General features: G+C 68.7%; 51 protein-coding genes and 1 pseudogene (2 of these 52 running past the window's edge). 21 read left to right on the plus strand and 31 right to left on the minus strand.

All coding sequences use genetic code 11. The features are described from left to right. On the minus strand, positions 1-44 hold the 5' end (the start) of the coding sequence (locus VHC04_RS03825) for an SDR family NAD(P)-dependent oxidoreductase (protein WP_325678118.1). 769 nt of this gene lie to the left of the window's left edge; the window shows 44 of its 813 coding nt (coding positions 1-44); it begins with the start codon at positions 42-44; the stop codon falls past the left edge of the window. Positions 45-166: 122 nt separating this feature from the next. Here VHC04_RS03825 and VHC04_RS03830 point away from each other — a divergent pair, with 122 nt between their 5' ends. Beyond that, positions 167-2,071 (plus strand): flavin-containing monooxygenase, encoded by a 1,905-nt coding sequence (locus VHC04_RS03830; RefSeq protein WP_325678120.1) that lies wholly within the window; start codon positions 167-169, stop codon positions 2,069-2,071. Between the two features lie 164 nt (positions 2,072-2,235). Here VHC04_RS03830 and VHC04_RS03835 read toward each other — a convergent pair whose 3' ends face one another. Next, the gene (locus tag VHC04_RS03835) at positions 2,236-3,168 is read right to left on the minus strand and encodes a 2-hydroxyacid dehydrogenase (RefSeq protein WP_325678122.1); all 933 of its coding nucleotides are present in this window, start codon (positions 3,166-3,168) and stop codon (positions 2,236-2,238) included. A 109-nt stretch (positions 3,169-3,277) separates the two neighbouring features. On the opposite strand from VHC04_RS03835, the gene VHC04_RS03840 reads away from it, so the two are divergent. Beyond that, complete coding sequence (locus VHC04_RS03840) at positions 3,278-4,987, plus strand: N-acyl-D-amino-acid deacylase family protein (RefSeq protein ID WP_325678124.1); 1,710 nt, start codon at positions 3,278-3,280, stop codon at positions 4,985-4,987. Here the strand turns inward: VHC04_RS03840 and VHC04_RS03845 are convergent. Further along, positions 4,982-7,237, minus strand: coding sequence for a xanthine dehydrogenase family protein molybdopterin-binding subunit (locus VHC04_RS03845; RefSeq protein WP_325678126.1), 2,256 nt, complete (start codon positions 7,235-7,237; stop codon positions 4,982-4,984). The genes VHC04_RS03840 and VHC04_RS03845 overlap by 6 nt on opposite strands. Next, the gene (locus tag VHC04_RS03850) at positions 7,238-8,287 is read right to left on the minus strand and encodes an Ldh family oxidoreductase (protein WP_325678128.1); all 1,050 of its coding nucleotides are present in this window, start codon (positions 8,285-8,287) and stop codon (positions 7,238-7,240) included. It lies immediately after the preceding gene. Positions 8,288-8,399: 112 nt separating this feature from the next. Here VHC04_RS03850 and VHC04_RS03855 point away from each other — a divergent pair, with 112 nt between their 5' ends. Further along, positions 8,400-9,449 carry a WD40/YVTN/BNR-like repeat-containing protein gene (locus VHC04_RS03855; protein ID WP_325678130.1) on the plus strand — a complete coding sequence of 350 codons (1,050 nt, stop codon included), beginning with the start codon at positions 8,400-8,402 and terminating at the stop codon, positions 9,447-9,449. A gap of 9 nt (positions 9,450-9,458) precedes the next feature. Here VHC04_RS03855 and VHC04_RS03860 read toward each other — a convergent pair whose 3' ends face one another. The 9 genes and pseudogenes from VHC04_RS03860 to VHC04_RS03900 all read right to left on the minus strand — a co-directional run bounded on the left by VHC04_RS03860 (position 9,459) and on the right by VHC04_RS03900 (position 18,674). Then, on the minus strand, positions 9,459-9,878 hold the full coding sequence (locus VHC04_RS03860) for a hypothetical protein (protein WP_325678132.1): 420 nt from the start codon (positions 9,876-9,878) through the stop codon (positions 9,459-9,461). A gap of 93 nt (positions 9,879-9,971) precedes the next feature. Beyond that, positions 9,972-11,168: a CaiB/BaiF CoA transferase family protein gene (locus VHC04_RS03865; RefSeq protein WP_325678134.1), complete on the minus strand. Its 1,197-nt coding sequence runs from the start codon at positions 11,166-11,168 to the stop codon at positions 9,972-9,974. A gap of 20 nt (positions 11,169-11,188) precedes the next feature. Next, a complete protein-coding gene (locus tag VHC04_RS03870) occupies positions 11,189-12,331 on the minus strand; it encodes a thiolase C-terminal domain-containing protein (protein ID WP_325678136.1) in 1,143 nt (380 codons plus the stop codon). Positions 12,332-12,335: 4 nt separating this feature from the next. Continuing rightward, positions 12,336-12,746: a Zn-ribbon domain-containing OB-fold protein gene (locus VHC04_RS03875; protein WP_325678138.1), complete on the minus strand. Its 411-nt coding sequence runs from the start codon at positions 12,744-12,746 to the stop codon at positions 12,336-12,338. A 188-nt stretch (positions 12,747-12,934) separates the two neighbouring features. Continuing rightward, entirely contained in the window at positions 12,935-14,005 is a 1,071-nt protein-coding gene (locus VHC04_RS03880; protein WP_325678140.1) for a Hint domain-containing protein, read from the minus strand. A 516-nt stretch (positions 14,006-14,521) separates the two neighbouring features. Further along, positions 14,522-15,397 carry an aldose 1-epimerase family protein gene (locus VHC04_RS03885; RefSeq protein ID WP_325678142.1) on the minus strand — a complete coding sequence of 292 codons (876 nt, stop codon included), beginning with the start codon at positions 15,395-15,397 and terminating at the stop codon, positions 14,522-14,524. A 161-nt stretch (positions 15,398-15,558) separates the two neighbouring features. Next, positions 15,559-16,965, minus strand: a pseudogene (locus tag VHC04_RS03890) (aspartate ammonia-lyase); the annotation flags it as partial. A 199-nt stretch (positions 16,966-17,164) separates the two neighbouring features. Next, positions 17,165-17,455, minus strand: coding sequence for a putative quinol monooxygenase (locus tag VHC04_RS03895; RefSeq protein ID WP_325678146.1), 291 nt, complete (start codon positions 17,453-17,455; stop codon positions 17,165-17,167). A gap of 244 nt (positions 17,456-17,699) precedes the next feature. Beyond that, entirely contained in the window at positions 17,700-18,674 is a 975-nt protein-coding gene (locus VHC04_RS03900; RefSeq protein WP_325678148.1) for an NADPH:quinone oxidoreductase family protein, read from the minus strand. 213 nt (positions 18,675-18,887) lie between these two features. Between VHC04_RS03900 and VHC04_RS03905 the strand changes: the two genes are divergently transcribed. Next, a complete protein-coding gene (locus tag VHC04_RS03905; RefSeq protein ID WP_325678150.1) occupies positions 18,888-19,571 on the plus strand; it encodes a cyclic nucleotide-binding domain-containing protein in 684 nt (227 codons plus the stop codon). A gap of 366 nt (positions 19,572-19,937) precedes the next feature. On the opposite strand, the gene VHC04_RS03910 is transcribed toward VHC04_RS03905, so the two are convergent. After that, positions 19,938-20,996, minus strand: coding sequence for an acyl-CoA dehydrogenase family protein (locus tag VHC04_RS03910; protein ID WP_325678152.1), 1,059 nt, complete (start codon positions 20,994-20,996; stop codon positions 19,938-19,940). 133 nt (positions 20,997-21,129) lie between these two features. Here VHC04_RS03910 and VHC04_RS03915 point away from each other — a divergent pair, with 133 nt between their 5' ends. Continuing rightward, entirely contained in the window at positions 21,130-22,425 is a 1,296-nt protein-coding gene (locus VHC04_RS03915) for a Zn-dependent hydrolase (protein ID WP_325678154.1), read from the plus strand. A gap of 107 nt (positions 22,426-22,532) precedes the next feature. Further along, positions 22,533-23,594 (plus strand): sensor histidine kinase, encoded by a 1,062-nt coding sequence (locus tag VHC04_RS03920; RefSeq protein ID WP_325678156.1) that lies wholly within the window; start codon positions 22,533-22,535, stop codon positions 23,592-23,594. Here the strand turns inward: VHC04_RS03920 and VHC04_RS03925 are convergent. Then, complete coding sequence (locus VHC04_RS03925) at positions 23,563-24,594, minus strand: GTP-binding protein (RefSeq protein ID WP_325678158.1); 1,032 nt, start codon at positions 24,592-24,594, stop codon at positions 23,563-23,565. The genes VHC04_RS03920 and VHC04_RS03925 overlap by 32 nt on opposite strands. Continuing rightward, on the minus strand, positions 24,587-25,060 hold the full coding sequence (gene hisI / locus VHC04_RS03930) for a phosphoribosyl-AMP cyclohydrolase (protein WP_325678265.1): 474 nt from the start codon (positions 25,058-25,060) through the stop codon (positions 24,587-24,589). Before hisI ends, VHC04_RS03925 begins: the two co-directional genes overlap by 8 nt. A 135-nt stretch (positions 25,061-25,195) precedes the next feature. Between hisI and VHC04_RS03935 the strand changes: the two genes are divergently transcribed. Continuing rightward, positions 25,196-25,657, plus strand: coding sequence for a Fur family transcriptional regulator (locus VHC04_RS03935; RefSeq protein WP_325678160.1), 462 nt, complete (start codon positions 25,196-25,198; stop codon positions 25,655-25,657). 123 nt (positions 25,658-25,780) lie between these two features. Here VHC04_RS03935 and VHC04_RS03940 read toward each other — a convergent pair whose 3' ends face one another. Continuing rightward, positions 25,781-26,002, minus strand: coding sequence for a hypothetical protein (locus VHC04_RS03940; protein ID WP_325678161.1), 222 nt, complete (start codon positions 26,000-26,002; stop codon positions 25,781-25,783). A 10-nt stretch (positions 26,003-26,012) separates the two neighbouring features. Beyond that, positions 26,013-26,618 (minus strand): helix-turn-helix domain-containing protein, encoded by a 606-nt coding sequence (locus VHC04_RS03945; RefSeq protein WP_325678163.1) that lies wholly within the window; start codon positions 26,616-26,618, stop codon positions 26,013-26,015. 335 nt (positions 26,619-26,953) lie between these two features. Between VHC04_RS03945 and VHC04_RS03950 the strand changes: the two genes are divergently transcribed. The 3 genes from VHC04_RS03950 (at position 26,954) to VHC04_RS03960 (ending at position 29,828) form a co-directional block, all read left to right on the plus strand. Then, the gene (locus VHC04_RS03950) at positions 26,954-27,706 is read left to right on the plus strand and encodes a hypothetical protein (protein ID WP_325678165.1); all 753 of its coding nucleotides are present in this window, start codon (positions 26,954-26,956) and stop codon (positions 27,704-27,706) included. Between the two features lie 304 nt (positions 27,707-28,010). Beyond that, positions 28,011-28,877 (plus strand): polysaccharide deacetylase family protein, encoded by an 867-nt coding sequence (locus VHC04_RS03955; RefSeq protein ID WP_325678167.1) that lies wholly within the window; start codon positions 28,011-28,013, stop codon positions 28,875-28,877. Positions 28,878-28,889: 12 nt separating this feature from the next. Next, positions 28,890-29,828 (plus strand): polysaccharide deacetylase family protein, encoded by a 939-nt coding sequence (locus VHC04_RS03960; RefSeq protein WP_325678169.1) that lies wholly within the window; start codon positions 28,890-28,892, stop codon positions 29,826-29,828. On the opposite strand, the gene VHC04_RS03965 is transcribed toward VHC04_RS03960, so the two are convergent. After that, positions 29,807-31,255 carry a tetratricopeptide repeat protein gene (locus VHC04_RS03965; protein ID WP_325678171.1) on the minus strand — a complete coding sequence of 483 codons (1,449 nt, stop codon included), beginning with the start codon at positions 31,253-31,255 and terminating at the stop codon, positions 29,807-29,809. The genes VHC04_RS03960 and VHC04_RS03965 overlap by 22 nt on opposite strands. Before the next feature lie 201 nt (positions 31,256-31,456). Here VHC04_RS03965 and VHC04_RS03970 point away from each other — a divergent pair, with 201 nt between their 5' ends. Then, entirely contained in the window at positions 31,457-32,095 is a 639-nt protein-coding gene (locus VHC04_RS03970; protein ID WP_325678173.1) for a DsbA family protein, read from the plus strand. A 118-nt stretch (positions 32,096-32,213) separates the two neighbouring features. On the opposite strand, the gene VHC04_RS03975 is transcribed toward VHC04_RS03970, so the two are convergent. The 3 genes from VHC04_RS03975 to parA all read right to left on the minus strand — a co-directional run bounded on the left by VHC04_RS03975 (position 32,214) and on the right by parA (position 34,222). Further along, entirely contained in the window at positions 32,214-32,996 is a 783-nt protein-coding gene (locus tag VHC04_RS03975) for an SDR family oxidoreductase (protein ID WP_325678175.1), read from the minus strand. A gap of 147 nt (positions 32,997-33,143) precedes the next feature. Beyond that, positions 33,144-33,605, minus strand: coding sequence for a CopD family protein (locus VHC04_RS03980; RefSeq protein WP_325678177.1), 462 nt, complete (start codon positions 33,603-33,605; stop codon positions 33,144-33,146). Beyond that, a complete protein-coding gene (gene parA, locus VHC04_RS03985; RefSeq protein WP_325678179.1) occupies positions 33,602-34,222 on the minus strand; it encodes a ParA family partition ATPase in 621 nt (206 codons plus the stop codon). Before parA ends, VHC04_RS03980 begins: the two co-directional genes overlap by 4 nt. 188 nt (positions 34,223-34,410) lie before the next feature. Here parA and VHC04_RS03990 point away from each other — a divergent pair, with 188 nt between their 5' ends. From VHC04_RS03990 to hisD, 3 genes are all read left to right on the plus strand, one after another. Beyond that, complete coding sequence (locus VHC04_RS03990; protein WP_325678181.1) at positions 34,411-34,833, plus strand: GNAT family N-acetyltransferase; 423 nt, start codon at positions 34,411-34,413, stop codon at positions 34,831-34,833. Positions 34,834-35,030: 197 nt separating this feature from the next. Beyond that, positions 35,031-35,984 carry a DMT family transporter gene (locus VHC04_RS03995; RefSeq protein ID WP_325678183.1) on the plus strand — a complete coding sequence of 318 codons (954 nt, stop codon included), beginning with the start codon at positions 35,031-35,033 and terminating at the stop codon, positions 35,982-35,984. A 261-nt stretch (positions 35,985-36,245) separates the two neighbouring features. Beyond that, on the plus strand, positions 36,246-37,529 hold the full coding sequence (hisD, locus tag VHC04_RS04000; protein WP_325678185.1) for a histidinol dehydrogenase: 1,284 nt from the start codon (positions 36,246-36,248) through the stop codon (positions 37,527-37,529). Positions 37,530-37,668: 139 nt separating this feature from the next. Here hisD and prpF read toward each other — a convergent pair whose 3' ends face one another. Beyond that, complete coding sequence (prpF, locus tag VHC04_RS04005; protein ID WP_325678187.1) at positions 37,669-38,850, minus strand: 2-methylaconitate cis-trans isomerase PrpF; 1,182 nt, start codon at positions 38,848-38,850, stop codon at positions 37,669-37,671. Positions 38,851-39,030: 180 nt separating this feature from the next. Between prpF and VHC04_RS04010 the strand changes: the two genes are divergently transcribed. After that, positions 39,031-39,471, plus strand: coding sequence for a DUF29 domain-containing protein (locus VHC04_RS04010; protein ID WP_325678189.1), 441 nt, complete (start codon positions 39,031-39,033; stop codon positions 39,469-39,471). A gap of 306 nt (positions 39,472-39,777) precedes the next feature. Here the strand turns inward: VHC04_RS04010 and acnD are convergent, their stop codons facing one another. After that, positions 39,778-42,384 (minus strand): Fe/S-dependent 2-methylisocitrate dehydratase AcnD, encoded by a 2,607-nt coding sequence (gene acnD / locus VHC04_RS04015; RefSeq protein WP_325678191.1) that lies wholly within the window; start codon positions 42,382-42,384, stop codon positions 39,778-39,780. Between the two features lie 245 nt (positions 42,385-42,629). Between acnD and VHC04_RS04020 the strand changes: the two genes are divergently transcribed. Both VHC04_RS04020 and VHC04_RS04025 read left to right on the plus strand, forming a co-directional pair. Next, positions 42,630-43,886 carry a low temperature requirement protein A gene (locus tag VHC04_RS04020; RefSeq protein ID WP_325678193.1) on the plus strand — a complete coding sequence of 419 codons (1,257 nt, stop codon included), beginning with the start codon at positions 42,630-42,632 and terminating at the stop codon, positions 43,884-43,886. Between the two features lie 74 nt (positions 43,887-43,960). Continuing rightward, positions 43,961-45,397 carry an amidase gene (locus tag VHC04_RS04025; RefSeq protein ID WP_325678195.1) on the plus strand — a complete coding sequence of 479 codons (1,437 nt, stop codon included), beginning with the start codon at positions 43,961-43,963 and terminating at the stop codon, positions 45,395-45,397. A gap of 46 nt (positions 45,398-45,443) precedes the next feature. On the opposite strand, the gene VHC04_RS04030 is transcribed toward VHC04_RS04025, so the two are convergent. From VHC04_RS04030 to VHC04_RS04040, 3 genes are all read right to left on the minus strand, one after another. Beyond that, positions 45,444-46,442 (minus strand): NAD(P)H-quinone oxidoreductase, encoded by a 999-nt coding sequence (locus VHC04_RS04030; RefSeq protein ID WP_325678197.1) that lies wholly within the window; start codon positions 46,440-46,442, stop codon positions 45,444-45,446. 72 nt (positions 46,443-46,514) lie between these two features. Next, positions 46,515-47,753 (minus strand): ABC transporter substrate-binding protein, encoded by a 1,239-nt coding sequence (locus VHC04_RS04035; protein ID WP_325678199.1) that lies wholly within the window; start codon positions 47,751-47,753, stop codon positions 46,515-46,517. 215 nt (positions 47,754-47,968) lie between these two features. Continuing rightward, positions 47,969-48,805, minus strand: coding sequence for an NUDIX hydrolase (locus VHC04_RS04040; protein ID WP_325678201.1), 837 nt, complete (start codon positions 48,803-48,805; stop codon positions 47,969-47,971). A gap of 158 nt (positions 48,806-48,963) precedes the next feature. Between VHC04_RS04040 and VHC04_RS04045 the strand changes: the two genes are divergently transcribed. The 3 genes from VHC04_RS04045 (at position 48,964) to rpmB (ending at position 51,542) form a co-directional block, all read left to right on the plus strand. Continuing rightward, positions 48,964-50,784, plus strand: a complete 1,821-nt coding sequence (locus VHC04_RS04045; protein WP_325678203.1) for an ABCB family ABC transporter ATP-binding protein/permease — start codon at positions 48,964-48,966, stop codon at positions 50,782-50,784. 11 nt (positions 50,785-50,795) lie between these two features. Further along, positions 50,796-51,035: a hypothetical protein gene (locus VHC04_RS04050; protein ID WP_325678205.1), complete on the plus strand. Its 240-nt coding sequence runs from the start codon at positions 50,796-50,798 to the stop codon at positions 51,033-51,035. Between the two features lie 201 nt (positions 51,036-51,236). Continuing rightward, on the plus strand, positions 51,237-51,542 hold the full coding sequence (gene rpmB, locus VHC04_RS04055) for a 50S ribosomal protein L28 (RefSeq protein WP_325678207.1): 306 nt from the start codon (positions 51,237-51,239) through the stop codon (positions 51,540-51,542). Between the two features lie 52 nt (positions 51,543-51,594). Here rpmB and VHC04_RS04060 read toward each other — a convergent pair whose 3' ends face one another. From VHC04_RS04060 to VHC04_RS04075, 4 genes are all read right to left on the minus strand, one after another. After that, the gene (locus VHC04_RS04060) at positions 51,595-52,848 is read right to left on the minus strand and encodes a lipase family protein (protein ID WP_325678209.1); all 1,254 of its coding nucleotides are present in this window, start codon (positions 52,846-52,848) and stop codon (positions 51,595-51,597) included. After that, positions 52,845-54,092: a cytochrome P450 gene (locus tag VHC04_RS04065; RefSeq protein WP_325678211.1), complete on the minus strand. Its 1,248-nt coding sequence runs from the start codon at positions 54,090-54,092 to the stop codon at positions 52,845-52,847. The genes VHC04_RS04060 and VHC04_RS04065 overlap by 4 nt, the downstream gene beginning before the upstream one ends. Positions 54,093-54,285: 193 nt before the next feature. Further along, positions 54,286-54,795, minus strand: coding sequence for a GNAT family N-acetyltransferase (locus VHC04_RS04070; RefSeq protein ID WP_325678213.1), 510 nt, complete (start codon positions 54,793-54,795; stop codon positions 54,286-54,288). Between the two features lie 23 nt (positions 54,796-54,818). After that, a complete protein-coding gene (locus tag VHC04_RS04075; protein WP_325678215.1) occupies positions 54,819-56,066 on the minus strand; it encodes a cytochrome P450 in 1,248 nt (415 codons plus the stop codon). 105 nt (positions 56,067-56,171) lie between these two features. On the opposite strand from VHC04_RS04075, the gene VHC04_RS04080 reads away from it, so the two are divergent. Next, on the plus strand, positions 56,172-56,524 hold the 5' portion of the coding sequence (locus tag VHC04_RS04080; RefSeq protein ID WP_408903771.1) for a glutamate-5-semialdehyde dehydrogenase. It continues 904 nt past the right edge of the window; only the first 353 of its 1,257 coding nucleotides appear in the window; its start codon is at positions 56,172-56,174; its stop codon lies beyond the right edge, outside the window.

The following is a 56,524-nucleotide window of genomic DNA, read 5'->3' on the forward strand; positions in this document are numbered from 1 at the left end:
CCCGCCCCGGTGACGACCGCAACTTTCCCGTCCAGCTTGCCCATGGTCCGTTTTCATCCCCTTCGCCCGATGCACCGGGCTTAGCACCGGCGCCCGGCATTTGCACGCCGCCCGACCGCGCCTGTATCCTGCAGGCCAATATCCGACAAGCACTGGAACGTCGCCCATGGAAACCGCCACCACACCGCCCGTTCGCATCGACGCGGCCACCGGCCAGAAACTGTTCAACACCCGCGCCGCCAAGGCATCGGAAAAGATCGCCGGCAAGGGCTATTCGGCCGTCACCGACGAGGCTTTGCGGACCTTGCCGCCGCCGCCGCCCGGCGCCGCCTTCAATGCCCAGGAACAAGCCAGATACCGCGCCAACAAGGAGGCGCGGCGCGGCGCCGCCGACTACATCGCCATGGAAGGCGAATTCGCCCGCTACCTGGAGGATGTCTATTCCGCCCCGCCGATCCGGCGCGAGGCGCTGGCTGACGATTGTGAGGTCCTGGTGATCGGCGCCGGGTTCGGCGCGCTGATGTTGTGGTACAAGCTGCAACAGGCCGGCTTCACCGATGTGCGCTTCTGCGAAAAGGGCGGCGATGTCGGCGGCACCTGGTACTGGAACCGCTATCCCGGCATCGCCTGCGACGTGGAATCCTACAGCTACCTGCCGCTGCTGGAGGAAATGGGCTACTTCCCGACAATGAAATTCGCCTCGGGGTTCGAGATCCTGGAATACTGCCAGACAATGGCGGAGCGTTACGGCTTCTACGATCGTTGCCTGTTCCACACGACGGTGACGCGCACGGAATGGGACGAGGCCGCGGCGCGCTGGACCGTGCGGACCGATCGTGGCGATGCGATGCGCGCACGCTATGTCGTGCTGGCCAACGGCATCCTGACCACGCCGAAGCTGGCACGTATCGAGGGGATGGAGACGTTCAAGGGCGAATCCTTCCACACCTCCCGCTGGGACTACAATGTGGACCTGGCAGGGAAGCGCGTCGGCATCATCGGCACCGGCGCCACGGCGGTTCAGGTGATTCCGGAAATCGCCAAGGTGGTGAAGGAGCTCTACGTGTTCCAGCGCACCCCTTCCACCATCGACGTGCGCGATCAACGCGCCACCACGCAGGAGGAGATCGCCGCCTGGCGGCAGGAACCCGGCTGGGCCAAGGCGAGGCGGGAGCGGCTGGCGAAGATCTCCTCCGGCCGCACGGCGTTGCAAGGCAATGACGACTACCTGTCCGGCAAGGTCGCCGATTTCAAGCAGCGCAAGACGCATGAGCGCGCGCTGTCACCCGAGGAAATGATCGAGCGGCAGCTCAATACGAACTTTCGGATCATGGAACAAATCCGCGCGCGGGTGGATGCGATCGTGAAGGATCCGAAGACGGCGGCGGCGTTGAAGCCGTACTACGCGTATGGCTGCAAGCGCCCGACCTTCCACGACGAATACCTGCCCAGCTTCAATCTGCCGCATGTGCACCTGGTGGATACGGCACCGCTGGGCGTGGCCCGCATCAATGAACGCGGCGTGGTCCATGACGGGATCGAGTATCCGCTGGACGTGCTGATCTACGCGACGGGATTCCAGTGGATGGCGACGGCGACGTTCAACATGATCGTCGGCCGCGACGGCCGGACGCTGCGGGACAAATGGCGGACCGAGGGCGTGCGTACCTTCCTGGGCTTGCACACGCATGGTTTCCCCAACCTGTTCATCATGTCCGGCCCGCAAAGCGGCGGCGCGCAGTTCAACTTCACCCGCGGGCTGGAGGGCCACACGGATTACGTGGTCTGGCTGCTGAAGACGTTGCGGGAGAAGAACGCCACGGTCATCGACATCAAGAAGACACCCGAGGACGAGTACGCCGCGCACTGCCGCGACGCCGACCTGCGCACCCGGCCGCTGCGCGACTGCCTGTCCTACTACAACGGCGACGGCAACGCCGAACCGGGCAGCCTGGCCTATTACGGCGGCCCGGAGAAATGGCATGAGATCCGCCGCGCGGCCCAGGCTTCGCTGGATCCATACGTCTTCGAAACAGCGGCAGAGGCACGCTCACCCGCGGCCGTGGCATAGGATACGATCCTGCGCCACGGCCGGACCGGATGGCGACACCCCGTGCCGGCGGCCTGCCACGCCCCGACCCGCTGATGGCGGCCAATCGAAGCCGCATGGCGAATGGCGGGACCGATGAAGCCACCCGGCGTGGAGACAGCGAACCGGGCGTGAAGACGGCGAATTCAGATGACCCGGTGCAGCAACGGCTCACCCGCCGCGAGACGCCGGCAATTCTCCGCCGCCAGGGCGAGGCTGCGGTCGAACGTACCGCTCGTCAGCCAGCCGATATGCGGGGTAACGACGACGTTCGGCAGTGACAGCAGCGGGTCACCGGCGACGATGGGTTCGGCATCGAACACATCCAGCCCCGCGCCGGCCAGGTGCCCCGACCGCAGCGCCGCGGCCAGCGCCGCCTGATCCACCAGCCCCCCGCGCGCGGTGTTGATCAGGATCGCGCCAGGCTTCATCGCGGCCAGCGCCGCGGCGCCGACCATGCCCGCCGTCTCCTCGGTCTGCGGCACATGCAGGCTGACGATGTCCGATGCCGCCAGCAGCTCCGCCAGCGCCACCTGCCTGCCCACCGCACCCGCCACGGGCCGCCGCGCCGCGAACAGCACCTGGCAGCCGAACGCCGTCAGGATCGGCGCCAGGATGCGCGGGATGGCGCCATAGCCGACAAGGCCGACCACGCGGCCGCCCAGCTCCCCGATACCGTCCTGCAGCACCGGATCGGTCCAGGTGCCGGCCCGCAATCCGGCATCGAAACGGGTCAGCCGGCGCAGTACCGCCAGCATCAGCGCGACCGTGAGTTCCGCCACCGCGCGCGCATTGGTGCCCGGCAGGTTGCACACCGCAATGCCGCGCCGCTCTGCTGCCTCCAGATCGATCGTGTTGACGCCCACGCCGATCTTCTGGATCAGCTTCAGCCGGGGGGCCGACGCGATCATACCTGATGTGCAACGCTTCAGCACGTGCCATAGCACGTCGCAGTCGGGCAGCAGGCGCGCCAGCAATGCGTCATCCGCCTCGGGGCAGACCGCGATGCGCAGGCCCGGCTGGGCCTGAAGCCGGGAGGCCAGGTCCCGTCCCGCCGTGTGATGGAAGATGACGTTCATCCGGTCTGTTCCCCCCGGCAAGTTCCCCCCGGCAAGGTTCCCCCCGGCAAACTTGCCCATGTGGCCGCGCCATTCTAGCCTGAGCACCATACAGGAGGAAAACCAAGCAATGGCAGACGACCTCACGCTCGTCATCCGTGGCGGCCTGGTGGTGGACGGCACCGGCGCCGCCCCGAGGGAAGCCGATATCGGCCTTGCCGGAGACCGCATCGTCGCGATTGGCCGCATCGCCGGCCGCGGCGCCGAGGAGATCGACGCACGCGGCAAAATCGTCACGCCTGGCTTTGTCGATCCGCACACCCATTACGACGCGCAGGTGATGTGGGCGAACCATATCACCCCCAGCTCCTGCAACGGCGTCACCACGGCGCTGATCGGCAATTGCGGCGTCGGCTTCGCGCCCTGCAAGCCCGACCAGCGGGACATGCTGGTCGAGCTGATGGAGGGTGTCGAGGACATTCCGGAGCCGGTGCTGACCCAGGGGCTGCCCTGGAACTGGGAAAGCTTCCCCGACTACCTCGATCGCATCGCCGAACGCCGTTTCGATATCGATGTGGCGGCGCAGGTGCCGCACGCGGCGCTGCGCGTCTTCGTCATGGGCGAACGCGGCGTCGCGCGTGAGCCCGCGACGGAGGTGGACCGCCAGGCGATGGCGCGCCTCGCCGCCGAGGGAATCCGCGCCGGCGCACTGGGCTTCTCCACGTCCCGGACGCTGAACCACAAGACGCTGGACGGCCGCCCGACACCGACACTGAACGCGGCCGAGGAGGAGCTGACCACCATCGCGAAGGCGGTCGGCGAAACGGGTTCGGGCTGGTTGCAGGTGATCTCGGATTTCGATGAAGCGATCGAAGCGGAATTCGCCATGTTCCGCCGGCTGGTGGAGATCTCCGGCCGGCCGATGACCACCACGGTGCTGGAACGCGATTCCAAGCCACAGGAATGGCGCCGGCTGCTGGACCTGATCGGCCAGGCCAATGCCGACGGGATTCCGATCACCGGCATGGTCCTCACCCGCCCCACCGGGATCATGCTGGGCTTCGAGATCTCGCAGAACCCGTTTGTCGATGTGCCGGGCTGGGACACGATCGCCGACCTGCCGTTCGACGCGAAGATCGCCGCCTTGCGCGATCCCGGACTGAAGGCTCGGCTGTTGAGCGAGACACCGCGCGATCCGGCGCTGGTGAAGCGGCTTCGCCGCTGGGACCGGATTTTTCCCCTCGGCGATCCGCCGGACTACGAACCGGCACCGGAACGGTCCATCGCCGCCGAGGCCGCGCGCCTGGGCGTCGATCCGGCCGCGCTGGCCTATGACAGGATGCTGGAGAATGATGGCCGAACCATCCTGTACCGTCCGCTATCCAACTACGCGGACGGCACACTGGAAACGGTGCGGGAGATGATGGCGCATCCCAATACGCTCATCGGGCTGGGCGATGGCGGGGCGCATGTCTCGATCCTGTGCGACGCCACCGCCATGACCTATGGCCTGACGCACTGGACGCGGGACCGCGCCCAAGGCCGTTTCCCCATCGAGTGGATGGTACGGCGGCTCACCCACGACAACGCCAAGGCGCTCGGCCTGACCGATCGCGGGGTGATCGCGGCCGGACGCAAGGCGGACATCAACGTGATCGACTACGACAGGCTGAACCTGCGGGCACCGAAGGTGATCTACGACCTGCCCGCCGGCGGCCGCCGGCTGATGCAGGTATCGGACGGCTTCACCGCCACCATCCTGTCCGGGGAGATCGTTTCCCGAGACGGCCAGGCGACCGGCCGGCTGCCGGGCCGGCTGCTGCGTGGCGCGCCGTCATAGGGCGCGCGCCGCTCTGATCGCCTGCCAGACACGGTGGGGCGTTGCCGGCATGTCGATATGCCGCACGCCCAGCGGGGCCAGGGCGTCCAGGACGGCGCTGATCACCGTCTGCGGGGCGCCGATGGCGCCGGCCTGGCCCGCACCCTTCACCCCCAGCGGATTGCCGGCGGTCGGCACGCCGGTCAGCGTGACGTCCAGGTCCGGCAAGTCCGTAGCGCGCGGAATGTGATAATCCATGAAGGATCCGCTGGTCATCTGGCCGGAGCCTGGGTCGTAGACGGTATCCTCCGTCAGCGCCTGTCCGATCCCCTGCGCCAGTCCGCCCCGCACCTGGCCGATCGTCAGCATCGGGTTGATCAAGGTCCCGTAGTCGTCCACGGCGGTATAGCGTTCCAGCGTCACGGCGCCGGTCTCGGGATCGACCTCTACCTCGGCGATATGACAGCCATTGGGAATGGTGATGAAGTCCAGCAGGTTCCACAGATAGGTATCCAGGCTGGTATCGCGTGCAACGGTCAGCAGATCGACGGACCGTTCCCCCGCGCTGTACCGGCCGGCCGCGAAGCTGACCTCATCAGGCCGCGCCTGCAGCAGGCGCGCGGCCACCTGGACGCCCTTGGCGATGACCTCCCGCGCGACGTTGAACAGCGCCGTGCCGCCCTGATGCATGGACCGAGCGCCGCCGTGACCGTTGCCTTGGGGGATTTCGGTGGTGTCTGCCTGGATGTAATGAAATACCTCCAGCGGCAAGCCCAGCAGGTCGGCGGCGATCTGCGGATAGGTCGTTTCGTGTCCCTGGCCGTTGCTTTGCGTGCCGACCAGGATGGCGACCCTTCCGTCGCCTTCGAAACGGATCTCCGCACCCTCATTCGGGGCGCCGCGCGCGGTCTCCAGAAAGCAGGCGAGGCCGATGCCGCGCAGCCGGCCCTTCGCCTGGCTGGCCGCCTTGCGGGCGGGGAACCCGGCGTGGTCGGCGGCCAGCATGACGTCGTCGATATTGGCGGCGAAGCGTCCGCAATCGACCAGCGTGCCCAGCGCCTTCCGATACGGGAACCGGGCGATCAGGTTGCGGCGGCGCAGCGCGATCGGATCGAATCCACACTGAATGGCGGCGTGGTCGATCAGCCGTTCGATGACGTAGTTCGCCTCGGGCTTGCCGGCGCCACGGTACGCGTCGATTGGCGCGCAATTGGTGAAGACGCCGCGCACATCCATGAAGATGTCCGGAATGGCATAGCCGCCGCCCATCGCCGCGGCCGGCGCGTTGGTGGAGCTGCCGGGACCGCCCGCCGACATATACGCGCCCAGCCCGGCGGTCGTGACGACTTCCAGCGCCAGGAACGTGCCGTCCTTGTCCAACGCCAGGCGGCCCAGCGAAACGTTGTCGCGGCCCTGGGCGGTGGCGGTGAAGTCCTCGGCGCGTTCCGCCGTCCACTTGACGGGGCGGCCCAGGCGGCGCGCGGCCCAGAGCAGCAGCACCCATTCGGGATACAGGCAGTTCTTGATGCCGAACCCGCCGCCGACATCCGGCGCGTGGACACGAACCTGCCGGCGGGGGCAGCGGAAGATCGCGTCGGCCAACTGGTCGCGAATGGCGTTGACGCTGGCGGCCGAAACCAGCAGGTCGTAGCCGGTGCCGGTCCAGCGGCCGATGGCGCCGCGCGTCTCCATCGGCGCGACCACGAGGCGATTGTTGACGACCCGCAGCTCCACCACATGTCTCGCGGCGGCGAAGGCGGTCCGCACCGCCGCCTGATCGCCGCGCTGGAAGCGGTAGGATTCGTTGCCGCCATCCCAGATCGCCGGCGCGTCCGGCGCCAACGCGGCGACGGGATCGACGACGCAGGGCAGTGCCGTGTAGTCTACCGCCACCAGTTCCGCCGCATCCCTGGCGGCGGCTTTCGTTTCGGCGACGACGAGCACGACCGGATCACCGACATGGCGCACGCGATCCCGCGCCAGGGCCGGGCGTGGCGGCACGATCATCGGTGCCACGCTGGCGACCTGGGTGGCGCAAGGCAACGGCCCCAGGTCCTTTATATGGTCATACGTATAGACACCCAGCACGCCTGGCGCGGCGGCCGCGGCGGATATGTCGATCCGGCCGATCGTTGCGTGTGCGTGGGGGGAGCGCACGACATGCGCCCAGGCCTGGTCCGGATCGGTGACATCGTCCAGAAAGACACCCGTTCCGGTCAGAAAACGGGCGTCTTCCAGACGCCTGGTGGATTGCCCGATGAAGGGCGGCACTCAGAACCCCAGCTTGCCGGCCAGGCCATAGCCCTGCGCCAGATCCTTCAGCCTGCTCCAGGTCGCCTCCTCGACCGGCACGCCATTCTTGCGCCGGTCCTGCTCCTTCCGGAACTCGACCTCACCTGGGTAGAACACTTCGGTGAAGCCCTGGGCGGGCGGGGTGGATTTCAGATATTGCGCGAATTCGGTGACTTCCTGCTTGAAGGTCGCAAGGTCGCGGAAGGCGGCGACGTTGAACACCGCCATGAAGCAGCCGTCGTTATGCCGCCCGGTCGGTTCGACACCGAATCCAAGACCGGTCAGCAGGCCGGACAGGATTTCGACGATCGCGGCCAGTCCGGTGCCCTTGTAGCCCTCGCTGCCGCCCAGCGGCAGCAGCGCGCCGCCGGCCTTCAGCACCTTCGGATCGGTGGAGGGCCGTCCCTCGGCGTCGATCAGCCAGCCGGTCGGCACCTGTTCGCCGCGCGCGGTGGCGACGTTGATCTTGCCGGCGGCTGCGGCCGAGGTCGCCATGTCGAAGACGAAGGCGCCTTCCAGGTTGGACGGGATCGCAAACGAGATCGGGTTGGTGCCCAGGCGTGCCTTGGCGCCGCCATATGGCGCGACATGCTTCGGGCTGCGGCCGGAATCGGCGGTGATCATCGCGATCATCCCCTCGGCGGCGGCGAGCAACGGATAGCTCGCCAGGCGGCCGATATGGCTTTGGCGGAACACCGTCGCGGCGGCGACGTTCTGCTTCCTGGCCTTCTCGATCGTGTAGCGCATCGCCTTGTCGGTGACGTAGTAGCCGAATCCCCAGTTGCCATCGATCACCGTCGTGGTCGGGGTTTCCTGCGTGATGGTCCACGGCGCCTGCGGCACGATATGGCCGACCTTGATCCGCTCGATATATTGCGCGATCAGGATGATCCCGTGGCTGTCATGGCCAACCAGGTTGGCGCCGATATTGTATCTGGAGACGACCGCGGCCTCCTCTTCCGACGCGCCCGCGGCGATCAGCAGGCTCCTGGCGATGTCCATCAGTCTTTCCGCTGACACGGTCGGCATGGCGGTTTCTCCCTTCAATCCGGTCGAGGCAGGCTAGCCCAGGGCCCGCCAGTTGGCCAGAACGGGGAACCGGCGTAACCTGCCGCCCAGGGATGAAAATGGGAGCGGACCAATGACGGCAAAGTCCACCGTATATGCCGGGATCGCCGGTTATGTCGGCCGGCCGGACCAGCGCGGCCTGGTCGGGGTGTTCGTGCGGCCGGCGGGCAGTGAGGCGTGGGAGCACAAGATCACCGACCATGAGACGTTCGCGGTGAACGTGCACCCGACCGATCCGGACGTCGTGTTCGCCGGCACGTCGGACGGGGTGTACCGCAGCACCGATCGCGGCAAGACGTTCCAGCGCGCCAACTTTCCCGACAAGACGCAGATCTGGTCGTTCCTGGTGGATGCCGGCAATCCGAAGCTGATCTATGCCGGCGCCTCCCCCATTGCGGTCTATCGCAGCGAGGATTGCGGGGAGACGTGGCGCAGGATGCCGGATCCCGGCATGCCGGACAGGGCGGTGATGCCGTTCGCGTGCCGGGTGATGCGGATGGCGCAGCATCCGAAGCAGCCCGGAACCATCTACGCGGCGCTGGAGGTGAACGGCGTGATGCGCACCACCGATGGCGGCGAAAGCTGGACGGATTGCAGCAAGGACCTGATCCGGCTGGCGCAGTTGCCGCACCTGAAAAGCAAGATCGTCAGCGACACCTATAACGAGGGCATGCTGGACGGCCACGCCATCGCCATCTCCCCCGCCGAACCGGACAAGGTGATCCTGGCCGTGCGGATGGGATTGTTTGAAACCACCGACGGCGGCGAGTCCTGGCAGGACATGGAAGTCGGGCGTTTCTCCCCCACCACCTATGGCCGCGACATCAAGGTGTCGCCACAGGACGGCAACACGCTGTATTCGGCGCTGAGCGTCGCCGCCGCCAGCAAGGATGGCGGGGTGTATCGCAGCACCGACAAGGGCGCGACATGGAAGCGGTTCGACAAGGTGCAGGTGCATGGCACGGTCATGTCCATCGCGCTGCATGACCGCGACCCGAACCAGGTCTATCTGGGCGCGCGCTATGACGGCGAGGTGTTCGGGACCGAGGATGGCGGCAATAGCTGGCAGTCGTTGCCGCTGCCGCCGGGCGTCAAGGATATCTATTCGCTGGCGGTGGGATAGGACGTTCCGCTACCCGACCAGGTACCAGGCCAGCAGCACCGTGTAGCCGGTGATGGCGATCCCGACATGGATCGCCATCGTCACGCCGGACCCGTGGCGGCGGCGCAGCAGCACTCCCATGCCGGCCGCCAGGGCGGCGGCCAGCAGCCAGGCCGAGACAGGTCCGAAGACCGCCGCCCCCTCGGCCGCGCCGCGGGGTGGCCCCAGCGCGATCGGGAACAGCAAGGCCAGGCCGATGGCGCCCACGGCGCCATGCGCCAGGCCGGCGGCGACCGGCGGATGCGCTGCACCGGTCTCCCGCAAATGCAGAAATCCCAGGACCGTTCCGGCAACGACGGCCAGGGTCAGCAGCGCAAAGGCGGCGGTCAGCATCGGGCCACCGCGCCCCGCTCGACCGCCATGCCCCATGCGATCGGCGCGATAAGGCATGACAGCGTCAGGCTGGCCCTGTCATGCCTTATCACCTCTTTGATCCAGGGGCGCGAGCCCGCCTTCTCACCACCGGCTTCGGGCGCTCGCGCGCTAGGCCAGCACGCCCAGGCCGCGCAGCCGTTCGATATCGTCACCGGAATAGCCCGCATCGCGCAGCACCGCTTCATTGTGCTGGCCGACGGCGGGCGCGCGTTGCGGCGGCACCTTCTCCTCACCGTCGATATGGAACGGTGTCATCACCGTCAGTCCCTCACCATCGGCGAACGGGGCCAAGGCGCCGGAATGGCGCATCTGCGGATCGTCCAGCGCCTCATTCACCGTGGCGACGATGCCGAAGGTGACGCCGACGCCGTCGAGAATCCGCCGCCACTCCGCCAGATCCCGCGTGGCGAACACCTCGTCCAGCAGCCGGCACAGCTCGCGTGCGTTTTCCTTCCGAGCGGCGGGGGTGGCGAAGCGCGGATCGTCGGTGAGATCCTCGCGGCCGATTGCCGACAGAAGGGAGCGCAACTGCCGCTGCTCATTGAACAGCGCCATGATGAACCAGCGATTGTCGCGGGTGCGGTAATGATTGGCCAGGGCGTTCGGCGGGTCGTGGCGCGGCGGGCGGAGCTGCATGTCCTCTCCGAACAGGCGAAGCTGGATCGCACACCCGTTCGCCCAGAGCCCGTTCTGCAGCAGGGATGACCGGACCACCCCGCCCTTCCCCGTCCTTTCGCGCCGATACAGCGCCGAGACGATCGCCGCGTACAGGCCGGTGCCGCTGGGATGGTCGCCCATGCCCGGCATCGAGCGTGTCGGCGGCGTGTCGACATCGGCGCGCACCATGTCCATCAGCCCGGTGCGCGCCCAATACGCGGTGGAATCGAAGCCGGTCTTCGCCGCCTCCTCCCCTTCCTCGCCATAGGCGGTGAAGGACGCGTAGATCAGCCGTGGGTTCAGCGGCAGCAGATGGTCCGGCGCCAGTTTCAGCCGGTCGCGCACCGGCAGCGGAAAGTTGGTGATGAAGACATCAGCCTCCGACACCAGCCTGTACAGCACCGCCTGGCCTTCCGGATGCTTCAGGTCCAGCGCCAGGCTGCGCTTGTTGCGGGAGGTCAACTGCCAATAGAAGTCGACCTTCCGCCCCGGCAACGGTTGCGAGGACCGCCACGGATCACCCTCGCCCGGGGGTTCGATCTTGATCACGTCCGCCCCGTAATCCGACAGCATGGTCGCCGCCGCCGGCCCGGCGATCCAGCTCGCGCAATCGATGACCTTCAGGCCTGAGAACAGACTTTCCGCCACGATCGATGCCCCTGTTCCGCCTACGGCGCCTGGTTGCTGAAGATGATGGTGCCGGAAGCAGCGAACATGCCGCCGACGCCATGGCAGACCGAGACCTTGGCGCCGGGAACCTGCGCCGGCGCGATGCCGCGCATCTGCCGCACACTCTCCTGCAGCGCGTACATGCCGTACATGCCGGAGTGCATGTAGGACAGGCCGCCGCCATTGGTGTTCAGCGGCAGCTTGCCGCCCGGCGCGGTGTTGCGCCCGGCGATGAAGGCCGCCGCCTCCCCGCGCGGCAGGAAGCCAAGGTCTTCAAGACCGTAGATCGGCAGATGCGCGAAGGCATCGTAGATCATCAGGTGATCGACGTCGGCGTGCTTGATCCCGGCCTCCTTGAACGCCGTCGGCCCGGCGACCCGGAACGCCCTGGAGGTGGTGAAATCCTCCATCTGCGACACCATCGGGGTTTCCACGCTTTCGCCCGTGCCCAGGATGTAGACCGGCCTGGTCGGAAAGTCCCTGGCGCGTTCGGCGGATGTCAGGATCAGCGCGCCACCGCCATCGGTCACCAGGCAGCACATCAGCAGCCGGAACGGATACGCGATCATCCGGCTGTTCAGCACGTCATCGGTGGTGATCGGGGTCTTGAAGGTGGCGCGCGGGTTCTTCGCCGCCCATTCGCGCTGCACCACGCAGACCTGGGCGATCTGCTCCACGGTCACGCCATAGGTCTTCATGTAGCGCAGCACCGGAATGGTGAACATGCTGGGCGGACCCATCGGGCCGAAAGGCTGCTCGAACTGGCCGTTCAGCGATTGCGGATGAACGCTGCGCGGCGGGTTGCCGATGCGCGATTTTCCGGATTCGCCATGGGTGATCAGGATGGTCTTGGCCAGCCCCGCCTCGATCGCCGCCGCGGCATGGCGGACATGGATCATGAAGGAGCAGCCGCCGACCGCGGTGCCGTCGACCCAGGTGGGGGTGATGCCCAGATAGTGCGCGAGCTGCACCGGGGTTTCGTTGGCGCAGGCGATGCCATCGATATCCTTCGGCTTCAGCCCGCAATCCTTCATGGCGTTGATCGCGGCATCGGCGTGCAGGCCGATCTGCGACAGGTTGGTGATGACGCCCAGATCGGTGGTCTCGGCGGCGCCGACGACGGCAACGGTGTTGTGCGGCATCGTCTTATCCTTTCGCCGGACGGAACAAGGGCAGGGTGATGGTGTCGGTCTGCGGCTCGAACACCACTTCCAGCTTCATGTCGAGCTGCAGAGCCTCGGGGGTCTGCGGACAGTCCACGATGTTGGTCATCATGCGCGGGCCTTCATCCAGCTCAACGACGGCGATGGCATAGGGCGGGGTGAAGCCGGGCACCGGGCGGTGGTGGATGACATAGCTGTACAGGAATCCCTTGCCGCTGGCCTGGGTCACCGACACGTTGCGGGAGGCGCAGACGGGGCAGAACGGGCGCGGCGGGAAATAGACTTTGCTGCAGTCGTCGCAGCGTTGCAGCAGCAGCTTGTTCGCCTTGGTGCCGTCCCAGAAATGCTGCGTTTCGGGTGTCGGCTGCGGCAAGGCGCGCCCTGGGGTAGCCATGGTTGCGTTTCCTCCAACTGGAGGCGCGAGGTTAGGACGGGCGGCGGCGCCCGGCAACCGGCCGGCGCATCGGACCGACAGCGCATCAGACCGGACAGCGCATCAGACCGGGGGCGCGCCACGACAACCGCGCCAGGACAACAGCGCCGGGACAACGCTGCCCGGTCGCGGCGGGCGACCCTGCCCTTTTATGCGACGTGCGACAGCGCGCCTGCCCGGTCCTGCGACAGCGCGCCTCGCGCCGTGAGTGGCGGCAGCGCGCCCGCGTCGACATAGCGGGTCGATCCGCCCAGGGTCAGGACGACCTCATCGGCCTCCGGAAGCTCATTCAGGCATGCCGGCGGCAGCACGGCGTCGCCATCGGTCCAGCGAATCCGGTCGGTGTCCTCGTAGTCGTGGAATCCCTGCGTCAGCCGCGGATCGGCAAGACGGATATGACGGATGCGCGATCCGTGCCGCAAGACGATCCCGCGCAACGCGACGCCCAGCAGGCGCGGGTCTCGTGCCACGCCAAGCTCCGCCGGCACCGCCGACCGCGAGACGATCCGGATATTGCCGACCGGCGCCGGCACGCGGAACACGAACGCGCCCTGGTTGCGGAAATGGGCATCGATCCGGTCGCCGTCGACCACGAGATGCAGGTCGGGGTCCGCCGTCACCGGCACGCCCGGCCGTGGCCCTGCCCGGTTCAGCAGCCGCCGCCACGCCGCATCGACACGCGGGCCGCCGGTCAGAACCGGGGGATATGGTCCCTTGGGCGGCAAGTCCCGGCCGCCATTTGCATGGCGGAACAGCCAGCGATCGCCGTCGTCGCGGCAACTCTCGACCGGGGCCCCGTTCGCCATCAGGAGGTCGTGGGTTTCCAGCGCGATATGATGGATCATGACGTCCTGGGCGTGATCATCCCACAGGATGGAGCGGTGGTTGACCAGAAACGCCACCGGTATCAGCACGCCGTCGATCAGGAAGCCGTGGCCCTTCGTCACGCGCAGGTCGCGATGCGGCATATGATCGGCCAGCGCGCCACGCCGCACGATGACCGGTGTCGCCGCGGAGCGACGGCCCCTTGTGGCCTTCATCCGCCCCTCGCCGACCCGGACGATGCGCCGGACCGCGCCGCCGGGTGTCACGACCATGTCCCCCGAACGCAGCCGCTCAACCAGAACTTCGCCGGCCGGTGTCGCGATCAGGGTGCCGGAAAGGAAGCACATCCGCGCCGCGGCAGGCGGACCGAAGGGCAAAGCGTCGTTCTTGGACATCCACGCCTCACATCATTTCATTTGATATTTGTTTATTCTCTTTGGGCGCGCTTTACGCCTGTCACCGTCGCATAAGATATGTCTCGAAATTTTCTGTCTCATACTGAAAAATTACGTCGGTTGCCCGCCCACTGCGGTCAGCCGGCATTGCCATCGATTCAGCTGAAATCAAAATTTGTACGGGACCCCATCAATTCTGGGGCGCGTCGAAATTCTTACACCAGCGTAGCTGTAACGCAAGGTGATCCATGAGCAGCGGCGGGGAGCGGCGGCGGAGAGCGGCGGCGGAGAGCGGCGGCGGGCGGGAAGACCGCATCCGAGCGCCGGCGGCGCAACGCATGCCGGTGGATGGCGCAAGGCGGGCGTGTCCTCGCCGACGACGTGCGGTCGCGGCGCGCGGCGGTGTCGTGACGGAACATCATGACGGGGGCGTCACGGCTCGCCGCCGGCGGCGCGGCACGGCCCTGGCGGCGGCGGACCGGCGCGGCGCCCGATCGGGCCGGGAGCATCGCCTCCCTATCCCGGCTCCACCGTCACCGTGTATCCCGCCCGCCGGCTCTCGCCCGGCGGGATCAGCATCATCCACGGCTTTTCCAGGATATCGCCATCGAAATCCGGCGGACTCGCCATGCCCGCCCACGGTTCGATGCACAGGAAGTCGCCGCCCGGGCGCATCCACAGGCCCAGATGCGGAAACCCCTCCCACGCCACGGTCAGCGCCGGCCCGTCCGCCGCCGCGAACCGCACCGACCGGCTGGCCGGCCGCGACAGGATCAAGGCGTCCGCCGCGAACAACGCCACCGACAGCGGCAGGAATCGGCCGCGGATGGGCGACAGCCGGTCCGCCGGAGTCAGCAGCCCGTCCTCCACGCCGCGCAGCTTTTCGGTCTCCTCCGATTCGAAGGTCAGCGCATAATCCGTCTTCATCCGCCGCGGCTGCAAAGGCCAGCGGAAAGCGGGATGCGCGCCCATGGAGGCAGGCAAGACCTCCTCACCCGTGTTGGTCACGCCATAATCCACCGACAGCGCGGTGGCCGCCACCCGGAACGCCAGCTCGAAGCGGAACCGGAACGGATACCGCGCCCGTGTCGCCTCGTCGTCCTCCAGCACCAGCCGGCAACCCTCCGGCGTCCGCTCCACCCAGGCAAACCGCCGGTCCCTCGCGAAACCGTGCTGCGTCAGGCGGTAAGACACGCCCCGATGCCGCAGCGTATCGTCCTTCAGCCGTCCCACGATCGGGAACAGCACCGGCGCGTGCCGCGGCCAGGCCGGCCCCGCATCCCACAGGTATTCCGTGCCGGCGGCATCACGCAGCCGGCACAATTCCGCGCCATCGGCCTTCACGCAGGCGGACAGCAAGTCGCTGCCGAAACAATGAGCCTCCCCGGTCATGGTGTCGCGTCCCCCTGGACGTCCCCCTGGACGTCCCCCTGGGCATCTCTCTGGGCGTCCCCCTGGGCGTCCCCCTGGGCGACCCTCTGGACGGCCGCCTGGGTACCCGCCTGGTCCACCACCGTCGCCGCCACCAGCGGGGGCGGCACGCGCATCGCCCGCGACGGATGCGTCATCGCATCCAGCTCCAGCAGCGTGTTCAACTGCTCCCGCGTCAGCAGCCCCTCCTCCAACACCAGGTCCGCCACCGCCCTGCTTTCCTCCAGAGCCCGCCTCGCGATCCTGGAAGATGCCTCATAACCCAACGCCGGTACCAGCGCGGTCACCAGGCCGATGCTGCCACGCACCAGCGTCTCGCAGCGGGCGCGATCCACCTCGATCCCCTCGACGCATCGTGTCCGCAACGTATCGATCGCGGCGGTCAGCATCCGCACCGAGTTCAGGATGCAGTACCCGATCGTCGGCTCGAACGCGTTCAACTGCAGCTGCCCGCCCTCGGCGCATAACGTTACGGTCAAGTCATGGCCGATGACCAGGAACGCCACCTGGTTCACCACCTCCGGGATCACCGGATTGACCTTGCCCGGCATGATGGAGGATCCGGCCTGCACCGGCGGCAGCCTGATCTCGCCGATCCCGGTGCGCGGGCCGCTCGACAGCAGCCGCAGATCGTTGGAAATCTTCGACAGCTTCACGGCGACCCGCTTCAGCAGGCCGGAGAACAGAACGAACGCCCCCATGTCGGAGGTCGCCTCGATCAGGTTCGCCGCCGGCACCAGCGGCTGGCCGGAGGCCCGCGCCAGCTCCTCGACGGCGAGGGACGCGTAGCGCGGATCGGCGTTGATGCCGGTGCCGATCGCGGTGGCACCCAGGCTGACCTCGCGAAACAGGGCGCTGATGTCGGACAGGCGCGCCACGTCCTCCTTCAGCGTGACATGGAAGGCATCGAACTCCTGGCCGACCGTCATCGGCACCGCATCCTGCAGCTGGGTGCGGCCCATCTTCAGGACATCGGCGAACTCGACGGATTTGGTCTTGAAGGCGAAGGCCAGGTCGTCCAGCGCCCTGGCCAGCGGCGCGACGGCAAACAGGATCGACAGCCGCAGCGCGGTCGGATAGGCGTCGTTGGTCGACTGCGCCATGTTCACGTCGTCATTCGGGTGCAGCGCCGCGTAGTCGCCGCGCCGACGGCCCATCTGCTGCAGAGCGATGTTGGCGATCACCTCGTTGGCGTTCATGTTGCTGGAGGTGCCGGCGCCGCCTTGGACCGCGTCGACAACGAATTCGTCGTGATACTGCTTGCCGTCGGCGATCAGCAGACAGGCAGCCTCGATCGCCGCCGCCTTGTCGGCCGGCAGGTAGCCCAGGCGCCGGTTGGCCCGCGCGGCGGCCAGCTTCACCAGCGCCAGCGCCCGCACCAGATCGGGGAAATGGCCGATCGGCACACCGGTGATCGGGAAATTCGCCACCGCGCGCTGGCTATGGATGCCCCAATAGGCGGTCTCGGGGACGTCGGCCTCGCCCAGCAGGTCGTGCTCACGGCGGGTGGCGGCAGGTGGCGGCGTCATCGGGCGGCTCCGTTCATGGCCCAGGGACTATAGAGAGTTGCGGCGCGGCGTTGCGGTCCAAGCGTGACCGTCCGGCACACAGGCAGGACGGGAGCCAGGCGCAAGCCAGCGGCCTTGCGGCCGTGCGCGCCAGGGACGTGCGCGCCAGGGACGCACGCGCCGAGAGGCCGGCCGGGGCAGCCCCCGCCCGGCCCGCGCCCTACCGGACCCGGTTGTAGCTGTAATCCTCCCGCTCCCCGGCGCCCTGGCGCAGCCCGGGCGGCATCGGCGGCCGTGTGGCGTTGACCTTGGCATGCGCGTCCAGCGCCGCCTGGTCGGCCCAGAGCTCCAAAAGCGTCAGCTTGTCGGGGTCGGTGATGCTTTGGAACACCTCGAACTGCTCACAGCCGGGTTCCTGCATGACTTCGGCGCAACGCTTGCGGAACTCGGCGGCCAGCGCCGCCCCCTTGCCCGGGGCGGCGTTGATCGTGACCACGAGACGGACCTTCATCGGACATTCTCCTCCCATTCAGCCAGCCGAGTAGCCGCCCGCCCGCCGTGCCCGTCAAGTCGCCACCCACCCGCCCAGGCCACCCCGCCCAGGCCACCCCGCCCAGGCCACCCCGCCCGGTTCACCCCCGCCCGGTTCATCCCGCCCCAGGCCACCTCGCCCCAGGCCACCCCGCCGAGGCCAACCGCTCCGCCCGGCCTGCTCCGCCAAAGCCCGCCCGCCAGGCCCGCCCAGGCGGACGCCGTCAACGCAGCAGCACGGCCTTGCCGATCACCCGCCGGTCGATCACCGCCTGCAGCGCCTCGGCGGCCTGGTCCAGGCGGAAGCTGTGGGAGATGCGCGGGCGCAGCTTGCCCTGCTCCGCCAGCGCGACCAGCGCCTTCATGTTGGCGGCGGCCAGCGCGGGATCGGCCTCGTTCAGCCCGCCGATGCGCACGCCGACCGCGTCGATGCCCTTGATCAGCAGGTAGTTGCTGCGGATGCTAGTCGGCCCGCCGCCCAGGAAACCCAGGATCAGCAGCCGCCCGCCCCAGGCCAGGCAGCGCAGCGATTCCTCGGCAACCTTGTCGCCGATCGGGTCGTAGACGATGTCCACTCCGCGCCCGCCGGTCAGCGCCTTCACCTGATCGACGAAGCCGTTCCGGTAGTCGATGGCGTGGTCCGCCCCTTCCTCCAGGCAGGCTGCGCGTTTCGCGTCGGAACCGGCGGTGGCGATCACGTGCGCGCCGAACGCCTTGGCCATCTGGATCGCCGCGATGCCGATGCCGCCGGCCGCGCCATGCACCAGCACCCACTCGCCCGCCCGCATCCGTCCGCGCTGCAGCAAGGCGTGATAGGCGGTGGTGTAGGCGCCGCGGAACACGCCGGCCTGCGCCATGGTCAGTCCATCCGGAACCCGGTCGCACAGCCCCGCCTTCGCATTCCCCAGCTCGGCGAACGCACCCAGCCGATGCCGGCTCATCACCGGATCACCGACCGCGAAGTCCCGCACGGCGGAGCCGACCGCGACGACATGGCCGGCCGCCTCGCCGCCGGGGATGAAGGGTGGTTCCGGACGAAACTGGTACTGGCCGGCCAGCATCAGCACGTCGACGTACTGGACGCCGCGCGCCTCGATTCGCACCTGAATCTCATCCGGGGCGGGCGGCGGCGGATCCGGAACATCCCGCAACGCCAGCACCTCGGGGCCGCCGAACCGCTCGCAGACCATTGCTTTCATTCCCTGTCTCCCTCGCTGAGTCGGCCGAGCATGTAGCAAGCCGGACACTCAGGACCAAAAAAGCGAATTTACCCTTGCCGGTGGTCAATTTCGTGGGCTAAAGGGGACAATGCCGCACTTACAATGATCGGGACTGTTGGAATGGCCATGGGATCGCAGCCGCACCACGGTGTTGGCGCTGAATTTGGAGACAATCAGCAGGTCCTCGAAGCCTTGCGCGCGACGCCGCTGCTGAATGAGCTCGCGGAGCCCTCGCTGAATCGCCTGGCTGGCATCAGCCGTGTGATCCGCGTGGCTGAAGGCACGCTGCTGTGTGAGGAAGGGGAGCCCGCGTCGGAGCTGTTCATCGTGCTGGACGGCCAGGTGGCCGTCCTGGCGCAGGCGGCCAACGGGACCTCGGCGGTGGTGGAAGTGCTGGATGCCGGCGCCACCATGGGCCTGTCCGCCGTCCTCGCCGGCCTGCCGCTGCTGATGACGGCCCGCGTCGTCCGCGCCGCCCGCCTGCTGTCGATCGACGGCGAGGGGCTTCGCGCCCTGACGGCGCAGGAACCGCCGCTGGTCACCGTGCTGCTGCGCGCCGAGGCCGAGGGGTTCAAGGCGCTGGTGCAGCAGGTGTGTGACCTGAAGCTGCGCACCACCGCCCAGCGCCTGGCCGTGTACCTGCTGTCGCTGTCGCCGGAAAAGAGCGGCAACACCACCGCCCTGCGGTTGCCCTTCGACAAGCGCCTGCTCGCCGCCCGCCTCGGCTGCCGGCAGGAGAACCTGTCGCGCGCCTTCGCCGCCTTGCGGACCCTGGGCGTGGAAACGCATGGCGCCCGCGTGATCCTGCACGACATCGCCCGCCTGCGGGACTACGCGCTGCCGGACGATTCCATGGGCAGCAAGGTATCGGTCTGACCCGACAGGCACACCGCGATGCGGTCCTGGCGGGCCAGCCCCGCCAGGAATGCCGGGTTCCTCTGAATCACACCCCCTGATGAATCACACCCCCTGAAACGACAGGCCCGCCAGGACCGGCGCGCGATCGCGGCCGCCGGTTGGCGTGACCCCCACCGTGAAGAGCGGGCAGGGTGAAGAACGGGCAGGCGGTCGCCGTCACCTGCCCGGCCGTCATCCGCGCGGGCCGTCACCCGCCTGGACCGTCATCCGCGCGGGCCGATGAAACGGCCGCCGGCGACCTGGTCATCGACAGCACAGCCACCGAACGCTGGACGGGCGCTACAAGACGGGCGCCACGAGACGGGCGGGGCGGCAGCCATCCCGCTACGCCGCCGTCATCTCCGCCCATACCTGGTCCGCGCCCGCCTTCGCCATATGGCGGCCCAGCAGCGCGTTCCATTCGGCGTCCTTGCCGAACTCGTCGCGCCAGGACCACAGGCGGCGGGTCAGGAAGTGCAGCGAATGCTCAAAGGTGAAGCCGATCGCGCCGTGCACCTGATGCGCGATGGACGCGCCGATTCCCGCCGCCTCGCCGGCGCGCGCCTTGCCGGCGGCGATGGACAGGACGGTGCCGGCAGCCACCGCCTCGGCGGCGATATCGGCGGCGGCGACGCTTGCCGCGGTCTGCCCGGCCAGCACCGCCAGGTTCTGCTGCACCGCCTGGAACTTGCCGATCGGCCGGCCGAACTGCACCCGTCCCTGGGCGTATTCCGTGGTCATCTCGGTCAGTCGCGTCATCGCGCCGGCGATCTGCTGGGTGCGCATCGCCGCCCCCACCGCGCGCAGCCAGGCCGGGTCGCGCCGCGTCGGCGCCACCGCCGCCGCGATCCCGTCCACCCGCACCGTATTGCGCGGTTCCCGCGCCACGTTCTCCCCCGCCTCGACGGTGAGGGCATCCGGGGTCAGCAAGACGACCCGATACCCGCCATCATGCGGCACCAGGGCGGCCAGGCCGGCCGCCTGGCCGGCCCAGGGAATCCGGGTGAGCGTGCCGGACACATGCCAGCGCCCGCCATCCGCGCGCAGGGCCAGTGCCTCGCCGGGCCGCACCGGGCCCACCGTCAGCGCTCCGTCCGGGATCGCCAGCCCCGCCTCGGCCAGCAGCCAGCCCGCCAGCATCGTCTCGGCCAGCGGCACCGGCAACGCGTGGAACCCGGCGACGCGCAGCAGGGACAGCGCATCCTGGATCGTCACGCCGAACCCGCCCGCCGCTTCCGGCACCAGCGCGTTCGGCAGCCCGGCTTCCGTCACCGCCGCCCAGATCGCGGCGGGCCACGTCCCCTGGTCGGCGTCCCGCAAAGCGGCCGCGCCGCAATGGTCCCGGGACACGCGGTCCGCGGTCTCCCGCAGCATCACGCCAATACCCGCATCGGTCTCGGTCATCGGTCCCAGCCTCCCGAACATCGGACGCTGTTATGGCCGAGCGAGGGAACCGGGAAAAGTGTCGGCTTTACCGGCAGCCGGCGCGCATGCTTGAAGGGCGGGGTGCCGAGCGCCGGCGCGGAGGCCTGCACGGATGACAGAGATGGTCGCGATCATACCGGATGCCGTCAGGCGGGCCGTCCAGGCCCAGCGCGCCGCGATGCGGACTCTGTTCGATCAGCTGCGCCAGGACGGGCTGGACGAACCCGGCATCTCCCGCGATCCCTATGGCGACGGGGAGCAGCGGGCCCACGCGACAGTCACCCGGGCGGCTCGGGCGATGGGGCTGGAGATCGGCCATGACGACGCGGCCAACCTGTACATGACGCTGCCGGGCCGCGACCGGTCGGCCCCGGCGCTGGTGATCGGCTCGCACCTGGATTCGGTGCCGCACGGCGGCAATTACGACGGCGCGGCGGGCGTGCTGGCCGGCCTGGCGACCGTGGCGGCGCTGCGGGATCTGGCGGTGACGCCGGCCTGCGACATCGTGGTGATGGGCATCCGCGCCGAGGAAAGCGTGTGGTTCCAGGTCTCCTATATCGGCAGCCGCGGCAGCCTGGGCATGTTGCCGGACGGGGCGCTGGACGTCCGCCGGGTGGATACCGGCCGCACATTGGCGGAGCATATCGCCGCCTGTGGCGGCAACCCGGATGCGCTGCTGGCCGGGCGCCGCCATTTCGACCCGGCCAGGCTGCGTGCCTACATGGAACTGCATATCGAGCAGGCGCCCAGCCTGGTGGAAGCCGGACAGCCGGTCGCCCTGTGCACCGCCATTCCCGGCAATTTCCGCTATCCCTATGCCTGGATCGAGGGCAGCAACGACCATGTCGGGCTGCCGAAGCGGTTCCGCCGCGACGCCGCCATCGCCGGGGCCGAGTTCGCCATGGCGCTGGACGCGCTGTGGGAGGAGCATGAGGCCGAGGGCATCCCGATGGCCTGTACCCTGGGCCGCTTCCATACCGACGCCACCCAGCACGGCATGACCATCGTGCCCGGCCGGTTCGACTTCTCGCTGGATGTCCGCGCCTACGACCCGGCCGTGCTGGCGGCGCTGGAGCAGCGCGTGGCCGCCATCGTCGCCGGCATCGAGCAGCGGCGCGGCGTGCGCTTCCACCTGGGCACCAAGGCGCACGCCGCCGTCGGCCCGGCCGACCCGGCGATCAAGGCGGGGCTGGAGCGGGCCGCCCGTGCCCAGGGCCTGACCCCGACCTGGATCGGCAGCCCGGCCTCCCACGACGGCGCGGCTTTCGCGGCGGCCGGCGTGCCGATCGGCATGATCTTTGTCCGCAACGAAAACGGCAGCCACAATCCAATGGAAAAAATGACAATAGAAGATTTTCTTGAAGGTACCGGAGTCTTGACTCAGTGGGTCATTGACTATGCGGGTTGACTGAAATTATTCACCAACGTCCCGGCAATCGCGCGATGTCCGTTGGCAACGATGACTTTTCAGGACGCAACCTGGCTTTTGCCAAATTGGCCTGGGTACTTGTACCCGTGATCTATGTTGCCGCGTCGGCAGCCTTCGTCGCCGACCTGTTGCGGACGAACACACTTGCCTACGGTATCATCTACATCCCGCTGATCGGCACCGGCCTGCTTCACCGCCAGAAGCGGACGCTGTGGGTGCTGACCGCCGTCAGCATTTTTCTGGTGATCATCGGCGCCTTCTTCCCGACCCCCGATCCCGACCTGCCCAATCTGTTCAGCAACCGCATCCTGTCGATCCTGGCCATCCTGGCCACCGCGTTCCTGGTGTTTCACGCACGCACCATCCAGGATCGTTTGGCCGCCGAAACGCGCCGGGCGGAGACGGCGGAGCGGTTGCGGACCGAAATCCTGAGTAATATCGGGCGGGAAATGCGGACGCCGCTGCACACGACGATCGCCATGCTGGGCCTGCTGCTGACCAACTGTCCGCCGGAACAGCGCGGGCCGCTGGGCAAGATGCGCGCGGGCAGCCAGCAGCTGCTGCTGACGCTGGATAATCTGATCGGGCTCACCCAGATCGACGAATCCAGCCCGGATCTGCAACGGACCGATGTCGGCATCCTGCTGCGCAAGGCCGTCGCCAATACGCGCATCATGGCCGAGGACAGCGGGGTCAGGCTGGAATTCAACCGCGATTCCGCACGCAATGCCCAATGGGGCTCACAAGCGGACACAGCGGAGGACACGCAGGCGGACGACCAGCCCAGGGCCGGCGTGTTCGAGGCCTTCGTCGATCCGCACATGACCCGGCGGATTCTGGACAATCTGCTGTTCAACGCGATCCAGGTGACGCCGGCGTCCCGCACCGTCTACGTCACGATCCGGCAGACGCCGGGCGATGTCCTGATCGATGTCGGCGACACGGGCGACGGCCTGCCGCCGCATCTGCTGGAAGACTCGCTGGACGATACGGCCGTGATGACGGAAACGCTGCTGACGCCGACGATCGGCGTGGGCCTGACCTTTGGACGGCGGCTGGCCGAAGTGATGGGCGGCTCACTGACCGTGCTCAGCGAGCCCGATATCGGCACCACGGTCACGCTGTCGCTGCCGCGGGCGATCGGCTGATCCGATCCATCGCGGCGGCGGTGGCACCATCACCGGCACCGTACCCATCGTCCGTCGGCAGGCCGGCGGCGGCGATGGCGGCGCGAACCGCGGGGGCGGCCACCGCCTCGGTGACCAGCACCAGCCGGCTGTACCGGTCGCAGCCGCCAGGATCGGCGGATAGCGGATGCAGGCGTCCGACCAGATGGCCGGCGGCATGGACCTCGGCCGGATGCCGCGCATCGCGCAGCCAGACGAGGCCGCGCAGCCGCAGCAGCCCGCCTCCCAGGCGCGCGGCCAGGTCATGCAGCCGGGCGGAGAGGTCCGCCGCATCCATCGGCTGCATCCAGGCCAGGGTGGTGGTCAGCAGCCGGGCGCCGGCCGCCTCGGCGCAAGGGATGGCGGCCAGCGGACCGCACCCATCGATCAGCGCCGCCGCGTCGATCGCACCGGCTGCGATGTCGATCAGGGGCGCCAGCGGATTGAGGCCGCGCAGCCGCGCCTGCGCAGCCGCCCCGGCACGGTTCACGAGGACCCGGTCCGCCATCGCGACCTGCCGCGCGGTAGTGTCGGACAGGGTCAGACCGGGCCCGGCACCAGCATCGGCCCCGGCATCGACGTCGGCATCGGCATCGACCATGGCGACGATCGCCCGCGGCGCGTAGGCGGCGGCCACGGCCGGATCGCGCATCAGCGCGGTCAGGGTGGATAGCGGATGCGCGCTGGCGCCCAGTTGGATCACGACCCGGTCGATCTCCCCCCGGCGGGCACGCGGCAGCAACTGGCGCAGCACGCGGGTCATGTCGTCGCGCGGAGCACAGCAGACGCAGCCGTTCGGAAACGGCGTGGAAACAGCGGCGAGCGGCCGGACAAGGGCGTGGGTGATGCTGGCGGCGGCGCGCCTGTCCGCCAGCACCGCGGTACGCGCCAGGGCCGGATCGCGCAGCAGGCGATTGAGCAGCGTCGTCCTGCCAGCCCCCGCCACGCCCGTCAGCAAGGTGACCGGCGTGACATCAGCCATGCGGGTGACCGCACCCGGCCTGTCCGTACAGCGCCTCGGGCGAGACTTCGGGCGCCGCGATCTCCACCAGGTCACCGTCCCGCGCGGCCCGGAAGAAGCAGGACCGCCGGCCGGTATGGCAGGCCACGCCGTCCTGCTGCACCAGCAGCAGCAGCGTGTCACCGTCGCAATCCACCCGCAACTCGCGCAGGTGCTGGGTCTGGCCCGACGTCTCCCCCTTCCGCCACAGCCCGCCGCGGCTGCGGCTGTAGTAGCAGACCCGCGCGGTCGCCAGGGTCTCCCGGATCGAGTCCGGGTTCATCCAGGCCATCATCAGCACCTCACCGGTGTCGTGCTGCTGGGCGATGGCGGGTACCAGGCCATTGGCGTCGAACCGGATCGCGGCGAGGACGCTGGCTGCCGGATCGGCCCCCTCCGGGGCCGCGGCCTGTGCCCCGCCGGTCTGTGCCCCACCGGCCTGTGTCACGCCGGTCTGTGTCGCGCCGATCCGTGTCGCGCCGGTCTGGGCCCCTGTGGTCTGTGTCGTGGAAATCTGCGTCATGCATGCTATCTAGGGTGCTGGCGTGCCCGTCGCCAAGGAGTGCCGAAAGGGAAGTCTCTGATGGGGTTTACCCCGCGGACCGAAGCATTGCTCGACCGTGCGTCGGTCATCTGTGAGAGCCGGGGCGCGCGGCTGACAGAGCTGCGCCGGCAGGTGCTGGGCCTGATCCTCAACCGTGAGGCGCCCACCGGCGCCTACGACCTGCTGGACCAGTTGCGCAGCACGCGGCATGGCGCCGCCCCGCCCACCGTGTACCGGGCGCTGGAATTCCTGCAGGAGCAGGGGCTGGTCCACAAGCTGGAGCGGCTGTCCGCTTTCGTCGGCTGCATCGCCGATGAGGAGCATGAGCACGACCATGCCGCGCAGTTCTTCATCTGCCGCGGCTGCGGCAAGGTGATCGAGCTGGAGGACCACGAGCTGGCGCATGCGCTGACCGACGCCGCCAGGCGAGTCGGCTTCACCGTGTCGAAGGCGACGATAGAGGCCGAGGGCCAGTGCGCCGCCTGCCGCGCCCAGGCGTGACCGGCACAGTCATCCGGCACCGCCGGCACTGCCGGCGGCACGATCACCAGGGGGCACGATCACCAGGGGGCGCGATCACCAGGGGGCGCGATCACCAGGGGACACGGTCACCAGGGGGCACGGTCACAGGTACCGGCCACGCTCCATGATTTCCAGCGTGTATTCCTTGTAGGTCATTCCCAGGGCCTCCGCCCGTTCCAGGCGGCGCAGCGCGACCTCTCGCGGCGGGGTCTTCCAGGCGCGCTTGTGGGCGCGGCTCCAGCACCAGGCGTGCCAGGACAGGCGGTCCGGCGGATCGGGATCCAGCGGCGGCCCGCCATTGTGGCCGATGCCGGCCGCGGTCACGCGCGCACCGTCACGGCTGAACGATCGCAATCAGATAGTGCGCCGCGTCCGGTCCCGGACAGACGAAGCGGGTCGGCCCGAACAGGCGGAAGCGCAGGCTGTCCCCCGCCCGCAGCCGGTGGGTATGGCCATCGACGGTCAGGTCCAGCCGGCCACCCAGCAGAACCACGTGCTGTTCCAGCCCGGCAACCGACGGCGCGTCATAGGCGATCGTGGCGTGCGGCGGCAGCTCGCCCTCCAGCACCTCCGCCATATAGCCGCGGGCCGGCGGCGACACCGAGCGCCGCTTGAACCCGGTCTCCGGATCGATCCACACCGTCTGCTCCGCTCGGCGCAGCAGGGCGGGCGGATCGGCCTCCACCTCGGCCAGCAGGCGTGACATGGTACGGCCATAGGCGGTGCAGAGGCGGCCCAGCAGCGCCGCGGTCGGCGAGGTTTCCCCCCGTTCGATCCGCGACAAGGTCGCGCGGCTGATCCCGCTGCGCTCCGCCAGCATGTCCAGCGACCAGCCGGCCTGTTGGCGCAGCGCCGCAAGCCGCGCGGCGAGGCGCTGGTCGATGGCCTGGCCGGGGTTGGAGTCGGGATCGGGATCGGGGTCGAATATGGTTTCGTTCATATATGGTATAAAATCTCATATCAGGGAGGAATGTCAACCGGCCCGGCAACCGCCCCAGGTACCGGCCTGGGCGGCGCCCCGGGCGCAAACCGGGCCGGGCTGGATATGAGCGATCCGCAGGCTGGCGACGGCGCTCGTGAAACAGGCCGGGGGCGTTTCCAGCCGCTGTGGAAACGCTCTAGGATCGGCACAACGATCGGACCAGGATGCGCGGCCGCGTGTTCCGGTCCCGGCCTGACAGCGGCGCGGGACGGAACCGCCTCGGCGCCGGCGGGTCCGCAAGACCATTCACCCATGAGACCATGTGCCCGCGAGGCCATGGGGAGGACCGCCCGATGCCCCTGATCGCTTCCGCCGACACGGCCCGCGCCAACCGCCGCCGCGGCACCGCCGCCGATGGCGTATCGTTCTGGCACACGCTGTATCTGGGCACGTCGCGCTACAACATGCCTCCCGGTACACCGGACCCGGCGGCGGATGCGCTGTTTCCGATGGCGTTCCTGGTGGAGCAGGATCCGGGCAGCACCGCGCAGTCGCATTTCCACCAGCAGGACCAGTTCCAGCTGGTGGTGGGCGGGTCCGGCACGCTGGGCCTGCACGACGTCCGGCCGGTGACGGTGCATTTCACCGGCGCCCACACCGCCTATGGCCCGATCAAGGCCAGCACGGATAAGGGCGTCTGGTATTTCACGTTGCGCAACGGGTTCGATCCCGGGGCGAAGTTCATGACGAAGCCGGAAAACCGGGCGGAACTGCGCGCCATTCCGGGCCGACGGCATCGCGAGGCGGTGGCCGGACCGCTGGCGCCGCCGACGGTGCCGACCGAAACCCTGCTGGGCCCGGAGCCGGACGGAATGAGCGCCTGGCGGTATGCGCTGCCGCCCGGCGCGCGGATCACCGGTCCCGATCCGGCAACGGGCCGCGGGCAATACTGGGTGGTGACGTCCGGGGATCTGCTGTGCGGCGGGGAGGCCCTGCCGAGACTGTCCTGCGCCTTCGTGTATCCGGACGATGCCCCGTTCGACGCGGTCGCCGGCACGGACGGCGTCGAGGTGATCGCCATGCAGTTCCCATTGCGCCCCCACTGACAGCCGGCGGCGCCGCCGGCCGGGGTCCTCGGCAGCGGCCCGGCCGGATGATCCCGGCACGCGGGAAGAACGAGGGGTCGCGGCAGACACGGCGCGCGTTTTCCCGCGGCACGGCGGTGTAGCGATGCCGGGATCGACGGACGGGCCGGAGGGCGGGCGGGCCGGCGGCACGCTTTGCCTCATCCCGCGCGCCCGTTCGTCATGAGAAGACGCTGGCCGGAAAGGTGCCGACCGGCTGGCCGACTCGCGCTGGCCCGCGATCGGATACTACCATCCGCACCGGGACCAGGAGCGGAGAGGCGGCATGGACACGGCACTTGCCCGGGAATTGTCCGACATCGCGGACGCGGCGACGGCCTACGCGGCGCGCCACCGGCGCATCGACCGCCTGGCCTATCCGCCCGGTATCCGGCTGGCGGTGAATTTCACCGCCGATTTCGACGCCATGCTGCTGCGCCGGCTGATGAACGAACCGCCGATGCAGCTCGCGAAGGGAGAGTTCGGCGGGCGCGTCGGCATCTGGCGGCTGATTGAGCTGTTCGACTCCCACGCCGTCAAGGCCACGATCTTCACGCCGGGCCGGATCGCCGAGTTGTATCCGCAGGCGGTGCGCGCGGCGGCCCGCGCCGGGCATGAGATCGCGGATCACATGTGGGAGCATCGGGTGCCGAGGGAGCCGGAGCTGGAACGCGACCACCTGCGCAAGACGATCACGGCCCTGGAACGGTTGACCGGCAGGCGGCCGGTCGGTTCACGCAGCAGCCATGGCCTGACGCTGCTGCGCGACGAAGGGTTCATCTATGTGTCGGAGGGAAGCGGTGACCACCTTCCCTATTACGTGACCGATCCGTCCGGCGAGGCGACGCTGCTGAACCTGCCGTTCCATTTCGCGATCGACGACGCGATGTTCTTCAGCTTTGCCTGGATGGGCAGCCCCAATGCGGCGCAGCGGATCACCGATCCGGACCGGGTGGAGGAGCTGTGGTGGGACGCCTTTCTGCACCAGTACCGGCAGGGCGGCTACCTGAATGTCTGCCTGCATCCGTTCGTGTCCGGCCGGGCGCTGCGGATCGCGATGCTGGACCGGCTGATCGGACGCATGAAGACGCTGCCGGGCGTGTGGTTTCCGACGTGCGAGGCATTCGCGCGCCATGTCATCCGGGCCGGCTGAGGGGGACGCGCGATGCCGTGGAAGCAGGGCTATACGGTTTCGGATGAAAGAACCATCCCGGATGAGGATGTGCGCTGGCCTGACGGGCATCGTTGCTGCGTCGGCATCACCGTCGACCTGAGCGTGGCACCGGGGCCGGAGGGTATCCGGCCGGCCAACCTGCGCGACGCCGACGCGTTCTTCGCGCTGCATGACGGGCTGGAGGAAATCCTGGATGTGCTGCGGCGCCATGCCTTCCGCGCCACCTTCGCGGTGCCGGCGGTGATCGCCGAGGTGGCGCGGGCCATGATCCCGCGCATCCTGGCGGCGGGGCATGAGATCGCCGCCAACGGGTTCCGGCATGAGGATGTGTCACACCTGTCCCGCGCCGAGGAGGCCGCGCGGATCGCCGCCGCCACCGAGGTGCTGGCTCGCGTGACCGGCCAGCGCCCGCGCGGATGGTATGCGCTGCCGCGCCAGGGTGATCCGTTCGCTGGCGGCACGATCAGCCCGCACACGATGGACCTGCTGCTGGAGGCCGGATATGACTGGTTCGGCAACGGCCTGGCCGACGACATCCCGCACTACTGGGTGACCGACTTCGCCGCTCGGCGTGCGATCCTGGCCCTGCCGTACTATTATCATTTCGACGACCAGTTCTTCCTGATGTTTCCGCGGCAGGGCACCGGGCTGGAGCACGCCGATTCGCTCGCCCGCAACTGGCGCGCGGAGTTCGAGGCGCAGTATCGCCGCGGCCGGCATTTCTGCATGACGCTGCATCCGCAAGGCAGCGGCTGGTGCCACCGGGCAGAGCTGCTGGACCGGTTCCTCGCGCATATGCGGTCGTTTCCCGATATCTGGAATCCGACGGCGTCGGCCTGCGCCGCGTGGTGGCAGGCGACCTATCCGGCCGCGACGCATCTGCGGCTGGAGCCCAGCATCTGGACGGATCATCCGGGCAGCCTGAGCTGAGCGCGGTGGGACTGCGCATATCGGGCCAAGGCCGTCGTGACGTCGCCGATGACGGCGGTCCAGTCATTGGGGCGGGGCTGGCGGAAGATGCGGAGGGTCGGATACCACGGGCTGTCTGTGCGGCCGCTGAGCCAGCGCCAGCAATTGTCGTAACGGTCCAGCAGGAAGACCGGCTTGCCCAGGCCGCCGGCCAGGTGCACGACGGATGTATCGACAGAGATCACCAGGTCCAGGTTCGCGACGATCGCGGCGGTGTCATCGAAGGTCGTCACCGCCGGCATCGGGTCGATCAGCGCCAGCGGCGGACAGCCCGCCGGGTTCTTCTGCAGGCTGACGAAATGAATGCCGGCGCGCGCGCGGGCCGAGCCGCATTCGTCCTGGTCCGTCGTAGTGCGCGCGGGCGTCACGCCCGGCACGGCCGCCAGCGGCGCCAGCCGGGCGGGGTCGAGGCTGCGGCGGGCATCGAGCGCGGTGAACGCCTCGGCCCAGGGTCGCGCCTGGCCGGCCCATGCCAGGCCGACGCGCAGCCCCTGTGCCGGCGCCGGCAAGCGGCGGGCCCACGACGCCACCAGGTCGGGATCGGGGTGCAGGTAAGGAATCGCGGCCGGGATCGTGTCCAACATCGTGCCGAAGGCGCGCGGCAGGCTGAACATCGGGCAGTGCCAGTCATAGGGCGGCGGCACGGCCCCGGGTTCCAGCACCGCGGCGACGCCCGGCATGCGCGCGATCAGGGCCGACAGCGCGCGCGGCATGAGGGCGATCACGCGGCCTCCGCGCCGCGCCAGCATCGGCAGGTAGCGGGCGAAATGCAGCGTGTCGCCGAACCCCTCCTCATGCGTGACCAGCACGGTGCGACCGGCGATGGAGATACGATCCAGGTCGGGCAGCAGGCGGCAAGCCGGGTATTCGGGCGGCGCGAGGTCAAACCGGTATTCGTAATCGGCCCAGGCCTGGCGCATCCGCCCGGCCCGCAGCAGCGCCACCGCCCGGTTCACCCGCAGGCGGGGGTCTGCCGGACGCAGCGCGATGGCGGCGTCATAGGCGGCCAGGGCGGCATCGAAATCGCCCTGGATTTTCAGCACCAGGCCGATATTCGACCAGGGCGCCGGGTCGCGCGGCGCCAGGGCGGCGGCGCGGCGGAACAGGCCCAGCGCGGTGTCCAGCGCCCCCAGGTCGTGCTGGGCGATCCCGGCCAGCACCAGGGCGCCGGCGGTGGCCGGCGCCGGCGACAGGACCGCCAGCGCCGCGGCGGGATCACCCGCCTCGATCAGCGCCTCGGCGGTGGCGTGGCGCAGGGCCGCATCGCCGGGCGACCGGCGCAGTCGGGCGGCGTGCCACGCGGCGGCGCGGCGGCGCGCGTCGGTGCCGCGCGCGGCCGCGGCCGGAGACGCGGCGCGGTCTGGAACGGTGGGCGGAGGCGGCGGCATGATGCGCGCCATCCTGCCCGATCATTGCTTTCCCATCGGTTAACGGAACGGACACCGGCTTGAACCGTCCCGCGGCCGAAGCCACGATGACGGACCGCGCCGCGGGGGTGCCGGCGATGCGGTGCTCGGCGGCGGCACCGGCGCCTCGACCACCAGCCGCTCCGCGGCTGCCGCCGGCACTTCGTCCGGGAAGGAACCGCCATGCCCTCAGACCGCGAGATCATCGCCTATACCGACTACAAGAGCCCCTACGCCTATCTGGCCAAGGACCCGACCTACGAGCTGGAACGCGACGTCCCGGTCCGCATCGCATGGCGGCCCTATATCCTGGACATCCCCGCCTACCTCGGCTCCGCCCGCGTGGACGCATCCGGCGCGGTGCTGGAGGAAAGCCGCAACGCCCATCAGTGGCGCCGCGTCCGCTACAGCTACATGGATTGCCGGCGCCAGGCCCGGAAGCGCGGGCTGACCATCCGTGGGACGCAGAAAATCTGGGATTCGTCGCTGGCCGCCGCCGGCATGCTGTTCGCCCAGCAGGCCGGCGGCGCGGTGTTCCGCCGCTATCACGATACGGTGTTCAAACGGTTCTGGCAGCGGGCACTGGATATCGAGGATGCCGCCGTGCTGGCCGGCGTGCTCGCCGAGGCGGGTGCGGCCGACGCCGCCGCCTTCCCTGCCCGGGCAGAGGCGTTGCGGACCGAGGTCGCCAGGATCAGCCGCGCCGCGGAAGCCGACGGCGTGTTCGGCGTACCCAGCTTCGTCGTCGACGGCGAGCTCTATTGGGGGCGGGAGCACCTGCCGGACATCCGCGCCATCCTCGCCGGCGCGCCCGCCGCGTGAGGGAGCGGAGCATGACAGGATCAACCGGAGCCCGTCATGCTCCGCGGTTCCCCCTCCGCGGTTTCCCGGTTCGACGATGCGATTCACGCCCTCGAGCCGCCGCCCCGACGGTTGCGCGCTACACCACCGGTGTCGCGCCGCCATCCATGTTGATCGCCGTGCCCGTGGTGAAGCCGCCGAGGTCGGAGCACAGCAGGCAGGCCATCGCGGCGAATTCCTCGGGCCTGCCGATGCGCCCCAGCGGCACGCCGGCGCCCATCTTCGCCTTGAAATCGTCATAGGAGACGTTGGCGCCTTCCCGCCTGTGGCGGCGCACATGCTGGTCGGAATCGATCAGGCCCACCAGCATGCCGTTGACCAGGATGCCGTGCGGCGCGCCTTCGTTGGACAGCACCTTCATCAGCGCCATGCCGGCGGCACGCGATACCGCCGTGGGGGCGCCGTTGGCGCGCGGCGCCTTCGCCCCGCTGTTCAGCACGTTGATGATGCGGCCCCATTTCCGCTCCTTCATCCCCGGCCATACCAGGCGGGACAGGCGGATGGCGGCGAACAGCTTCAGCTCCAGGTCCTCCTGCCAGATGTCGTCGGTGATCTGCTCCGACGGCATGGCGCGGGAGATGCCGGCATTGTTGATCAGGATGTCGACCTTGCCGAAGCGCTGGATCACCGCGTCGAAGGCGGTCCGGATCTCATCCGCCCTGGCGACGTCGCAGACGAAGCCGGCGGCCTGGCCCGACGCGCCCTGGGATACGGCGGCGACAGCCTCATCCAGCGTGTCCCTGGTGCGGGCCAGCATGGCGACATGGGCGCCGGAGGCCGCGAACTCCTTCGCCATGGCGAAGCCGAGCCCCTTGCTGGCGCCGGTGATGATCGCGGTACGGCCGTCGAGACGGACTTCCATCGGTTTCCCCCAAATCCGTTGCAGGTTGGACAGGCGGCCAGTGTGCGGGGGAATGCGGCGCCCTGCAAACGGCGGCCCGCGGCGCCCGTGTTCGCGGCGCCCCGCATTCAAACCCCCTTTCAAATCCCCATTCGAATCCCATCGTGCTCAGATCGCGCCATACAGCGCGCCGACGATGACGGTGATCAGGCCCAGCAGCAGATTGACGGCGATCAGCTTGCGGATCGAATCCAGGCTGGCGGCCATGCGCGCGCGATCGGTGGTGCGGCGGAAGCGCCGATAGGGACCGAAGACGATGGCCAGGAAGACCGCCGACATCAGGATGCCCAGCCCGGCCATCGCGTGCAGGGTCCAGGGCAGGCTCGCCATGCCGCCCGAGCCGCCGATCAGGTACAGCATGCCGAAGCCGGTGATCAGCATGGCCGGCATGGCGTGCCACACCACCAGGAAGAAGCGCCGGAAAACGCGCGTATGCAGCAGCATCCGCTGCGGCGGGTCGATCGCCGTCATGCTGGGCCGCAGCACCACATAGGCGAAGAACATCCCGCCGACCCACAGCACCGCGAACAGCAGGTGCAGCACCTTCAGCACCGCGAACAGGATCGTCATCCGGCCAGCTCCAAGATTTCAGCGAGCAAGGCGCGTAGCTCATTTGCGGCGATTGATCGAGGGGCCGCCTCGGTCACGCCCATCCCGGCGGCGAAGGCCGAGGCGAAACCGGTGCGGTTGCCGATCGTCGCATTCAGCAGGGCATGGCCGGATTCGCGCAGCTGGGCGATCACGCTTTCCCGCAGCCGGCCGGCAGCCGGCAGCCGGTTCAGCACCACCGCGCAGCGCCGCTTCTCGGCCGCCGCCAGCTTCAGCGTGCCCTCGGCCGCCCACAGGTCCGGCGGGCTGGGCTGGACCGGGATCAGCACGATGTCGGCGCCGCGGATCGCGAGCCGCGCGTCCGTGTCGATCTGGGGCGGGCTGTCGATGACGACGACGTCGTGCGTCGATTTCAGCCGGTCCAGCTCCGCGCCCAGGCGCCAGCCGGCCGCCTCGGACAGGTCCAGCCTCGGCATCTTGGCGGGCCGCAACCCGGACCAGCGGGTCAGGCTGCGCTGCGGATCGATGTCCAGCAGCGCCACCCGGCGGTCGGCCGCCAAGGCGGCGCCCAGGTTGGCGGCCAGCGTGGTCTTGCCGGTGCCGCCCTTCTGTTGGGCGACGGTGATGACGATCGCCATCCGAATCGACTCCCCAGCTCTGTTGATGCAGTGCACCAGAAGCCGGGAGGCAGTGCCAGTCGAAAGCGGCGCCCGAAGGCAATACGGAAAGCGACCCGGACCGCGGATCGGGCCGCTGGTCTTTCGGCGCGGCGTCGCCTACCCTCATGGTCGTCGGACGGAAACAGCAAAGCGCCAGGACAACCAGCATGGCCGAACGGGCGTACCGCCTGGCCCCGCCACGAAGCCGCTCGGAATGGGACGCCTATCACGCCATCCGCCGCCGGGTGTTCAGCCTGCCACGGCCCGAGGAGCCGACGGACCCCGCCTCCCACGCCATGCTGCTGTTCCTGAACGAGGCGCCGATCGGCGCCATCCAGATCGACGACCTGCACAACTGCTCCGCCGCGCTGCGCCTGGTGGCGATCGATCCATCCCGGCAGGGCGAGGGCCATGGGCGCGTCATGCTGCGGGAGGCCGAGGCGTTCGCGCGCCGGATCGGCTGCCGGCAGGCGGTGGTCTACGCGACGCCGGAGGCTGCCGGCTTCTACGCCGGTTGCGGCTATGACGAGGAAGACTGGGACGAGGTCTGCATGGGCGGCATCGTGCAGATGCTGAAGCACCTCGACTGATCGTTTCCGATATTGATCTTCGTCCGACATGGCTCTTCGTCTGACACTGATCTTCGCCTGACATTGATCTTTGCCCGACATTGATCTTTGCCTGGCCGGAATCCGCCGGGCGCATATGCGCCATGCCGGATCGGCGCGGCACCGGTCCGGCGGCGTGTCGTAAGAGGACGCCCCGCCAGGAGCCTCGGGCCGCGTCCATGAAAGCCACCGCGTCGCAGCGTGCGATGTTCGTCTTCATCTGCTTCGTGTGGGGTACGACGTGGCTGGCGATGAAGCTGGGCATCGCCACGGTCGCTCCCGGTGTCTTCGCCGGCAGCCGCTGGGCCGTTGCCGGGATCATCCTGCTGTCGATCCGCCGCTTCCGTGGCCAGCGCGTGCTGCCGCCGCCGCGCCTGTGGCCGCGGTTGCTGTTCGTCTCGGTGCTGCTGGTCACGCTGAACCAGATCATCCAGCTGTACGGCTTGAAGCACATCACCGCCGGCCTGGCCGCGGTGATCAGCTCCGCCCTGACGCCGATCGCGCTGCTGTGCTTTGCCGTCGGCCTGGGGCAGGAACGCTTCAACCGCCGTCAGGTCGGGGCCATCGTGCTGGGGGTGAGCGGCGTGTTCGTGCTGTTCGGCCCCGACGCGCTGGCTGGCCGGCTGGATGTGTGGGAGCTGTTCGGCGCCGCCGGCGTGACCATCGGCTGCCTGTGCTACTGTGCCGGTTCCGTCATGACCAGGCCGATGATGCGCACGCTGGAACCGGTGCAGCTGGCCGGGTTGACCGATCTGGTCGGCGGCGTGGTGCTGCTGGCGTCATCGCTGGCCGTCGAGCCGGGCGCCTGGGCGTCGATGCGGTTCGACTGGGGCTGGCCTTCGTTCCTGGCCTGGCTCTATCTGCTGATCCCCGGCTCCCTGCTGTCGACGACGATGTATTTCCTGCTGGTGCGCGACTGGGGTGCCAGCCGGCCGGGCACCTATGCCTTCATCTCGCCGGTGATCGCCGTCGTGATCGGCGCATTGCTGTTCAATGAGAAGCTGGAATGGGCGAACGGGCTGGGCATGGCGCTGATGCTGTCAGGGGCGTTCTTCGCCCTGAGCAAAGGGGCCGCTGTTCCGGCCGCCGCGCCGGCTCCGCAACGTCTGACCGCCATCGCCCTCGCTGAATGATGCTGGCTGCATGCGGCTTGCGGCCTGACCTTGGTAGCCTGGCTTTGGCGGGGTGAGGTTGGCGGCCTGACCTTGGCGGGGTGGCGTTTCGGCATGACGGGTGACGGCGGACGAGACACGGGTGATGGGGCACGGGGTGATGGGGCGCGGCCGTTCCGCCTGCGGATCCGCGCTTGCGAAAACCGCCCGGCCCGCCTATCGCCGCGCCAGATGCCGGCTCATGGCTGGCCGCCGATCCGCCGACGTGAGGAGAATGAGCGAATGATCCGAATTCTGAAGGCCGGTGCCACCGAGGAGACGAAGACCGAGGCCGATCGCAAGGTCCGCCAGACGGTGGAGGCGATTCTGGAGGATGTCGGCGCGCGCGGCGACGCCGCCGTGCGGGCGCTGTCGGCGAAATTCGATAAGTGGGAACCGAAATCCTTCCGCCTGACCCGGGATGAGATCCAGGCGCTGATCGACAGCCTGCCGAAACAGGTGATCACCGACATCCAGTTCGCCCAGGCGCAGATCCGCCGCTTCGCCGAAGCCCAGAAGGCGGCGCTGCGGGACATCGAGGTGGAGACGCTGCCCGGCATCCGGCTGGGGCACAAGAACATCCCGGTCGCCAGCGTCGGCTGCTATGTGCCCGGCGGGCGCTATCCGATGGTGGCCAGCGCGCATATGTCCGTGCTGACCGCGAAGGTTGCCGGCGTGAAGCGCGTGGCCGCCTGCACGCCACCGCTGAACGGCGTGCCGCCGGCCGCCACCATCGCCGCGATGCACATGGCCGGCGCCGATGAGATCTACGTGCTGGGCGGCATCCAGGCGGTCGCCGCCATGGGCATCGGTACCGAAACGATCGCGCCGGTGGACATGCTGGTCGGACCCGGCAACGCCTTCGTCGCCGAGGCGAAGCGGCAGTTGTACGGGCGCGTCGGCATCGACCTGTTCGCCGGGCCAACGGAAACGCTGATCATCGCCGACGACACCGCCGACGTGGAGATGTGCGCCACCGACCTGCTGGGCCAGGCGGAGCATGGGCCGACCTCGCCGGCCGTGCTGCTCACCAGCTCGCAACGAATCGCCGAGGGCATCCAGGCGGAGATCGAGCGCCAGCTCGCCGTGCTGCCCACCGCCGATATCGCAGGCGTGGCCTGGCGCGACTACGGGCAGGTGATCCTGTGCGACACCGATGACGAGCTGCTGTCGGAAGCCGACCGCATCGCCAGCGAGCATGTGCAGGTGCTGACCAGGGAGCCGCGCTGGTTCCTGGACCGCATGACCAATTACGGCGCGCTGTTCCTGGGCAAGGAAACCAACGTCGCCTATGGCGACAAGGTGATTGGCACCAACCACACGCTGCCGACGAAACGCGCCGCGCGCTACACGGGCGGGCTGTGGGTCGGGAAATTCCTGAAGACGGTCACGTATCAGCAGGTCAGCCCGGAAGCGACGGCGATGATCGGCGAATACTGCTCCCGGCTATGCGCGATCGAGAATTTCGCCGGGCACAAGGAACAGGCGGATCTGCGGGTGCGGCGCTACGGCGGCAGGAACGCCTGATACCGGCGCGTCGGGCACAGCAGAACGCCTGGCACCGGCCGAAGGGCATCGGCCGACGGGCGCTTGCCGCGCCGCAGGCGGCCGTCGTCACGGCGGGCCGCGATCCCATCCCGTGCGGGACCTGCCCGCCGGCCAGCGCCTACCCGGCGAAGGGGACGTGCACCCAGCCCTGCATCAGGATTCGCGCACTGCGGCTCATGATCGCCTTGGTGACCACCCAGGCGCCGTCCACCAGTTTGGCTTCGGAGCCGACGCGCAGCGTGCCGGAGGGATGGCCGAAACACACCGTCTCCCGCTTGCCGCCGCCGGCGGCCTGGTTCACCAGCGTGCCTTCCACCGCCGCCGCCGTGGCGATGGCGACCGAGGCGGTGCCCATCATCGCGTGGTGGAGCTTGCCCATCGACATCGCCCGCACCAGCAGGTCCACGTCTGCGGCCGCGACCTGCCTGCCGCTGGACGCGGTGTAGCCTTTCGGCCCCGCCACCCAGGCGATCTTCGGCGTGTGCTGGCGCGCGGCCGCTTCCTCCAGCGAGGTGATCAGGCCCATTTTCAGGGCGCCGTGGGCGCGGATCGTTTCCAGCCGGGCGAGCGCCTTGGCGTCGTTGTTGATGTCGTCCTGCAGTTCGGTGCCGGTGTAACCCAGGGCCTCGGCCTTCAGGAAGATCGTCGGAATGCCGGCATTGATCATGGTGGCATCGAAGGTGCCGATGCCGGGCACTTCCAGCACGTCGACCAGCCGGCCGGTCGGGAACAGCGCGCCGCCGTCGCCTTCCTCGGCCGGATCCATGAATTCCAGCCGGACCTCGGCGGCGGGGAAGGTGACGCCGTCCAGCTCGAAGTCGCCCGTCTCCTGCACCTCGCCATTGGTCATCGGCACGTGGGCGATGATGGTCTTGCCGATATTGGCCTGCCAGATGCGCACCACGCAGATGCCGTCACGCGGGACACGCGCGGGATCGACCAGTCCGTTGCGGATGGCGAACGGACCCACCGCGGCGGACAGGTTGCCGCAATTGCCGGTCCAGTCGACGAAGGGCTTGTCGATGGAGACCTGGCCGAACAGGTAGTCGACGTCGTGGTCCGGCCTGGTGCCGCGGGCCAGGATCACCGTCTTGCTGGTGCTGGAGGTTGCGCCGCCCATGCCGTCGGTCTGCTTGCCGTACGGGTCGGGGCTGCCGATCACCCGCAGCAGCAGCCGGTCGCGGGCGGGGCCGGGCATGCGCGCCGGTTCCGGCAGGTCATCGAGGGCGAAGAAGACACCCTTGCTGGTGCCGCCGCGCATATAGGTGGCGGGGACCTTGATCTGGGGCGCATGGGCCATGGCGGCGACTCCCTGCTTGTGGCGAGACCGGGGTGGCGTGTGGTGCTAATCGGTCTGCGTGTACGCGCGCGCGGAGCCGAAGACAACTGGCACGCCGGCAACGCGATCCGGTGGGGCGAACGGGGGCCGGTACGGACGCAGCGCCTGTGACATCCCGGTCGGATTGTGCGAAGGTGGCGCATGAGCAACACCCTGTATGAGCAGGATTTTTACGCCTGGGCGAATGAGCAGGCCCAGTTGCTGCGCGCCGGTAAGCTGGCCGAGGCCGACATCGCGCACATCGCCGAGGAAATCGAAAGCATGGGGCGGTCCGAGAAGCGCGAACTGGTGAACCGCCTGTCCATCCTGCTGATGCACTTATTGAAATGGCGGTTCCAGCCATCGGCCCGCGGCACGAGCTGGCGGCTGACCATCGAGGAACAAAGGGATCGCCTGGCCGACGTTCTGGCGGACAATCCAAGTTTGAAAGCGACCCTGGATGCGTCGATCGCGTCCGGCTACCGGTTGGCCATTCTCGGCGCCGCTCGTGAGACGGGACTGGATCGCACGCTGTTTCCAACCGCCTGCCCATGGACATTCGAGCAGATCATGGACGAGGCGTTCTGGCCGGATCACGGATAGAGCATGATAGGGTCAGGTTGACCCTATCATGCTCTATCAACTCTTTGATTCAAGATCGCGATTCACGCCTTCTCACCGCCGGCTTCAGGCGATCGCGCTCTAGAACACGTGCCGTTGTGAGGGTATGTGACCTGCCCGCCTGGTTACATGCGCGAGAGAGGTTGACCTCAAGCAGACGCGCTTCCGCGATCAGGGTTCGCCGACAACGACACGTTCAGGGGGCGACGGGCATTTGATACGGTCATGCGCACCACCCTGCGCATGGCCAATGCCCATCAATGCGCCGCCGACGCATTTCCGGCCGCGTCACCCCGCCTTCTTCTCAGGCGCCGCGGCCTCCAGGAAATCCTGCGCAAAGCGCTGCAGCACGCCGCCGGCTTCGTAGATCGAGACTTCCTCGGCCGTGTCCAGGCGGCAGGTCACCGGCACCTGTTCCGTGCTGCCGTTCTTGCGATGAATCACCAGCGTCAGGTCGCAGCGCGGCGTGCGGGTACCGACCACATCGTACGTCTCGGTGCCGTCCAGAGCCAGGGTCAGGCGGTTGGTGCCCGGCTTGAACTCCAGCGGCAGCACGCCCATGCCGATCAGGTTGGTGCGGTGGATGCGCTCGAACCCCTCTGCCACGATCGCCTCGACGCCCGCCAGGCGCACGCCCTTGGCCGCCCAGTCGCGTGAGGAACCCTGGCCGTAATCCGCGCCGGCGACGATGATCAGCGTCTGGCCGCGCTGCATGTAGGTCTCGATCGCCTCCCACATGCGGGTCACCTTGCCCTCGGGCTCGATCCGAGCGAGCGAGCCTTGTCTGACGGTGCCGTCCGGGTTGCGGACCATTTCATTGAACAGGGTCGGGTTGGCGAAGGTGGCGCGCTGCGCCGTCAGGTGGTCGCCGCGATGCGTGGCGTAGGAGTTAAAATCCTCCTCCGGCAGGCCCATTTTCGCTAGGTATTCGCCGGCCGCGCTGTCCGGCAGGATGGCGTTGGACGGCGACAGGTGGTCGGTGGTGATGTTGTCGCCCAGCACCGCCAGCGGCCGCATGCCCTGCAAGGTGCGTTCGCCGGCCAGCGCGCCCTCCCAGTACGGCGGACGGCGGATATAGGTGCTTTGCGGCCGCCAGTCGTATAGCGGGCTGACCTTCCTGCGTGATCCGCGATTGCCGAACATCGGCGTATAGACATTGCGGAACTGTTCCGGCTTGACGGCGGTCGCCACCACCGCGTCGATCTCCTCATCCGTCGGCCAGATATCCTTCAGGCGGACCTCCTTGCCATCCGGCCCGACCCCCAGCACGTCGCGCTCGATATCGAAGCGGATCGTACCGGCGATGGCGTAGGCCACCACCAGCGGCGGCGAGGCCAGGAAGGCCTGTTTCGCATACGGATGGATACGGCCGTCGAAGTTGCGGTTCCCCGACAGCACGGCCGTCGAATAGAGGTTCCGGTCGATGATCTCCTGCTGGATCTGCGGGTCCAGCGCACCGGACATGCCGTTGCAGGTGGTGCAGGCGAAGGCGACGATGCCGAAGCCCAGCTTCTCCAGCTCCGCCGTCAATCCCGCCTCATCCAGATACAGCGCGACCGCCCGCGATCCCGGCGCCAGCGAGGATTTCACCCACGGCTTGCGCGTCAGCCCGGCCTTGTTGGCATTGCGCGCCAGCAGCCCGGCGGCGATGACATTTCGAGGATTGGAGGTGTTGGTGCAGCTGGTGATCGCGGCGATGATCACCGCGCCATCCGGCATCAGCCCCGGCTCCTGGGTCCACGCGCCGGCGATGCCGCGTTCGGCCAGGTCACTGACCGGCAGGCGGCGATGCGGATTGGACGGCCCCGCCAAGGTGCGCACAACGGTGGACAGGTCGAAGTGCAGCACACGCCCATACTGCGCGTCCTTCAGCGCGTCCGCCCACAGGCCGGCGGTGCGGGCGTAGGTTTCCACCAGCCTGACCTGCGCGTCCTCCCGCCCGGTCAGCTTCAGATAGTCGATGGTCTGCTGATCGATGGAGAACATCGCCGCCGTCGCGCCGTATTCCGGCGCCATGTTGGAGATCGTCGCCCGGTCGCCCAGGGTCAGGCTGGAGGCGCCCTCGCCATGGAATTCGAGGAAGGCGCCGACGACCCGTTCCTTGCGCAGGAATTCCGTCAGGGTCAGCACGATGTCGGTGGCGGTGACGCCCGGCTGACGGCGGCCGGTCAGCTCCACCCCGACGATGTCCGGCAGGCGCATCCACGAGGCGCGACCCAGCATGACGTTTTCGGCCTCAAGGCCGCCGACACCGATGGCGATCACGCCCAGAGCGTCGACATGCGGCGTATGGCTGTCGGTGCCGACCAGCGTGTCGGGGAAGGCCACGCCGTCCTGCGTGTAGATGACCGGCGACATCCGCTCCAGGTTGATCTGGTGCATGATGCCGTTGCCGGGCGGCACGACCTCCATGTTCTCGAACGCCTGCTTGGTCCAGTCGATGAAGTGGAACCGGTCCTCGTTCCGCCGGTCCTCCACCGCTCGGTTCTTCGCGAACGCGTCCTTGTCGTCGCCGTTGTATTCGACGGCCAGCGAGTGATCGACGATCAGCTGCACCGGCACCACCGGATTGACCTTGGCCGGGTCGCCGCCCTTGTCGGCAATGGCGTCGCGCAGGCCGGCGAGGTCCACCAGCGCGGTCTGGCCGAGGATGTCGTGGCAGACGACGCGGGCGGGGTACCAGGGGAAATCAATGTCGCGCCTGCGCTCGATCAGCTGCGTCAGCGCATCGGTCAGCAGCGCCGGATCGCAGCGGCGCACCAGGTTCTCGGCCAGCACCCGCGACGTGTAGGGCAGCTTGTCATAGGCGCCGGGCGCGATCGCCTCCACGGCGGCGCGGGCATCGAAGTAGTCGAGCCCGGTGCCCGGAAGCGGCTTGCGGTATTGCGTGTTCATGACGGATGCCCTTCTGGTCGCAATCTTCAGTCGGCCGTCCGGCAGTCGGGACGGCAGGAACGAGCCGCGCAGAGTATCGGCACTTCGGGTGATTTGCCATCGCCCTCCAGAAGGGTGGCACCGGAACGACCCGCGGCCCGGCCATCCCGCCCGGCGGCCCGCATAGCCGGTCGGGACGGACGCGAGCGAGGCCGGAACGGGCTGTGATACAGGGGATATCATATCCCCGACGCCGACGAGGCCCGATGACCACGACCGAACCCGCCGCCGAGATCCCGCACAATCATCGCCGCCGCATGCGCGGCCGCGACCCGCATGAGCCGCACCGCGTCGCCACGCCGCTGGAGCTGCTGTTCGACCTGACCTTCGCCACCAGCTTCGGCCTGGCCGCCGCGCAATGCGCCCACGCGCTGGCCGCGGGCCACCATGCCGTCGCCATCTTCGGTTTCGGTTTCGCCAGCTTCGCCGTCTGCTGGGCCTGGATCAACTTCTCCTGGTTCTCCTCGGCCTACGACACCGACGACTGGACCTTCCGCATCGTCACCATGGTGCAGATGATCGGCGTGCTGATCCTGGCGATCGGCTTGCCGCGCATGTTCGCCTCGATCGAGCACGGGGACCACCTGGACAACGCCGTCATCGTCCTGGGCTATGTGGTGATGCGCGTGGCGATGGTCTCGCAATGGCTGCGCGCGGCGCGCCAGGACCCACGCCGCCGGCGTGCCTGCCTGACCTACGCCGCCGCCATCTCGATCGCGCAGATCGGCTGGGTGGCACAGATCTTCCTGGACTTCACCGTCGGTATCAGCGCGGTGCTGACGGTGATCCTGGGCCTGGTCGAGATGGCCGGGCCGGTGATCGCCGAACGCAAGGATGGCGGCACGCCCTGGCACGCGCATCACATCGCGGAACGCTACAGCCTGTTCGCGATCATCGCCCTGGGCGAGGGCATCGTCGGCACCGTCGCGTCCCTGTCGGCGGTGGTGGACCGGCAGGGCTGGACCCTGGATGCCGCGCTGGTCTGCATCGCCGGCACCGGACTGACCTTCGGCCTGTGGTGGGTGTACTCCATGCTGCCCTCGGCGCCGGTGCTGCATGCGCACCGCAACCGGTCCTTCGTCTGGGGCTACGGCCAGATCATCATCATCGCCGCCATTGTGGCGACCGGTGCCCGGCTGCACGTCGCCGCCTATTTCATCGAGGGCCAGGCGCATATCGGCCCGCTGGCGACGCTGCTGACCTCGGCGATCCCGGTCGGCGTGTTCCTGGGATCGGTCCACGCGCTGCATTACTACCTGGTCCGCCGCTTCGACCCGCTGCATGGCCTGCTGCTGGGCGGCACGGCGGCGATGGTGGCACTGGCCATCGCCGCCGCGATCGCCGGCATCGACATGGCGGTGTGCCTGGTGATCCTGATGCTGGCCCCGGCGGTCACCGTGGTGGGCTACGAGCTGCGCGGCCGCCGCTACCGGCCCGAGGCGCTGCGACGGGACGCGCATTGAGCCGTCTTCCGGCCGTTGAACATCCGCCCGCCGCCGTGCCACGCTGCGTCCACCGCACAGCGAAGGACAGAGCCATGGACCCCACCTTCCTTTCCGCCGTCCAGCTGGCGGCGCTCGTACGCGGCGGCAAGATCGGCGCGCTGGAACTGCTGGACCATTTCATCGGCCGCGCCGAGCGTCTCGACAGCCGTATCAACGCCATCGTCGTCCGTGACTTCGATCGCGCTCGGCAGCGGGCCAGAGCACTGGATAACCAGGCCGACAAGTCGGCGCCGCTGTTCGGCGTGCCCGCCACGGTGAAGGAAAGCTTCGATGTCGCCGGCCTGCCCACCACGCGCGGCCACGCGGCGCTGAAGGACGCGACGGTACGCGTCTCGACCCTGCCGGTCCGCCGGCTCGAGGCAGCCGGAGCGGTGATCTTCGGCAAGACCAACGTGCCGGTCGATCTGGCCGACTGGCAAAGCTACAACCCGGTCTACGGCGTCACCTCTAACCCGTGGAGCACCGCGCACACGCCCGGCGGCTCCTCCGGCGGCTCGGCCGCCGCGCTGGCCGCCGGCCTGACGGGGTTCGAGATGGGCACGGATATCGGCGGCTCGATCCGCGTGCCGGCGCATTTCTGCGGCGTGTTCGGCCACAAGCCCAGCTGGGGCCTGCTGCCCAATTACGGCGATCCCGCCACCAGTTCGGCCGCCGGCACCGATATCGCCTGCCTGGGACCAATGAGCCGGTCGGCCGCCGACCTGCAAGCCGGGCTGGAGATCCTGGCCGGCCCCGATCCGGACGAGACCGCCCTGACGCTGAACCTGCCCGCGCCGCGCGCCACGGCGCTGAAGGGGCTGCGCGCCGCCGTCTGGGCGGATCAGGCCGGCATCGCCGCCGACCCTGAGACGACGGCCGCCATGCTGGCCCTGGCCGACGCGCTGGAACGCGAGGGCGCCATCGTCAGCCGCTCCGCCCGCCCGGCGCTGGACCCGCTGGATGCCTACCACCTGTATCTGAAGTTGCTCGACGCGGCCTGGAGCGGGCGGCTGACCGAGGAAACCCTGGCCTCCCGCCGCCGGGACCTGGCCAGGCTGAAGGACAGTGACCAGTCCGCCGACGCCGTCATGCTGCGCATGACCGACGTCCCGCACCGGCTGTGGCTGGGCCTGAATGAGCAGCGGTTCCGGCTGCGGCGGGCCTGGACCGCGTTCTTCCGGGAATGGGACGTGCTGCTATGCCCCGCCTTCGCCACCGCCGCGCTGCCGCACCGGCAGGACGGCAATACGTGGGAGCGGCGGATCACCGTCGGCGGACGGGAGATCGCCTATAACGACCTGCTGTTCTGGCCGGGCCTGACCGGCGGCTATCACCTGCCGGCGACGGTCGCGCCCATCGCCGCCACGCAAGCGGGCCTGCCGCTGGGCGTGCAGATCGCCGGCCCGATCCATGGCGACCGCACCACCATCGGCGCCGCCGCGCTGATCGAGCAGGCATTGGGCGGGTTCAAGCCGCCTCCGGGTTGGTAGTGCCGTTGGTGGGCGAGCGGGATCGCCACAAGGCACCCCCGCCGCATCACACCGTCAGCACGATCTTCCCGATATGCTGGCTGGATTCCATCAGCCGGTGCGCCGCGGCGGCCTGGGCCAGCGGGAAGGTGGCGTGGATCACCGGGCCGAACCGGCCGGCATCCAGCATCGGCCAGACCCTGGCGCGCAATTCCCCCGCGATGGCGCCCTTCTGCGCGGTGGTGCGCGGCCGCATCGTGGAGCCAGTGATGGTCAGCCGGCGCAGCATCACCGGCATGAAATCGGCGTCCGCCACCCTCGATCCTTGCAGGAAGGCGATGAATACCAGCCGCCCGTCCATGCCCAGGCTGCGGATGTTCTTGGCAATGTAGGGACCGCCGACCATGTCCAGCACGACGTTGACGCCCTTGCCCTCGGTCAGCCGCTTGACCTCGGCGGCCCAGTCCTGGGTGCGGTAGTTGATCGCCTCATCGGCGCCGAAGCGACGGCAGGCGGCGCATTTCTCATCCGATCCGGCGGTGGTGATGACGCGCGCGCCGAACGCATGGGCAAGCTGGATCGCGGTGAGGCCGATACCGCCGGAGCCGCCATGGATCAGCGCCGTCTCCCCCTTCGCCAGGCGGCCCATCTGGAACAGGTTGGCCCAGACGGTGAAGCAGGTTTCCGGCAGCGCCGCCGCCTGCACCGCGTCGTATCCCTTCGGCCAGGGCAGACATTGCGTGGCCGGCACGGCGCAGTATTCGGCATAGCCGCCGCCATTCGCCAGCGCGCAGACATGGTCGCCGACCGCCCAGGCGGTGACCTGATCGCCCTTGGCGACGACCTCGCCCGCCACCTCCAGCCCCAGGATCGGGCTGGCGCCGGGCGGCGGCGGATAATTGCCCTGGCGCTGCGCCACGTCCGGCCGGTTCACCCCGGCCGCCCGGACGCGGATCAGCACGTCGTCCGGCTTCGGCGCCGGCACCGGACCGGTGGCCGCCACCAGCACCTCCGGCCCGCCGGCGGCATCGGTCTTCACGAAGGTCATGGTCTGCGGGATCGACATGGGTTGAGCCTCCGGTATCGGGTATCGGGAGGGCTTTACCATGGCGGCGGCGAATGCCCGAATCCCGGCCGGTCAGGTCGGCCGCAGCAGCGGACAGGCGCTTTCACCGGCGGGACGCCAGCTCTCCTCGGGCGACAGGGTGCTCAGGATACGGAACAGATCGTTGCTGTCGCGGGACTGCGCCGGCGCCTTCACCTGCGCCAGGTAGGTCGGCCGCATCACCTGCCCGTCGGCGCGGATCGTTGCATTCTCGACGGTGAAATCGTGCACCTTCGCCGCGCGCATGGCGCCGGCCACGGCGGCGCCGTCGGTCGACGCCGCCTGCCGCACGGCATGCAGATAGTGGTTCAGCGCACTGTAGCCGCAGGCCTGCTGCCAGTTCGGCGCCACGCCCTTGTGCCGGGCGATGAACCGCTTGGCGAAGGCGCGCGACGCGTCGTTCATGTCCCAGTACCAGGGGGTCGACAGCATCATGCCTTCCGCCGCCTCCAGCCCGGCCGCCATGACCTCGTTGAAGCCGGCCGATAGCGCCACCAGGGTCTGGCCTTTCCGGTTCATGCCGAACTCGTGCGACTGCTTCACCAGATTGGTCCAGTCGCTGCCGCCGCACGCCAGGCCGATCGCCTGCGCCCCCGAGGCCTGGGCCTGTACCAGGAAGCTGGACAGATCGGCAGTGTTCAGCGGGAAGGCAACGGAGCCCAGCATCCGGCCGCCGGCCTTCGCGACGAAGCCGGCGGTTTCCTGCCTCAGGCTGTGGCCGAAGGTGTAGTCCACGTTGATCACGAACCAGGTCTTCAGCCCCTGCGCCACGGCCGGCTGCACCACCGCCTTGGTCGCCGAATAGGTATCGAAGCCGAACTGGAAACTGGTCGGCTTGCATGCCTTGCCGGTCAGGTCGGCGCTCAGGCTGCCGGAAATCAGCAGGATGCGGTTGCGGTCGCGCACCAGGTCTGCCACCGCCAGGGTGATCGACGACGCCGATCCGCACAGGATCGCCTGCACGCCTTCCTCGTCCAGCCAGCGGCGGGCGATGCCGGTACCGACATCCGGCTTGTTCTGGTCATCGGCGAAGACGATCTCGACCGGCCGGTCCAGCAGCCTGGCGCCGAAATCCTGGCTGGCGAATTGCGCGGCCAGCAGCAGGCCGGGGCCGGTATCATCGGCATAGACGCCGGAAAAATCGCACAGCACCCCGATCTTCAGCGGTGCCGTCCCCTGTCCCCGCGCTCGGCCGGCCACGGCGGCCGGCAGCACGGCGGCGGCGGACAGCAATGCGCGGCGTGATACGCCCGCGCCCTGGCGATGAGGCATGGTGTTTCGTCTCCTTCCGGGTGGTTGGCGGCCGATCCGTTGCCGGCCGATCGATTGCCAGGATGTCAGCGCCGCGCGGCCCGTACGTCAAACCGGCGGCGGATGATCCGGTCCCCGCCGTGCTCCCCGACCTGTCCGCCGACCCCGCGGTTGCCGCAACCCGGCCGCAGACCGACCGGCGGGACCCCTATGTCCGGCGCGATCATCCGCCGCGATCATCCGACGCCCTCACCCCCCGCCAACCCGGCCCGCAATTCCGCCGCCGCCGACCCCGTGATCAGGCCGCGCCGGATGAACAGGTCGATCAGCACCAGGTTGACGTTGAACTTGAACGCGTCGGTGTCGCGCACCGTCTCGAAGGCGCGCGCCAGGGGCCAGAGCTCGAACGCCTCCACCTCGCCGTCGCCGGCGACGGGGGTGAACGCCGCCGGCAATTCCAGGTCGTAGCAGGTCAGCACGTCGCGGCGCAGGCCCTCATCCCGCTCCATGGCGTAGCGGATCTCGCCGACCGGGGTCGCCCGAGCGGCGAGGTCCGGCGGGATCGAGGCTTCTTCCGCCGCCTCCTTGATCAGCGTTTCCCGGGCATCCAGCCCGGCGGGAATGCCACCCGCGACGATGTGATCCAGCTTGCCGGGGTCCAGCGCCTTGTTCATGGCGCGCCGGGCGATCCACAGATACGGGCCGTCGGGTCGCGTCACCAGCCCGTTCACGTGTACCCCCTGCGCCTGGATGCCGAATTTCGGCAGCGCGCCACGGTCGATCCGCGCCAGCGCCGGACCCTGGGGATCGGCGCGGACGTCGAATGCCTCATCGCGCCAGCGGACCAGGCCGCGCCCGGCCAGGCGCCGGGCGATCTCCGGCAGCGCGCCGGGATCGGTCAGGACCAGGCCGTCGTCCCGCCGGCGGATCGATGCCGCCTCGGCCAGCGCCGCGGCAATCGCCGGCGCCAGCCAGCCGACGCGGCCGTCGCCGATCCATAGCGGCGTGCGCTCGCCGGGCAGTCTCGCGTTGTTGCAGGCGCGCACATGGCGCGTGAAACCGTCCTCGGCCATGGCAACGTCCTGATCGGTTACTTTCCAAGCGGCCGGCATGATGCCACATGCCGGTGATGAGTCGAAGACAGCTTCCCCCGGGACAGCTTCCCCCGAAACAGCTTCCCCCGGAACAGCGTCCCTCGGAACAGCGTCCCTCGGGACGGCTTCCGCCCGGCATGGCCGCGCAGCGATCCAATCTTCAGACGATCCTGTCCTTCCTGCCCTATCTGTGGCCGGCCGGGAACCGCGGCGCCAAGCTCCGGGTGGTCATTGCCATCGTCTTCATGCTGCTGGCCAAGGTCGCCACGGTGATCGTGCCGCTGGTCTATGCCCGGCTGGTGGACGCGCTGGCGCCGCACGGCAGCGTCCCGATCGGCCTGATGGTGCCGGTATCGCTGATCCTGGCCTATGGCGCCGCCCGCGTCGGCGCCGCCGGCTTCAATGAGCTGCGTGACGCCCTGTTCGCCCCGGTGCAGCAGCGTGCCGTCCGCACCCTGGCGCTGCGCACGTTCCGCCATCTGCACACGCTCAGCCTGCGCTTCCACATGGACCGCCAGACCGGCGCCCTGTCGCGCGTGATCGACCGCGGCGTGCTGGGCATGCAGTCGGTGCTGCGGCTGGCGATCTTCAGCATCGTGCCCACGGCGCTGGAGCTGGTGATGGTCACCGCGATCATCTGGCGCATCTTCGACTGGCGCTACGCGCTGATCACCTTCGTCGCCGTGGTGCTGTATGTCGGCTTCACCGCCCTGGTGGCCGGCCGGCGCAGCCGCTACCGCCGCACGATGAACGAGACCGACAACGATGCCTCGACCAAGGCGCTCGACAGCCTGCTGAACTACGAAACCGTCAAATACTTCAACAATGAGGCGCATGAGTGCGCGCGCTACGACCAGGCGCTGGCGAAATACGAGCGGGCGTCGGTCCGCGTGCAGGTCTCACTGAACCTGATGAACCTGGGCCAGGCCGCGATCATCACCGCCACGCTGGTGCTGATCATGCTGCTGGCGCTGCAGGGCATGCGCGCCGGCAGCATGACGATCGGCGCCTTCGTGCTGATCAATACCTACCTGATCCAGTTGTACCAGCCGCTGAACTTCCTGGGCTTCGTCTACATGACCATCAAGCAGAGCCTGGTGGACATGGAGCAGATGTTCGCCCTGCTGCGGGTGGCGCAGGAAGTGCGGGACAAGCCGGGCGCCCCGGACCTGGTCGCGCATCTGTCGCAGGGCGCCGCCGGCGCCGTGCGGTTCGAGCAGGTGCGCTTCGGTTACCAGCCGGACCGTACCATCCTGAAGGGGGTCAGCTTCACCGTGCCGGCCGGGGGCAAGCTGGCCATCGTCGGCCCCACCGGCGCCGGGAAATCCACCATCAGCCGGCTGTTGTTCCGCTTCTACGACGTCACCGGCGGCCGCATCCTGATCGACGGGCAGGACATCCGCGACGTCACCCAGGACAGCCTGCACGCCGCGATCGGCGTGGTGCCGCAGGACACCGTGCTGTTCAACGATACGATCCGCTACAACATTGCCTATGGCCGCCCCGATGCCTCGCAGCCCGAGATCGAGCAGGCCGCCCGGCTCGCGCAGGTGCACGACTTCGTCCTGGGCCTGCCCGAAGGCTACGATACCAGGGTGGGTGAGCGCGGGCTGAAACTGTCGGGCGGGGAGAAGCAGCGCGTCGCCATCGCCCGCACTATCCTGAAGGACCCGCGTATTCTTATATTGGATGAAGCGACCAGCGCGCTGGACAGCCGCACGGAGCAGGAAATCCAGGCGGCCCTGCGCGCCGTCGCCAGCCGGCGCACCACGCTGGTGATCGCGCACCGCCTGTCCACGGTGACCGACGCCGATGAGATCATCGTGCTGCGCGATGGCGAGATCGCCGAGCACGGGCGCCATGCCGAGCTGCTGATGTCAGGCGGGCTGTACGCCCGGATGTGGGCGCTGCAGGCGGCGGAGCAGGAACAGGCCGGGGAACCGGCGGAAGTCGATTGAAGGAAACAGCGATGAACGAAGACCCCAGCACCCATCTCAGCCATGCCGGCGCCGTGGTGGACAAGGCGATCGAGTACATGATGGGCCAGAACATCGGATCGCTGGAGATCGCCTCCGCCCTGCTGGGGGGCTCGCTGGCACTGCTGGCGCGAGGCATGTCGGACGACGCCATCGTCGGCATCCTCACCAACGCCATCGCCTCGGTGCGGTCGGGAGAGCTGCGCGCGCAGGCGGAGCATGGGGCGGGGTGAGAACGGGTCGGGAAGAGAACGGGCCGGGATGAGAACGGCCGGATGGGGTGGCGGGACAGCCGTCCGCGCGGGGCGCCGTGCGCCGAGTGCCGCGAGCCATGTCCGGCGGGCAATCCGCGCCCCGCGCCTCTTTCCTTGACGCGCCCGGCCTCAGCCGTCATAACCCGCGCCTTCCGTTTTGGACCGCAAGAAGAGAGTTCCATGTCCCGCCGCTGTGAAATCACGGGTAAGGGTGTGCTGAGCGGCAACAATGTCAGCCACGCCAACAACAAGACCCGCCGCCGCTTCCTGCCGAACCTGCAGGTGACGTCCATGCTGTCCGACACGCTGGGCCAACCCGTCCGCATGCGCCTGTCGACGCGCGCGATCCGCACCGTGGAGCACAACGGGGGCATCGATGCCTTCCTGCTGGGCACCCCGAACTCCAGGCTGCCGCCCGAGGCGCTGGTCCTGAAGCGCCAGATCCAGCGCGCCCAGGCCAAGAAGGCAGCCACGCCGGCGGTCTGAGAACGGTCATCCGCCGCCGCGGGCATCCGCCCACGCGTCGGTTTGACCCGCCCTATCGAGCGGGCGGTTGCGGTTCCGGCGCGCAGGCCGGGGTGATCGGATCGCCGGCGAAGACCTTGCGCATGAACGGGAGCGAGTCCGCCAGCGAGGCATTGACGGTCTCGCTGTGGTTGAGCCCCTGGTACAGATGCGCCTGCACCACCGTTCCCGCCGCGCAGGCCTGCCTGGCCAGCAGCAATTGCAGGGCGGGCGGCACGTCGTGGTCATCGGTGCCGGTTCCGATGAAGACGGGCTGCTTCAGCGCCAGGGTCGTGTATTCCATCGCCGGCAGGACGCTGGCGAAGGCTTTTCCGTACTCCGGCATCAGGCCGTTCGCGGTGTTCAGGCCATCGGCGGTGACGATCCGGAACATGTCCCAGATGCAGGCCGTGGCGGCATGCGCCAGCGCCGGGCGCGCCTTTTCCGTGATCAGGTCCTCGGCGGTCACATGCGGGTCCGCCAGCGGCGCGGTCAGCGCGATATAGAGGTAATAGGCAAAGGTCCGGTTTGGCTTCTTCGGGTCGGAGCCGGTGGGCGGCGTGCGCAGCACCGCCCGCGTGATGTAGGGAACGCCGGTGGCGACCGTGCCCTTCACGTCGATGTCGGGCGCGTATTCGGGTGCGAACCCCGCCGTGGCGACGGCGGCGCCGCCACCTTGCGACTGTCCCGCCACCACCACCTGGTTGGCGATCCCGAACCTGTCGCCGCGCACCGCCCGGATGCTGTCCAGCACGCTATTGGCCTCGGGCCGGGTGAGCAGGTATGGATGCAGGCCGGCGGTGCCGAGACCTTGGTAGTCGGTGGCGACGATGGCCCAACCCTGGGCCAGCAAGGTGCCCAGGTACTCCCTGTCCCGCGCGGACAAGCCGATCCAGGACGGGGCACAGATGTCGGCAAGGCCGGTGGTGCCGTGCGCCCAGGCCACCAGCTTCCAGCCGCCGGGGGGCGGATCGCCTTTCGGCAGGAACAGCATGCCGGACACGACGATCGGCGTCTTGCCATCGATGCCGTTCGTGGAGGTGTAGAGAATCCGCATCTGCCGCCCCGCGTTCGGCAGGCCGCGCGCGGGGTCGAGCGGTTCGGTGCGGAGCATCGTGCCCGGCTGCGCCGGGACGTCGCCGGTCCAGGTATAGAAGGGCGATACCCCGCCATCGGCGGATGGCTGGTCGGCGCGCGCGCCGCCGGCGCAGACGACAGCCAGCCAGGCGGCCAGCAGCGCGACCACCAGCGCGACCACCGGCGCGACTGGCGGCAGCCAATGCCTCATGCGGGGATGCGCACCGGCAAGGCGCGGATTCCGTGGATGAAGTTGGAGTAGAGGCGCACCGGCGGTCCCATCACCTCGATCTTCGGGAAGCGCGCCAGGATCTCCTGCCACAGGATTTTCAGTTGCAGTTCCGCCAAGCGGTTGCCGACGCAGCGATGGATGCCGAAGCCGAACGACAGGTGCTGGCGCGGGCGGGCGCGGTCGATAATGAACCGGTCCGGGTTCTCGATCGCCTCGGGGTCCCGGTTGCCGGAGATGTACCACAGCACCACCTTGTCACCCGCCTTGATCTGCTGGCCGCCGAGTTCGGTGTCCCGCGTCGCGGTGCGGCGCATGTGGATCACCGGGGTGACGTAGCGGATGATCTCCGACACCGCGCTGTCGACCAGGTCGTGATTGGCCATCAGCTTGTCGTACTCGGCCGGAAATGCGTTCAGCGCCATCAGGCCGCCGCTCATGGAGTTGCGGGTGGTGTCGTTGCCGCCGACGATCAGCAGCGCCAGGTTGCCCATGAATTCCCGCAGCGGCATGTCCCTGGTCGCCGGGCCGTGCGCCAGCATCGACATCAGGTCGAATTTCGGCGGCTGCTTGCTGCGTTCCTCGAACAGCCTTGTCATGGCGCCGGCCATTTCCTTCAGCACCTCGAACCGTTCCTCCTCGGAATGAACGGGGGAGGACGGGTCGCGCACGTTGCAGATCGCGACGTCCGACCAGTAGGTGAGCTTGGCCCGTTCCTCGAACGGGAAATCGAACAGTGTCGCCAGCATCATGGTGGTCAGCTTGATGGAGACCTCCTCCACCCAGTCGAAGGTCTTCCCGCGCGGCAGGGCATCGAGCACCATGCGGGTGCGCTCCCGGATCAGCGCTTCCATCTGCGCGAGATTGGCCGGCGCGACGATGGGACTGACGACCTTCCGCTGTTCGTCATGCTTCGGCGGGTCCATGCGGATGAAGCTGGGCCGCTGCATGTCCTTCGGCTGATCCTCGATCTGGATGCCGCCGATCTCGTTGGAGAAGATATCGTGGTGGACCTCGCAATACATGATGTCCTTGTATTTCGAGACCGACCAGTACGGGCCGTACAGGCTGTCCGGCACGTAATTCACGGGGGCTTCGCGGCGCAGGCGTTCGAAATACGGGTACCAGGTATCGTCGCGGTACAGCGCGGGGTCGGAGACGTCGTAGTCGGTCAGCGTCTTGGCGTAGGCCGGGCTGGACGGATCATAATGGACGGGCGCGTTCATGTGTTTGGCCTCCCTGGATGGCTGGACGGCAGCATATCGGCAGAGGCGGCGTCAACCGGAAGCGGCACTTTTCGCATCGGACCATGCGCCACTGTCCATACGCTCGACCAGCGGCTTGCCGATGCCGGGCCGGCGCTCGGTGTCCCTGCGCGGTTGCTGGCGTAGTCGACCTCAAAAGGCTTCGTTGTTACCGCTATCGCGGCGCGCTGCGTCGGGTCGCGTGGTCGGATGCAATGCCGCGCCAGAGATCGCGCCGCATCAGCGCGAATGGCTTGCCGTTGTGCATCACCGTCTCCACCGTGCGCCATCCGATCCGCGCATAGATCCGCTCGGCCGTGTTCGTATAGAGCCACAATGTCGCAACCGACGCCTGGCGGGCTTCGTCCTCTACGGCCGCGACCAGCCGGGACACGTGTCCCCGGCCACGCGCGTGAGGGACGACGAATACGCCGGCCAGCCACGGCGTCAGGTCCGGCCGTTCCTCCAGGTCGTGTGCGGTCAGGCTGGCAGTGCCGACCGGCTCTCCGTCCATCAGCAGGACCAGGGTGCGCGGGATCGGGAGACCCAGGGCGGCGGTCCGCTCCGCCCGCTTCAGCACAGCCTCGAACGGCTCCGCCTCGCGAATGAAGGCTTCCCACCGCCACCGGGCCGTGATCTCCACCAGGTCCGGCCGGTCGGATGTCGAAACGATCACGCTTGGCATGGCGTTGGACGAAGCATGGCCATCTACCCCGGAATCCGCACCGGCAACGACCGGATGCCATGGATGAAGCACGAGTAGACCCGCTGCGCCTCCCCCACCACCTCGATCATCGGGAAGCGCGCCAGGATCTCCTCCCACAGCACCCGAAGCTGCAGCTCCGCCAGCCGGTTGCCCACGCAGCGATGGATGCCGAACCCGAACGACAGATGCTGGCGCGGCCGAGCGCGGTCGATGATGAAATCGTCCGGCCGGTCGATCACCGTCTCATCGCGATTGCCGGAAATATACCACATGATCACCTTCTCTCCGGCCCGGATCGTCTTGCCGCCGATCTCGGAGTCTCGCGTCGCGGTGCGGCGCATATGGATCACCGGCGTGACGTAGCGGATGATCTCCGGCACCAGCGTCTCCACCAGCGCCGGGTTCTCCCGCAGCTTCCGGTACTGGTCCGAAAACGCGTTCAGTGCCATCAGCCCGCCGGTCATCGAATTGCGCGTCGTATCGTTGCCGCCGACGATCAGCAGCATCAGGTTGCCGATGAACTCCATCGGCGGCATCTCCCGCGTCGCGTCGGCGTGGGCCAGCATCGACAGCAGGTCGAACCGCGGCGGCTGCGCGCGGCGCCGGTGGAACAGCGCGCCCATTTCCCGCGCCATCTCCTGCAGCACCGCCGTCCGCTCCGCCTCGTCCTTCACCGGTGCCTCGGGGTCCGCCGGGTTGGCGATGGCGACATCGGACCAGTAGGTCAGCTTCGATCGTTCCTCGAACGGAAAGTCGAACAGCGTCGCCAGCATCATGGTGGTCAGCTTGACCGAGACCTGTTCCACCCAGTCAAAGGTTTCGCCGCGCGGCAGCGCGTCCAGCACCATCCGCGTGCGCTCGCGGATCAGCGCCTCCATGTTCGCCAGGTTGCCCGGCGCGACGATCGGCCCCACCACCTTGCGCTGCGCGTCGTGCTTGGGCGGGTCCATGGTGATGAAGCTGGGGCGCGTCGTCTCCTCGGTCTGGTCACGGATGACGATGCCGCCGATCTCGCTGGAGAACAGGCCATGATTCACGTCGCAGTGCAGGATGTCCTGGTATTTGGTCAGCGACCAGAACGGCCCGAACTGGCTTTCGGCGGTGTAGTGGACCGGGTCGTCGCGCCGCAGCCTGGCGAAATACGGATGCCAGGTGTCGGTCTGGAACAGAGAGGGTTCCGAGATGTCCAGCCGGTCCAATGGCAGTGTCCAGGCCGGGCTGGCCGGGTCGGGCGCGGCGGTGGCGGGCATGGTGTGCCTCCTGGACGGTTGCGCGACAGGGCAGCACGCGGCACATGGCCGGGTCAACGTCCGCGTGACGCCGCGGCTCTGGAAATCAGGGGGATTCCCTGGCACATGGGCGGAATGGACGCGCATGAACACCTGAAGCAGGCCGCCATGGCCGCCCGCCACGCGAGCCATGAGCTGGCCCGCAGCAGCCGCGCCACGCGCGATGCCGCGCTGCGGGCGATGGCCGACGCGCTGCGCGCCGGGATGCACGACATCCTTGCCGCCAACGCCCGGGACGTTGCCGCCTTCCGCGGCTCCAACGCCTTCCTCGATCGCCTGACGCTTACCGAGGCTCGGGTCGAGGCCATGGCGGTGGGGCTGGAGGATGTCGCCGCCCTGCCCGATCCGCTGGACCGGGTGCTGGCGGAATGGACGCGGCCGAACGGGCTGCGCTTCCAGCGCATCGCCACGCCGATCGG

Source organism: Rhodopila sp., from assembly GCF_035548095.1.
Classification (GTDB): Bacteria; Pseudomonadota; Alphaproteobacteria; order Acetobacterales; family Acetobacteraceae; genus Rhodopila.

Bases quoted from the DNA above. Each gene is read 5' to 3' on its own strand.
- VHC04_RS03830 (WP_325678120.1), top strand. From the start codon at position 167: ATGGAAACCGCCACCACACCGCCCGTTCGCATCGACGCGGCCACCGGC.
- VHC04_RS03835 (WP_325678122.1), bottom strand. From the start codon at position 3,168: ATGAACGTCATCTTCCATCACACGGCGGGACGGGACCTGGCCTCCCGG.
- VHC04_RS03840 (WP_325678124.1), top strand. From the start codon at position 3,278: ATGGCAGACGACCTCACGCTCGTCATCCGTGGCGGCCTGGTGGTGGAC.
- VHC04_RS03850 (WP_325678128.1), bottom strand. From the start codon at position 8,287: ATGCCGACCGTGTCAGCGGAAAGACTGATGGACATCGCCAGGAGCCTG.
- VHC04_RS03855 (WP_325678130.1), top strand. From the start codon at position 8,400: ATGACGGCAAAGTCCACCGTATATGCCGGGATCGCCGGTTATGTCGGC.
- VHC04_RS03860 (WP_325678132.1), bottom strand. From the start codon at position 9,878: ATGCCTTATCGCGCCGATCGCATGGGGCATGGCGGTCGAGCGGGGCGC.
- VHC04_RS03870 (WP_325678136.1), bottom strand. From the start codon at position 12,331: ATGCCGCACAACACCGTTGCCGTCGTCGGCGCCGCCGAGACCACCGAT.
- VHC04_RS03875 (WP_325678138.1), bottom strand. From the start codon at position 12,746: ATGGCTACCCCAGGGCGCGCCTTGCCGCAGCCGACACCCGAAACGCAG.
- VHC04_RS03880 (WP_325678140.1), bottom strand. From the start codon at position 14,005: ATGTCCAAGAACGACGCTTTGCCCTTCGGTCCGCCTGCCGCGGCGCGG.
- VHC04_RS03885 (WP_325678142.1), bottom strand. From the start codon at position 15,397: ATGACCGGGGAGGCTCATTGTTTCGGCAGCGACTTGCTGTCCGCCTGC.
- VHC04_RS03895 (WP_325678146.1), bottom strand. From the start codon at position 17,455: ATGAAGGTCCGTCTCGTGGTCACGATCAACGCCGCCCCGGGCAAGGGG.
- VHC04_RS03900 (WP_325678148.1), bottom strand. From the start codon at position 18,674: ATGAAAGCAATGGTCTGCGAGCGGTTCGGCGGCCCCGAGGTGCTGGCG.
- VHC04_RS03910 (WP_325678152.1), bottom strand. From the start codon at position 20,996: ATGACCGAGACCGATGCGGGTATTGGCGTGATGCTGCGGGAGACCGCG.
- VHC04_RS03915 (WP_325678154.1), top strand. From the start codon at position 21,130: ATGACAGAGATGGTCGCGATCATACCGGATGCCGTCAGGCGGGCCGTC.
- VHC04_RS03925 (WP_325678158.1), bottom strand. From the start codon at position 24,594: ATGGCTGATGTCACGCCGGTCACCTTGCTGACGGGCGTGGCGGGGGCT.
- VHC04_RS03935 (WP_325678160.1), top strand. From the start codon at position 25,196: ATGGGGTTTACCCCGCGGACCGAAGCATTGCTCGACCGTGCGTCGGTC.
- VHC04_RS03945 (WP_325678163.1), bottom strand. From the start codon at position 26,618: ATGAACGAAACCATATTCGACCCCGATCCCGATCCCGACTCCAACCCC.
- VHC04_RS03950 (WP_325678165.1), top strand. From the start codon at position 26,954: ATGCCCCTGATCGCTTCCGCCGACACGGCCCGCGCCAACCGCCGCCGC.
- VHC04_RS03955 (WP_325678167.1), top strand. From the start codon at position 28,011: ATGGACACGGCACTTGCCCGGGAATTGTCCGACATCGCGGACGCGGCG.
- VHC04_RS03960 (WP_325678169.1), top strand. From the start codon at position 28,890: ATGCCGTGGAAGCAGGGCTATACGGTTTCGGATGAAAGAACCATCCCG.
- VHC04_RS03965 (WP_325678171.1), bottom strand. From the start codon at position 31,255: ATGCCGCCGCCTCCGCCCACCGTTCCAGACCGCGCCGCGTCTCCGGCC.
- VHC04_RS03970 (WP_325678173.1), top strand. From the start codon at position 31,457: ATGCCCTCAGACCGCGAGATCATCGCCTATACCGACTACAAGAGCCCC.
- VHC04_RS03975 (WP_325678175.1), bottom strand. From the start codon at position 32,996: ATGGAAGTCCGTCTCGACGGCCGTACCGCGATCATCACCGGCGCCAGC.
- VHC04_RS03980 (WP_325678177.1), bottom strand. From the start codon at position 33,605: ATGACGATCCTGTTCGCGGTGCTGAAGGTGCTGCACCTGCTGTTCGCG.
- parA (WP_325678179.1), bottom strand. From the start codon at position 34,222: ATGGCGATCGTCATCACCGTCGCCCAACAGAAGGGCGGCACCGGCAAG.
- VHC04_RS03990 (WP_325678181.1), top strand. From the start codon at position 34,411: ATGGCCGAACGGGCGTACCGCCTGGCCCCGCCACGAAGCCGCTCGGAA.
- VHC04_RS03995 (WP_325678183.1), top strand. From the start codon at position 35,031: ATGAAAGCCACCGCGTCGCAGCGTGCGATGTTCGTCTTCATCTGCTTC.
- hisD (WP_325678185.1), top strand. From the start codon at position 36,246: ATGATCCGAATTCTGAAGGCCGGTGCCACCGAGGAGACGAAGACCGAG.
- prpF (WP_325678187.1), bottom strand. From the start codon at position 38,850: ATGGCCCATGCGCCCCAGATCAAGGTCCCCGCCACCTATATGCGCGGC.
- VHC04_RS04010 (WP_325678189.1), top strand. From the start codon at position 39,031: ATGAGCAACACCCTGTATGAGCAGGATTTTTACGCCTGGGCGAATGAG.
- acnD (WP_325678191.1), bottom strand. From the start codon at position 42,384: ATGAACACGCAATACCGCAAGCCGCTTCCGGGCACCGGGCTCGACTAC.
- VHC04_RS04020 (WP_325678193.1), top strand. From the start codon at position 42,630: ATGACCACGACCGAACCCGCCGCCGAGATCCCGCACAATCATCGCCGC.
- VHC04_RS04025 (WP_325678195.1), top strand. From the start codon at position 43,961: ATGGACCCCACCTTCCTTTCCGCCGTCCAGCTGGCGGCGCTCGTACGC.
- VHC04_RS04030 (WP_325678197.1), bottom strand. From the start codon at position 46,442: ATGTCGATCCCGCAGACCATGACCTTCGTGAAGACCGATGCCGCCGGC.
- VHC04_RS04035 (WP_325678199.1), bottom strand. From the start codon at position 47,753: ATGCCTCATCGCCAGGGCGCGGGCGTATCACGCCGCGCATTGCTGTCC.
- VHC04_RS04040 (WP_325678201.1), bottom strand. From the start codon at position 48,805: ATGGCCGAGGACGGTTTCACGCGCCATGTGCGCGCCTGCAACAACGCG.
- VHC04_RS04045 (WP_325678203.1), top strand. From the start codon at position 48,964: ATGGCCGCGCAGCGATCCAATCTTCAGACGATCCTGTCCTTCCTGCCC.
- VHC04_RS04050 (WP_325678205.1), top strand. From the start codon at position 50,796: ATGAACGAAGACCCCAGCACCCATCTCAGCCATGCCGGCGCCGTGGTG.
- rpmB (WP_325678207.1), top strand. From the start codon at position 51,237: ATGTCCCGCCGCTGTGAAATCACGGGTAAGGGTGTGCTGAGCGGCAAC.
- VHC04_RS04060 (WP_325678209.1), bottom strand. From the start codon at position 52,848: ATGAGGCATTGGCTGCCGCCAGTCGCGCCGGTGGTCGCGCTGGTGGTC.
- VHC04_RS04065 (WP_325678211.1), bottom strand. From the start codon at position 54,092: ATGAACGCGCCCGTCCATTATGATCCGTCCAGCCCGGCCTACGCCAAG.
- VHC04_RS04070 (WP_325678213.1), bottom strand. From the start codon at position 54,795: ATGCCAAGCGTGATCGTTTCGACATCCGACCGGCCGGACCTGGTGGAG.
- VHC04_RS04075 (WP_325678215.1), bottom strand. From the start codon at position 56,066: ATGCCCGCCACCGCCGCGCCCGACCCGGCCAGCCCGGCCTGGACACTG.